Below are 57,671 nucleotides of genomic sequence, written 5' to 3'. Positions count from 1 at the left end.
CGCCACAGAGGTCATTCCGAATGGCATGCCGGAGCAGGTATTCGTGCAATCGGCCGTGTCGAATTCAGGGGATAGTCCTTTGACGTTTGCCTCCATCCTCGTGGGGTGGGGAGCGTACAAGAACGGCCATGTTGCGATCGAAGCGTTTGCAAAACTGCGCAAGAAATTTCCTGATGCGCGTTTCCTCATGTTTGGTGCCGGGCATGGGGCGCAGGAAGCGGCGGCTCAATGGGCGCGTGAGCGCAACCTGGATCAGGGGATCGAGTTTGTTGGTCAGTTGCCATACAGCGCGCTGATGGCGAGGGTTGGCAGTGAAGTCGATGTGCTCGTACACCCCTCGCTCGTCGAGGCGCAGCCGATGGCGCTGATCGAGGCGATGGTGCGCGGAATTCCGGTCATCGGCGGCGAATCCAGTGGTGGCGTGCCATGGACGCTCGATCATGGCCGCGCCGGCCGGCTGGTCGATGTGCGTTCGTCCGATGCGGTTGCGCAGGCCATGCTGGAATTTGCAGCCGACCCGGAACTGCGTCGTGGCTATGCCGAAAAGGGGCTGGCGTTGGCGCGGGAACGTTTTCACATCGCATCCGTGGCGGATGCCTGGCAAGTCGTATACGACCAGTTGGCGGTGGGGCGATGAGCAAACCGCTGCGCGTGCTGCATGTGTTGGGCGAATTGAAGCCTTCCGGTGCGGAGACCATGCTGGTTGCGGCCGCGCCGCTGTTTCAGGCTGAAGGCGTCATGCTGGACGTGCTGTCCACCGGCGCCACCACCGGGCCGTATGCCAGGCGTTTCGTGGATGCAGGCTATCGTCTGCACCATCTCCCGTTCTCGCGTTCGCCCGGATTTTTCATCAAGGTGCGGCGCCTGATGCAGGCCGGGCAGTACGACGTGATCCATCTGCATGTCGAGGCCGCCAACTTCTGGTTCGGGCTGGCTGCGCGTTCCGTGCGACCGGCCGTCGTGCTGCGTACCGTTCACAACGCTTTTGCCTTCACGGGCAATTTGCAATGGCGCCGAGGTATCCAGCGGCGCCTGTTGAACCGGCTCGGCGTGCGGCATGTTGCCATCAGCGCATCCGTGCGCGATACCGAACAACGCCATTACCGGCTGCCCACGACGCTGATCTGGAACTGGTACAACAGCCTGCGCTTTACCGCGACACAAGCCGAGGTGCGTGCCGCTGCCCGCGCCCAATTCGGGCTGACGGACACGGATTTCGTCATCGCCAGCATTGGAAACTGCTCGCCGATCAAGAATCACACCGCCGTAATAGAGGCCATGGCGATGCTGCCTGCCGATACCCGACCGGTTTATCTGCATGCGGGGATCGAGGAAGATGGCCAGCCAGAACGCGCACTCGCGCAGCGTTTAGGCGTGGCCGACCGGATTCATTTTCTGGGTGGCATGGGCGATGTGCTGCCCCTGTTGCAGGCAGCCGACGCGTACGTCATGCCCTCGATATACGAAGGCTTTGGCATCGCCGCCATTGAAGCCCTGGGCACCGGATTGCCCGCGTTGTTCTCCGATGTGGCGGGTCTGCGGGATTTTCGCGAGGATTTTCCTCACCTGGTTTATACCGGCACCTCGGCTGAAGACGTCGCCGCGGGGATCAAGGCGCTCATGGGGATGCCATTGGATCAACGCAAATCCATCTGCGCCCAGTATCCGGCCATCGCACAACGCCGGTTTGGTATGGAACGCGGTGTCCGCGAATATCTGGCGCTGTATCGTCATCCCAATTTGCATGCCGCTGCGATGAGTCCGCAATCGGCCAGAGGGGGCACCCATGCTTGAGTTTGTCTACACTTTGCTGGGCGGCTTTTTTACCGCGCTGCCCTTCATCATTGCGCTGTTGTTCGCGCTGGGCTTGGTGTTCCTGGTCGCTGGCCTGTTCATGACGCCGCTTGTGGGCGCGGCGGCGATCCTGCTGCTGTTTCTGGTGGAAACAGTGAACGTCTATCTGTTCGCATTCAAGGTGGGGATCTCTGTGTATCCGCAGGATCTGCTGTTCATGCCCATGGCGGGGGTGGCATTGATCCGACTGATGCGGCCGGGGGCCGTGTCGCGGCTACCTAAATCGCTGTGGGTGCTGACCGCAGTGATGACAGTGGCATTTATGTGGGGGCTAGTTAAGAACGGGACGATTGCGGGCGTCGAGTTCCGCAGCGATTTTTATTTGATGACCGGGCTTTTCTATTTCTCAAGTTTTGACTGGCCTCGAGAGCGGGTCGCGAAGATGCTGGGTTGGCTATTCCCGGTCATGCTAATGATCATGCTGGTGGTCTGGTACCGCTGGCTTGCCGACACCATCGGGCTCGACTGGGTGGAACCACTGTGGCGTTATACAGACATAACCGGGGTAGCGTTGCGGGTCATCAATTCGCAGCAAACCTGGATGCTGGGACTGGCGGTGATTTTGCTGGTTTATGCCATGGCAGCGGGCAATAGTCTTGCGCGTTGGTACTTCACGCTGCCTTTGCTGGCACTAACGGTTGTGGTGTTGCAGCATCGCTCGGTGTGGGTGGCGGCTTTTCTCCCGGCGCTGCTGGCCTTCTTTATTGTGCGGCAGAGTCAGGGAAAGCTGGCTAGTCGCATGCTGGTGATCGTTGCGGTGACGGCGGCCATCGCAGTCCCGTTTCTGGCCACAGGCAAGTTCAGCGGCGCCACCTCATCCGTGGCCGACCTGGCCGTCAAGGCCACCAGCACGACGGAAGGTACATTCGTTGGTCGAGTCCAGGGCTGGGATTCCCTGCTCAAGCAATGGGCCGGCTCGGGGCCGCGTACCTGGGTGATCGGCGATCCGTATGGAAGCGGGTTCAAGCGCCCGGAAGGGTACGGCGGCAAGGAGATCGCCTATGCGCCGCACAACTACTACGTACAGCTTTTGCTGCGCCTCGGACTGGTGGGTTTGCTGGCGTTCCTGGCCTTCAATGTATACCTCTTCCGCGGCGCCATCCGGCTGGCAGGTGGGCCGCACGACAACCTCACGGGCTATGCCATGCTCGGCGTCCTGATGTCCTTTGCGCTCTTCAACATACCCTATTCGCCCACCTACACGCAGGGCTTGTTCCTTGGCGTCATTCTCGGCCTGATTCTGCAATATCAGCAGAAGCCCATTGCCAACGAGAAACCTGCGAGTGTCAGCAGCGCCCAAGCTGCGGGGAACACGGTGCCATGACCACGCTGGTGGCATTGATGGCCTGCCATAACCGGCGCGAGAAAACCCTCGCCTCAATCGAGCGTTATTACGCCTGCGATTTGCCGGCGGGCTGCACGCGTAACCTGATGCTGGTGGACGACGGCAGCACGGATGGCACCGCCGACGCTGTGCGCGCGGCGTTTCCCGATGTCATCATCGAACAGGGCGACGGCAGCCTGTTCTGGAATCGCGGCATGCTGCGCGCCTGGCAACGCGCCCTGCCGCTGGAACCGGACTATGTGCTATGGCTGAACGACGATACCCTGCTGTACCCGCAAGCGCTGGCCAGCCTGCTGGAAACCGGGGCCCGCCTACGCGCCGAGACGGGGCAGCCGGGTATCGTCGTGGGCTCGACGGACAACGATGCCGGCGAACTCAGCTATGGGGGGTCGGTGCCGGCATCGCCGCTCAACCGGCTCAAGATGCGCAAGGTCATCCCCGGCGATATACCCCTGCCTGCGGTGACCATGAACGGCAACTGCGTGCTGGTGCCGCGCGCCGTGTCTGATCGCATCGGTCTGCTCGACAGCATTTACCGGCATGCCATGGGCGACAATGATTATGGTTTTCGTGCCCACAAGGCGGGCATCCCGATCTGGGTGATGCCGGGCTATGCAGGGCGCTGCAACAATGACAACCACGTGGCAGGCGGCTTTAACGACCGCAGCCTGCCGTTGCGAACGCGCTGGAAGAAAATCACCTCGCCCAAGGGATTGCCGTTCGATTCCTGGCGGGCCTTGTGCAGCCGGCATGCCGGCCCCGCCTGGCCGCTGGTCTGGCTACTACCCTACGCAAAGCTGATCCTGAGTGCCGCGACGCAGCGCGCACCCGGCTCCCGCTGACAAGCTGTCATGCAGATTTTTCAGAGCCTGCTACGGACGTTGCTACCGGTCTCCGGCTTAATCCTTATTGTATTTTCGCTGTTCATCAGCGGTAGCGGGGCGTCGGAAATCCGTCTCGAAGGGTCTGGTGACAAGATTTCCAGAAGTTATTTCGGCATGCACATCCATCGTGCCGACACCACCACGCCTTGGCCCATTGCACGTTTTGGTACCTGGCGTCTCTGGGATGCGGCCGTTTCTTGGGAAAGATTGGAACCTGCCCAGGATTCCTGGGATTTCAAGCGGCTGGACACGCTGGTTGCGCTGGCGGAGCGTCATGGGATCGAGCCCATGTTGACGCTTGGAATAACTCCGCGCTGGGCGGCGTCGCGGCCAAATGAAAAGTTTGTTTATGGTTATGGCGGCAATTCACCGCCACGCGATATGCGCGACTGGGAGGATTATGTGCGAACCGTCACCACGCGTTACAAGGGACGCATTCAATACTACGAGCTATGGAACGAGCCTACCTTTGATGAAATTGATAAGGGGAGGGGGTTTTATGCGGGCAGTGTCAAAACGATGGTTGAACTTGGCCGCATCGCTCATCGAGTAATCAAGGAAATTGACCCGAATAACAAGCTAATTTCGCCGGGGTTTACTGACCAAGGTGGTCGTTTGGACCTTTATCTTAGTAATGGTGGAAAGAGCATCACTGATGTGGTCGCACATCATTGTTATCCTCAAAAACCAGAGCGGATTACAGCTTGTTTAGATTTCGTACGTGGGGTGATGACTAAACATGGCATTGACGGGTTGCCACTGTGGAACACAGAAACGGGATTTTGGCTTCCGTTGGCCGGTGAGACCCCGAACCCGAACTGGCCAAAAAATCAAAATGAATTAAGCGGTTACATTGCACGCACGCTAATTCTGGGTGCAGTTTCTGGTTTGGACCGGTTTTATTGGTATTCATGGGAAACCACCATGTTAGGTGGAAACCCTAAGAGCTTACAGGCAAGCCCATCAATTGTTGCTTATATGCAAACCATGCGCTGGCTTGATGGCGCTTCGATTAATCATTGTTTTTCGAAAGATCACAGTCTTTGGATCTGCGAATTACAACGTGGTCCACGCCGTGCCAACTTGGTTTGGAATAGCCGTGAATCAGTGATGTGGGTTCCCCCTCTCGACTGGAACGCGATCCAGTTCGAAACACTGGATGCCCGTTCAGTACAAATTAAATCGGGTGAGGCCCTTTCTATAGGGCAGGTGCCGGTTTTGGTTAAGCGTGACCATCAGTTCTGGACAACTACCCAAACTCGACCATGACGCCAGAGGGCTTGCAGGGTAGAAAATGAGAAATACCCAACGGAATGATTTTTATATTCCATCTCTTGATGGCATAAGGGCAGTAGCTGCCATGCTGGTATTTGTCGCACACGCAGGGTGGCATTACATCGTTCCGGGAGGATTTGGCGTCACCATATTTTTCTTTCTCAGTGGTTACTTGATTACAACTCTATTGCGAAGGGAATGGGAGCGCACCGGTACCATCAGCTTCAGGAATTTTTATTTGCGCCGGGCATACCGGATTTTTCCACCGCTTTACATCGTACTTGTTCTTTTTTTTCTTCTTGCTGTATCCGGTGTGGTTCCGCATCAAATGCGGCCGGAGGCAGTGTTGTCGCAAATATTTTTTTGGACCAATTACTACAGTATTGAACATGGCGGTGGCTATTTTGTGCCCACAACGGGTGTGTACTGGTCACTCGCGATCGAAGAACATTTCTACTTTGTATTTCCCCTTCTGTTTTTAGGTGCCACCCGCCGCTGGAATTATCACGATGTAGCACGGTTGTTTCTCTTTTTATGTATAGCCGTGCTGGTATGGCGAATCTGGCTGGTCTTTGCACAGGAAGTTTCGTGGCGGTATACCTATTCTGCAACAGATGCGAGATTTGATTCACTGCTGTTTGGTTGTATTTTGGGCGTATGGCGTAACCCAGTATCTGATCCCGAATGGAAAAATCGGGCGAATAACAAACTTGCTTACCTAATACTCTCCGGTGCATTGGTTTTGCTGTTGACCACGTTCATTTTTCGCGATGATCGTTTTCGTGAAACGGTACGTTATACGTTACAGGGCATCGCGTTGTTGCCGCTTTTCTGGTTGGCCATACGTCATCCTGATTGGTTGGTTTTTCGTTGGCTAAACTGGCGACCCGTGCGTTACCTGGGTGTGGTGTCATTCACCTTCTATCTTTGCCATGGCATGGCGCTTGAGTTTGCTGATCGGTTAATCAAAGAACAGGTTCCCAGGGCGCTCTTGGGTTTTGTGTTTGCCCTATTGTTTTCATCTTTGATGTATTACCTCGTTGAAAAGCCAATTGTCAAATTGCGTAAGCGGCTTCACAAAGAGTAATTGGCTTGGTCATTCAGGGAAATCATTCGTAATTACGCTTTGACATGTTGAATTCATCGAAACCATATTCGCGTGAACGTTTGCACGATATCGACCGTGCGAAAGGCTTGGCGATCCTTCTGGTGGTGTTCGGTCACGTCGTTGCGCGTCAGCCGCCCCTAGGAAACGAGTGGTATACGGCTGCCAAAGAGGCCGTCTATGCCTTTCACATGGCCTTTTTCATGTTCCTCAGCGGAGTGGTGTTTTTTTTGCGCGCGAGGCCTGTTTCTGATTTCCAGGCATTCGCCACGGGTGTACGCAAGCGCTTCGTGCGCTTGATGCCAGCCTATTTCCTGTTTGCAGGGATCGTGTTCGCCGGGAAGTGGGGCGCGCAGAATTTCGCGCATGTGGACAATCCGGTGACGGGTTGGGGCGGGTTGCTCGACATCGTGCTGTTTCCGATGCAGAGCGTTTCGGCTTTTCTCTGGTACATCTACGTGCTGTTCCTGTTTTCGGTATGCGGGCTGGCTTTGCTTTCCATCACCAAAGGTCGTGTATGGCCCCTGGTTGCGCTGGGCGTGGCGTTGCAGTTTGTGCCGCCAGTGCATTTTTTGGGCTTGGGACAATTCAGCAAATATTTCCTGTTTTTTGCTTTGGGCGGTGCGGCGGTTGCGCTGTGGGAAAGTTATGCCCGATGGGTGGATCGTTTGTGGCTGCTGGCGATGGCTGGTCTGATTGGGGTGCTGGCGGTGGGCTGGGACAGCAGCCATGGCTGGATGCTAGCTGCGCTTCTATCTATTCCCGCATTGCATGGTCTGTGTCGACGTGAATTCGTGGGAGGGCGGGGGCTGGCGTTTGTCGGTGCCATGAGTTTTTCGATTTATCTGATGAATACCATGGCGATAGGCGCCACCAAAGCCGTGATGCTCAAATTTGCATCATGGGATGGACTGAATTTTGTGCTGCTGTTTTTCCCGATGCTGATGGTGGCAGGTGTGCTGCTGCCAATCCTTCTTAAAAAATATGTGTTCCCGAAATTGGGCTGGCTGGATCGGATAACCAGCTAAATCGTTATGAGGAAAACACTCCCCCTCTTCAGTGAACGCTATGGCACGCTGATCAAGATCGATCAGCAGGTCGGACCCTTTGTCGGTCTGCTCAAATGTAGCCCCATCTTGCATGGGCGGTGCTGCGCCAACGGGTGGGCATGCACGCAATGAAAACGGTGTCGCATCGACCACGATCAATCTGCATCATCCAGCCCGTGCTGAAGCACTATCGCGTGCCATTTTTCCGCGAACTGGATAAGGCCCTGGCTGCCGAGGGTATCGGTCTGCTGGTGGTTTATGGTACCCCCTGGCGCGGCGAGGTGGAGCGTGGCGATCATGCTGACTTGCCTGGGCCGCTGGGGATGAAGGCCAACAGCAGCATGCTGTTGGGCAAGCTGTTGCTGATCCCGGTTTTGCGACCCTGGCTGCGGGCCGATCTGGTGGTGGTGGAACACGCCAACAAGAATCTATTGAATTATCTGCTGGCGATTCTGCGGGGTCTGCGCTTGAAGCGGGTGGCGTTCTGGAGTCACGGGCGCGACCGGCAGGCTGATTCCGCTTCAGTGGGCGAGCGATTCAAGCGCCGCACGCTGCACTGGGCGGACTGGTGGTTTGCCTATACGGCCGAGTCTGCTGCTTATGTGGCAGCGCAGGGTTACCCGAAGGACCGCATCACGGTGGTGGAAAACGCCATCGATACGCGTGCCCTGCGTGCGGACCTGGATGCAGTGAGCGAGGTAGAACTGCAGGCGATACGCACGGCGTTCGGCTGGAATGGCACGGAACAGGTCGCGGTGTTTTGCGGAAGTCTGTACCGCAACAAGCGGCTCGATCTGCTGTTCGAGGCCGCCGACCGGGTACAGCGCGAAGTGCCTGCATTCCGCTTGATTGTGATCGGCGGCGGCCCGCTCGCCGAAGCGGTGGCGGAATTTGCGAGGCACCGCGCCTGGGTGCAGGCAGTGGGACCGAAATTCGGCCATGAAAAATCGGTGATACTGAAGCTGGCGTGCATGTGGCTGAATCCGGGCGCACTCGGGCTGGGTATCCTGGATGCCTTTTGCGCCGGGATGCCGTTGCTGACGACCCGGCAGTCGACGCATGGCCCGGAGATCGAATACCTGCAGCACGAGGTCAACGGCCTGCTGCTCGACGACGCGCCTGAAGCCTATGCCGATGGCATGCTGCGTCTGTTGCGCGATGGGGACCTGGCCGCGCGTCTGCGCGAGGGAGCCGTAGCATCGGCGCAGCGCTATTCCATCGAAACCATGGTGCGCAATTTCTCGAACGGAGTCCGGGCATGCCTGTCCCTGTCCTGATCGCCTCGATGATGCGGCCCGAAGGCGAAACCGGCGTGCAGACGCACGTGCGGGCGGTTCGCGACTGGCTGGCGCGCAACGGCCGGCCGGTGACACTGGTGACGCCGTTCGACCGGCCGCGCTGGCAGGTGTATCCGGTGTTCGGCCTGCGCCGGCTGCTCGATCGCATTAGCAAACCGGCGAGCGTCTGGTGGTATCGCCACTGGCACGCGGTCTTTCTGCAGCGCGCATTGAGTGTACGCCTGGCAGACGGAAAGCCCTGCGTCATCTATGCCCAGTGCCCCCTGTCTGCGCGGGCGGCGTTGCGTGCCCGCCGGTCGCAGGCCCAAAAGGTGGTGATGGTGGTGCATTTCAATCTGTCGCAGGCGGACGAGTGGGCGGACAAGGGCGCGATTCCGCGCGACGGCGGATTGTTTAGAGCGATCCGCCAGCAGGAGGCCGTTATCCTGCCGCAGATCGATGCGCTGGTGTATGTGTCCGATTTCATGCGGCGCGAATTGCAGAGCCGCATCGCGGGACTGGTTGCCGTGCCGTCGCGGGTGATCCCCAATTTTCTGGGCGATCCCGGTGCGGTGCAAACCATTGAGGCGGAGACCGACCTGATTACGGTCGGCACGCTGGAGGCCCGCAAGAACCAGCGCTACGCGCTGGAAATCGTGCAGGCCGCAGCGCAACTGGGGCGGCCGCTGAGTCTGACCGTAGCGGGTGACGGACCGGACCGGGCGATGCTGGAACACTATGTGAAGGACAAGGGACTTGGGGCGCAGGTCCGTTTTCTGGGCTTCGTTCCGCATGCCGCCGCCCTGATGCCGGGCCACCGCGCCTGCCTGCATGTGGCGCGCATGGAAAATCTGCCGTTGACGCTGATCGAAGCCCTGTCGCGCGGCCTGCCGGTATTCGCGCCCCAGGCAGGCGGCATGCCGGAAGTTTTCAACGACGCAGTGGAAGGGCGCCTGATTCCGCTGGACGATGCGCCTGCGGCTGCGCGACTGATCATCGAATGGCTGGATGACGAGCGCCGGATGCGGCTGGCGAGCGATGCGGCACGACAACGGTTTCTGGAGCGGTTCGAGGCGGATCGCGTGGCGGCCGAGTTGGCTGTATTTCTGGAAGCTGTGGCAGCATGACCGGCATCCGGCGCGTTCTGTTCGTCCACAATGCCTACCAGCATCGCGGCGGCGAGGACTCGGTCGTCTCGGACGAAATGGCCTTGCTGCGCGCACGCGGCCACGCGGTGGAAAGCTACGCCCGCAGCAATGACGAGATACCCGGGCTGTCCAGGCTCGCGCTGGCGCAGCAAACACTGTGGTCGCGTCGCACCCTGCGCGAACTGGAAACGGTGGTCGAATCGTTCCGGCCGGACGTCATCCACGTGCACAACACCTTTCCGCTGATTTCACCTTCGCTTTACTGGGCGGCGGAGAAGGCAGGCGTGCCGGTGGTGCAGACGCTGCACAATTTTCGGCTGCTGTGTCCGCAGGCGATGCTGCTGCGCGAAGGCCGGGTGTGCGAGGACTGTGTGGGTCACTTGCCGTGGCGCGGCGTAGTGCGCGCGTGCTATCGCGGATCGATGGCCCAGTCCGGGGTGCTGGGTGCAATGCTGGTGCTGCATCGTTCGCTCGGCACCTGGCAGAACAAGGTGACGCGCTACATTGCACTGAACGCGTTTTGCCGTGGCAAGTTCATCGAGGGCGGGCTGCCGCCGTCGCGCATTGCGATCAAGCCCAATTTCGTCGATCTGCCGGCGCCACCGGACACGACGCGCAGCGGTGTCCTGTTTGTCGGACGCCTGTCACCTGAGAAAGGTATAAGCACGCTGGCGGGCGCAGCGAAACGGATTCCCGGAGTGGGTATCACGATCATAGGCACCGGGCCGGAGGATGTTCTTTTGCAGGGGCTGGCTAACGTCCAGACCCAGGGGTTTTGCGAGGCGGATACGGTGCATGCCGCCATGGGAAAAGCGGCGTGCCTGGTCCTGCCAAGCATCTGTTATGAGAATTTTCCGCGCACGCTGGTGGAGGCTTTTGCCTGCGGTCTGCCGGTGGTGGCCAGCCGCCTGGGTGCGCTGGCCGACCTGATACGCGAGGGCGAAACCGGGCTGTTGTTCGAGCCGAGCAATGCCGCCGATCTGGCGGACAAACTGAGCTGGGTCGCCAGCCATCCCGCCGAGATGCAGCGCATGGGACAGGCGGCCCGCGCAGAATATGAAGCGAACTACACGGCCGATATCAATTACCGGCAGTTGATGACGATTTACGACGAGGCCATCCAGGCTTTTTCTCCCCACTGACGAGACGCTGACATGAAAAAGTTCTTGCGCAAGGCGATTGCACTGTTGCCCTCAAGCGTGGCCAACCGGCTGCACGCGCTCAAGCATCGTATCTACTGGTTAACGAAAGGCGGCAAGGCACACCACACGTATTTCGATGCGTACAAGACGCGCTCGGAGGTGCTCGACGTACTGCGCGACTGGCTGGCGTCGCATCCGCTGCCGGCGCTGAAGGTGTTGGAATTCGGCAGCAGCGGCGGCAACAATCTGCTGCTGTTGCGGGAAATCATGTCGATGCCGGTGGAATATGTGGGCATGGATATCCAGCCTGACGCGATTGCCTTTGCCAAAACGAAATTTCCCGACGATGTGTTCATGGTGGGTGATGATCTGGCGTTGGCCGAGCAGGCAGAGACACTGGGAAAATTTGACGTGTTTCTCGCCTCCGGCGTGCTGTCCTATATTCCGCAGCAGCGCTGCCAGGACGTGTTGGCCCATGCTGCGCGGCTTGCCGATCTGGTGCTGGTGTGCGACGAGCTGAGCCATTTCGACGCGCCGGATGGCGACAATGACGGACTGTTCCTGCATCCCTACGCGCAAATGTGCCGCGATGCCGGACTGGAAATCGTGGTGCCGCCGGTGCCGTCCAAGACCGGGCATCGGTACAGCACATTCATGGCGCGTGCCGTGAAGCGGAGCTGAAGCGATGGCGGCGTCGATCCACGTACCGGTCCTGCTGTACCACCACGTCAATGCGCATCCAAGCGCGACGACCACCGCGCCGCAGACTTTCCGCGCGCACCTGCAGTGGCTGGCCGAACAGGGGTGGCGCAGCCTGACGCTGGACGAATTCGAGGCGGCCGTCGCCGGGCGTGCGGCGGTGGGGCCGCGCCGCTTCCTGCTCACCTACGACGACGGCTCGCCCGATCTGAGTCACTGCGCAGTGGAGATGGAGGCGTTCGGCTTTACCGGCGTGGCTTTTCTGATCACCGGTCGGGTACAGCAGGGCGACCCCGACTGCATCGCCACCGACGAAGTCGTCCGCTTGGCCGGGCGCGGGACGCTGGAATTCCAGTCGCACACGCATCGCCACGTGCGGGTGGGCGCTTCCGCCGAGGAGATGGAGGCATTGGCCGCCGATCTGGCCGCGTCGCACGCATGGCTGACGTCGACGCTGGGCCGCTCGCCGGACGCGGTCCGGCATCTGGCCTGGCCGTGGGGCCGCTGCACTCCCGCAATGGAGACGCTGGCGCGGGAGGCGGGTTTCGACTGGCAGTATCTGGTTCAGCGGGGATCAGTCACCCATGTATCGACGCAGCTGCGGCTGCCGCGCCTGTGTGCAGACGGCATGCCGACCGCGCAGTTTGCGAAGTGGATGACGCTGATGGCGTCGCGTCCCGGCGGCATGTTGACGAATTACGTGTTCGGCGCGATCCGCCGCATGCGCCACGGGATGGCGTACTGGTGAGCGGGGCGGGTTTTCAGTACGTGCATCAAAATGGCTGGCCACAAGGCTGGCTGAGTCGCGACTTGGATAGAGGATGACGAGAAATCGGATTACAGGCTCGGTGCTTGGCGCGCAGATCGACGCACTGTCGTGGGACGCCACCATAGCGCGCCTGCTCGGCTGGGCGCATGCACGCGAGTCGCGCTATGTGACGATCTGCAATGTGCATGTGGTGGTGAGCGCGTCGCGTGATGCGGCGTATCGCGACATCATCAATGGTTCGGATATGGCAACGCCGGACGGCGCGCCGGTGGCGTGGATGCTGCGGCGGCAGGGCTTTGCCCATCAGTCGCGCATCTGCGGGCCGGATTTGATGTGGACGCTGTGCGCGTGCGCAGCAGCGGGACAGGTGCCGGTGTATTGCTATGGCAGCACCGGGGAGACGCTGGCCTTGCTGGAACAGCGTCTGCGGACGGCGTTTCCGGCTTTGCGGATGACGATGGAATCGCCGCCGTTCCGCGCGCTGACGGCGGAGGAAGACGCGGCGGCGGTGGACCGGATCAACGCCAGTGGCGCGGGCATCGTCTTCGTCGGCCTGGGCTGTCCCCGGCAGGAGCGCTGGATGGCGGCACACCGCGGCAGGATCAACGCGGTGATGATCGGAGTGGGGGCGGCGTTCGATTTTCACGCCGGCACCGTGCAGCGCGCGCCGAAGTGGATGCGCAACAGCGGGCTGGAATGGCTGCATCGCCTGGCGTCCGAACCGCGCCGCTTGTGGAAACGTTATCTGGTGACGAATACGCTGTTCATTGTGGGCGCGGCTCGGCAGTTGCTGTTGGGGAAGTGAGATTCAAGAGGCGAGATTCAAGATTCAAGGGGCAAGGGGCAAGGGGCAAGGCGCAAGGCGGCTCAATGATTGACTTGCTGACATTCGCGGCATAGGCTTCTGCATATGCCAACGATGAAGGGGGTCGCCAATGAATACAGGAAGACATGTCCGTTTCTTTCGCAATGGGCGGAACCAGGCGATCCGCATTCCGCGCGAGTTCGAGATGGATGCGGAAGAAGCGATCATTCGGCGGGAGGACGATCGTCTGGTGATCGAGCCGATCAGGAAAAAAGGGCTGCTGGCTACGCTGTCGACGCTGCGCGCGCTGGATGAGGCGTTTCCCGATGTCGACCAGGGCATGTTGCCCCTGGACGACGTGGCGCTTTGAGCCGAATGCCGCTTTATCTGCTGGACACGAATATCCTGTCGGACCTGGTGCGCAATCCCCAGGGCCGGATTGCGACGTGCATTGCGCAAGTGGGGGAGAAGTCGGTTTGCACGTCCATGATCGTTGCAAGCGAATTGCGCTTCGGGGCGGCCAAACGAAATGCGCCGAAGCTCACCGCACAAGTGGACGCCATCCTTGCAGCGCTGGAGGTCCGCCCATTCGATATCCCTGCCGATCGCGAATACGCAAAGCTGCGTTTGCATCTGGAACAGGCCGGCACGCCGATCGGACCGAACGATATGTTGATCGCCGCGCACGCGCTGGCCACCGAGTCGACCCTTGTGACAGCAAACATCGGTGAGTTTTCCCGGGTGCCGGGGCTTGCGGTTGAGAACTGGCTTGAGGCGATGCCGAGGAAGTAGGGGCAAGATGCAAGAGGCAAGATTCAAAATGCAAGTTGATTTAGGGAAAAGGTGGCAGGCTGGTCGGCATATGGCCAACGTTGCGGGCAGCGTTGATCAGGAAGAGACGGTTCCAGCCATGTCCGATGGAAGTTCGTGCCAGGCACGGGTGCATTGACCGGGATGTGGACGGATAATGAATTCGGATCGGTTGGTTAAGGAGATTGACATGGGCCATGTACTTCGTGATTTGGGGATTGATCGTCTCCCAATTGAGCAGCGCGTGACACTGGTGCAGGAAATCTGGGATTCCATCGCACGCGAGGTGGGCTTGCTGCCACCGACTGCCGACGAGAAGCAGGAGATCGAAGGCCGAATGTCTGAAGACGATGCATCACCAGCGAACGTCACGACATGGGATGAGATCAAGCGTGATGCAGTTGAACGCTGGAAATAATGACCAGGGGTGTGGTCTTCCGGCCCCAAGCCAGGCAGGAGTTCGATTCAGCAGCTGACTGGTATGAACGGGAGCTGCCAGGTCTTGGTGGTGCTTTTCTCGCTGAGGTCGAACGGCTGTTGCACTTGATTGCCGGCAACCCGGGTGCTTTTCCCGAGGTGCTCAATGGCGTTCGCAAGGCGGTTGTGCGGCGCTTTCCTTATTGCATTTATTTCAGGATTCGCGCGTAAACGATAGTTGTACTCGCGGTGTTCCATAGCGCGCGCAATCCGACGCTGTGGCGAGCACGCAGTTAACCGGCTGGGGCGTTGTCCAGGGCTGACGGGCAGGATTCTGGTGGCAAAATCTGGACGGGGAAGACGTCTGCCGGAAACAAAATAACGAATGGGAGGAAGCGAATTGAGAGTTTTGTTGACCGGCGGCGCCGGCTATATCGGGTCGCACACGGCGGTGGAATGCCTGGCGGCGGGGCACGAGGTGGTGGTGTTCGACAACCTGTCCAACAGCAGCGTGAAGTCGCTGGAGCGGGTGACGCAGATTTCGGGCCGGCCGGTGGATTTCGTGCAGGGCGACATTCGCGACCGCGCGGCATTGCGTGCGCTGTTCGCGGCGCATGCGATCGATGCGGTGGTGCATTTTGCCGGGCTGAAGGCGGTGGGCGAGTCGGTGGAAAAGCCGCTGCTGTACTACGACAACAACATCGCGGGCAGCATCGCGCTGTTCGAGGAGATGGCGGCGGCGGGGGTGAAGGCGGTGGTGTTCTCGTCGTCGGCCACGGTGTACGGCGATCCGGCGACGGTGCCGATCACCGAGGATTTTCCGCTGTCGGCGACCAATCCCTATGGCTGGTCCAAGCTCTTCATCGAGCAGATGCTGCGCGACGTGGCGCGGGCTGATGCGGGCTGGAACATTGCGCTGCTGCGCTATTTCAATCCGGTGGGCGCGCACGAGTCGGGGCTGATTGGCGAAGACCCGCGCGGCATTCCCAACAACCTGATGCCGTACGTGGCGCAGGTGGCGGTGGGGCGACGTCCGCATCTGAATGTGTTCGGCGGCGACTATCCGACGCCGGACGGCACCGGGGTGCGCGACTACATCCACGTGGTCGACCTGGCGCGCGGCCATGTGGCGGCGCTGAACAAGCTCCATGGGCTGGGCGGGGTGCAAACCTGGAACCTGGGCACCGGGCGTGGGGTGAGCGTGCTCGACATGGTGCGCGCGTTCGAGGCGGCCAGCGGCAAGCCGGTGCCGTATCAGATCGTGGCGCGGCGCGCCGGCGACGTGGCGCAATGCTGGGCCGACCCCGCGCGTGCAGCGAGGGAACTGGGCTGGCGCGCGGAATATGACCTGCAGCGGATGTGCGCGGATGCCTGGCGCTGGCAGTCGGGGAACCCGGAGGGGTATGCCTGAAGGCAAGATGCAAGGTCCAGGATCAAGTTGTAAGGTGTAAGTTGTAGCTGAAGCTGGATGGGGGTGGCTATGTGCCATCCTTCAGGTTCTGGACTATGCTTGGCGCATGACTTGTTGAGTGCATTTGATTCGGGAGCGGCCATGACACAGGGACTCGATCGCATTACCCAGCAACCCGATGTGATGGGGGGGAAAGCCTGCATTCGTGGGATGCGCGTCACGGTTGGGATGGTTGTGGGACAAGTCGGTGCGGGGCGCAGCATTGAAGAAATCCTCGCAGACTATCCTTACCTCGAACGCGAAGACATCATGCAGGCACTGCGCTATGCCGCCTGGCGTGCCGAGGAACGCGAGGTCATGCTGCCCAACGCATGAAAGTGCTCGTTGACATGAACCTGTCGCCGCGCTGGGTGGGTTTGCTAAGGAAACGCTGAATAAGTCGTCACCCCGGCAAAAGCCGGGGTCCAAATGCTTGATTTAACTGGATTCCGGCTTCCGCCGGAATGACGAATGTGGAGTTGTTCAGGGTCGCCCTAGCGTTTGCCGAACACCCCGCGTCCGCGAAAATACTGCACGCTCAGCCAGCCGCCGAACAGACCACCCAGGTGCGCGAAGTGGGCGATGCCCGCGGCGGTGTTGGTGACGCCGAGAAAAAGCTCGATGGCGGCATAGCCGTAGACGAAGGTGCGTGCGGGGATGCGGATGAAGGGCAGGAAAATGATGCTGATGACCCGGTTGGGAAAATACAGCGCATACGCAAGCAGCAGGCCGAACACGCCGCCCGAGGCGCCGACCACCGCGCCGGGTGCATGCAGGAAATAGCCGCTGACGGCGATCTGCGTCATGGCCGCAACAATCACGCTGAACAGATAGGTCAACAGGTAGCGCAGGTCGCCCCAGCGCTTTTCCAGTTCGGTGCCGAACATCCAGATGGCAAACATGTTCATCGCCAGGTGCGGGATCGAGCCGTGCACAAAGCTATAGGTCACCAGTTGCCAGATATTGAACGCGCCGCCTGATCCCGGCGGCCACAGGCCGAACACCCGCACGATCTCGGGCCCGGTCGCCATGCCGAGCGCATAGATCAGCATGTTCAGCAGGATGAGGGTGTAGGTGATGGGCGGCATGGAAAAGGATCGGGTCTCAAGCCGCACGGTACAAGATTCCAGACCCCGGAAGCAAGTCTCAATGCCTTTCCATGGGCGCCATGGACACGCCGTCTCCGATTAATGGCGGCCGCTTGTTCTCGTGAAAACGGAAGAGGCGACACATCAGAGGAGGGCTGAGCTTTCCTGGGTTTCTGGAATGTTGCTTGCGTGAAGCTTGTTTGCTACAAACAATCAGAGCTTCGCGCCAAACACAATAAATCTGCGCGTGCCGATAACCACCAATGAGGAGATGCAGTATGAACAAATATGGCGTTATTTGCGGGCTGACGTTCGTGGCCACGCTTGGACAGTCTTCTGCGTTCGCCCTGGTGGGCGGGAGCGTGGATGCCAATCTTGCAAGTTCGCCCTGGGCAAGCGTGGGTTCGATTACGATCAGCGGCAGCGTCTACTCGGGTGTTTTGCTCGACAGCCAGCATGTTCTGACTGCTGCGCACGTGGTTGGTGGGCAGGTAGGCACGCCCGGCAATGTCGGTTTTTCCCTCAATGTGGGCGGTGACCAGACCCACACCTACAGTGCCTCGGCGATAACAGTCTTTGACGGCTACACAGGCACGATGCCCGGGGCGGACGGCGTTTGGCATGATGACCTGGCGATTGTCCGGTTGAACGCACCGGTGGCGGGTGTGGTGCCGATGTATGACATGTATGGCGGGAGTCTGGCGAACCAGACCCTTACGCTCGTCGGCTATGGCCGGGGTGGCGATGGGGTCAACGGGGATACCGTGGGCGCCAGTGCCAGTGTGAAGCGTGTGGGAGAAAACCGGGTCGATGATCTGCTGGTGGACGACGACGGCGGATTGCATGACGAAATCTTCGTGTTCGATTTTGACGGCCCGGACGCGTCGACCAATGTGTACGGCCCGCCCAGCCCTTCCAACCTGGCCCTGAATGCAGAAGCCCAGTTTGCAAGCGGCGATTCGGGCAGTCCGGTGTTCGTCGACGACAACGGAGTATGGAAGATCGCCGGCATCGCCACGTTCAACGGCAGCACCAATCAGTCTTCCGGCAGTAACGTGAAGTTCGGTGCGATTGGCGGCGGGACCGTGGTGGCATCCTATCTGCCCTGGATCCAGGCGACGATCGCGCCCATACCCGAACCCCATACCTGGGTGATGCTGCTGGCGGGTCTGGGGATGGTCGGTTTAATGGCGCGTCGCAAATCGGTGGAATAAAAGGTAATTGTAAGTGGCAAGCAGAACGGGCGGCCTTCGGGCCGCCCGTTCTTTAGGCTCTATCACCGTTAACTATTGTTCCTCGCAAAGCCCCTGACAACAAAGGCTGCAGTAGGTCGGGAACACCTTCCCGACACAATGGACGGCGCCCAGACCGCGTGTCGGCAAAGTATTGCCAACCTACATCAGGCTACCGCCAAACAATTAACGGTGAAAGAGTCATTCTTTATACGGCTGCCCGCAGTTGGTATCCGAACTGGCGGCCCCGGACGCGCGCCATCGACGGCGATGCGCACCGCATCACCGGTACGTCGTCACATGAGCCGATAGGCTCATCGCCGGCTGCGCTTCAACGCGAAGCCCTGAAACATTCGACCGATAAGATTCACCACAGTCGAGGACGCAACCGGACAACAGATTCGGGGTGTCACGGCAAAACAAAAGTTGTAAAAAATAAAGCAACAAGCAGTGCGCGTGAAAAGCAGTGGGCATCGGTGGTTTCGATGTCCGGGCAAGCCCCCTCCCAGGGTTTGTCATGTCCTGTGGTCGTTGGATTGTTCAACGATATCTCATGCGCACGCCGAGACGGTGCTGCGCTGTATTGCCTATTGCAGATTCCGTATCGACGTGCGCCTGGGCTGGTTTCGGCCAGCGGGATGGTGTGGCCGCAAGGCAAATGACAAGCGGTAAATGATAAGCAGCAGGGCCGGCATAACAAGCTGGGCTAACCCGGAATCCGGCCCGATACGCTGCAAAAATAAAGTAGCAAGCAGTGCGCGTGAATAGCAGCAGGCGTCGGCAGTTTGACGCCAGGAGGGGTATCTCCCATGCCCCGTCCGTTCCTGTTTCGTCGGGCGACCGTCCGGCGATGTCTCATGCGCACGCCGTAACGGCGCTGCGTGTTTTTTTGCGAGCTCCTTCCGGCGTGCGCTGAGTCTTGTTTGCACGGGCGTTCTTGCGTCCCAGGCAAGCGGCTTTGCAGGCAGCCTTGTGGCTGTGCGGTTTTGAAGAATTCGATCGTAGATTTGCGTGATGTCGCGGACGACGGTGTCCGGGGCTAGGTCACGACCCATTACAAACCAAAGGAGTAAACCATGAAGCGCGTGAAAACACTGGCCGCCGGCATGCTGTTGCTGGGGCAAACCCTCTCGGGAGCCGCTTTCGCGGCCTCCGTCACCCTGGCGGGCACGACCGTCGATTTCACTTTCGACGATGCGCTGCTGGGCCTGTTCGGGCCGGCCAGCGTGTCGGGCGATACCCTCTATTTCACCCCGGTCGATTTCCAGGCCCAGTCGCTCAACGGCGCCGGTTTTGCGCTGACCAACCAAACCATGAATATCCAGGTGGCGGCGCACAACGGCTGGTCGTTTGCCGGCATGGGGCTGCTGGAGCGGGGCGATTACCTGCTGCTCGGCACGGGCAGCACGGCCGATGTGGGCGGGCAGATCCGCGTGTTCGATGTTGCCAACCCGCTTGCCGATCTGGACGCAAGCATCAGTACGACCGGGCCGCTCAATCTGACCGGCATGCCGACGCATAACTGGCAGGCCGATGCGGCGATCGACCTGACTGCATGGAACGATGCCCGGGTGCTCAACGTGACGATTCAGAACCTGCTGCTGGTTTCGACCGGCGCAAGTCCTTCGCTTGCCTTTATCGAGAAGAAGTTCGTCGGCCTGACCCCGGACATGATGGCGGTGACGCCGGTGCCCGAGGCGGAGACCTACGCCATGATGCTGGCGGGCCTGGGACTGGTGGGCTGGATGGCCAGACGCCGCCGCAGTGCAGCATAAAAACAGTTCAGTTATCGATGAAACACATCATGGCGCCCTGAGCGCCAGGCTTCAGCGTGAGCCGCCCCCTCGAAGCCGGGGCACGATTTTCGAATGCGTTCACGCGCATCCTTGGCCCGCCTCACGGCGGGTCTTTTTTCTGCGTGGGTCGAAAATCGCGTGAGGCGGACACCTGCCTCGTGACAAATTCGCGCTGGCCAATTGGTGTTGCCCATCCGTAGGGCGGGAACACTTTCCCGCCGTGCATGCGTGCGTCGGCAAGGTGTTCCCCGTAAAGGGGAGGCCGTGGTTGTAAGCCGATTAATCGGCAACAACCACGCACTGCCGACCTACCCGACGCATCGATGCCCAGATCGACCACCGCGTGCGCAAGGCCGCGCAGGCGATTGCCTACGCTGCGCGGCTCAGCATGAAAACTCGGAATCGTCCTCAGCCGCGTCGCCGCCGTGCAGGACGCAACGCATGGTGCTGTCGTGCGGATGCGCGCAGATGACGTCTGCCAGCCACGGATAGCAGCCGGCGTAATCGCATTGTTCGGCGTATTCGTCCAGCTCGTCGAGCGGTGGCGCATCGCCCAGTTCGTGCAGCGCTTCCTCCGCCAGCAAATCAGCCTGCGCGCTGAGTGTCTCGTTTGGCGTGTTCATGGGGTTCCCTGATTTGACCGGTACGCCCATCCTCGCTGCGCAAGGTGAGGCGATGATGACAGCGCCTGAAATTTTGATGGCCCGAATGTCCAGACTGGCCCGAACGTGCCATGCCAGCCGCGTTGCATACACCACCTGCTGCAACATTGATGCGCGACACTGCCTGCGTGCTGAAAAGCCACACCTGTCGCGAGGCGGGGTCGGAAACACCAGGATCTGTGCGGCTTTGGGAGAAGCGTCGTACGCGCAGACAGCCGGTTGCCAGTTACATCACGCGCTTTGGATGCACCTGCTTGCCCACTTTGTTTTGGAGAACATCATGACTCGTATTAAAACCCTGCTCGGCCTGCTGCTGGCCGGCTACATGGGCGCCGCCGCCGCCGTTGGCCCCAGCGATCTCGGCAACCTGACCGGCCAGACAGTCAACATCGGTAATTCGTTTGCCGCCGGTGCCACCTTCAGTGACGAATACATTTTCGACATCATGCCGGAGTCGGCCGCGGTGGGTACCGCCGTCACCATCAACCTGGATATTCCACTATTCGCAGGGCAGGAATTCGCCATCGAGAATTTCATGGTGGCGTTCAAGGACAGCCTGAACAACACCATCGTCAGCGATTCCCAGTCTTCGCTGACCGATTACACCCTGTCGGTGTTTGCCTACCTGCCTGCCGCGCTGGACTATAAGTTCGTCGTTTCCGGCAATGTCACCGGCACCCTGGGCGGCAGCTACGGCGGCGTGCTGCAGGCCGTTCCGGTGCCCGAGGCGAAATCCTACGCCATGATGCTGGCCGGCCTGGGCCTGGTCGGCTTCACGGTGTTGCGCCGCCGTGCTTCTTGAGGGCTGCCTGCTCGCCCGACGCGCAAGCTGAGGATGCACGCAGCGAATGCGGGGCGGCCTCAGTGTCGACCCGCCCGCTGCAGCGCCTGATTATTGATGAAAGGGATGCATCATCATGTTCAAGCACACTGTCATCGCAGTTTTGCTCGGCCTGCTGTGTGCGGGCAATGCGCAGGCGGTCACCTACGGCAGCTTCGGTCCGCCGGGGTTCACCGACCGCGACACGATGGGTGAGCGCGCCCGCGGTTTTGGCGGCGCCACACTGAAGCCCGCACCGGCCGATTTCCAGGACGGTTCGCCGGATACGCCCGCACCCTACGACGCATCCGGCATCGCGATGGCTGAGGTCGGCGTGACCCGCGACGTCAAGGAATTCTCCGACCTGGCGATCAGCATCGCGCCCTGGGCGGAGCCGAACGCCAAGGACTGGCTGCTGATTCTTGCTGGCATCGGTCTGGTCGGCCTGATGGTAGATCGGAACAGGCGTCGTCTATTCTGACCTCATCGGCGCTGTGTGTATGAAGGGCAGTTCTGCAGGATTTTCCTGCACTCCGTTTGCGGGCCTTGCGGCCCGCTTTTTTTTTCGAATGGGCGGCGGCTGACTGAATTGCCCCTAAGCAATGTGCGCGAAGGCGGCTCAGATGCAATCCGTCTCGGCCAGGGGCTCCTCATCTGCGAGTTTGCGGCCGAAAGGCATGCGCCTCTGGTCGATGAACAGGCTGCTGCCGTCGATGCGCTTGGCCATGCGCTTGGCCTCGGAGGCTGCGCGGGCCACTTCCTGATACTGGTGGAAATGGGTGGGGTCGACCAACACCGCACCGATCGAGAGTGTCACCAGGGCGTGAAAGGCCATCACGCCGCGTCGGTCTTCGCTGTGGTAGCCGCCTGCTTCCACGTGCTCGGGATTGAACAGGGCCAGGCATTCTCGATCGAAGCGCACCAGCATGCCGTGGCAGCGCACTTCCCAGTCAAGACTCTGGAACAGCACGACGAAATCATCGCCGCCAATGTGGCCGATGAAATCGAGCTCGGGGACGCAGCTTTCCTGCAGGATGTGCGCCAGCAACTGGATGATGTTGTCACCGCGGCGAAACCCGTAGACATCGTTATACGGCTTGAACTGGTCGAGATCGAAATACGCGGTGACGAAGGTCTGTTCGTTGACGAGCAGACGTTCCATGTGTTCCTGGATCGGCACGTTGCCCGGCAGTCCGGAGAGCGGGTTGGCATAGCGCGCGGCAACGATCTGCATTTCGGTGACTTCGCGCATCAGGTCGAAGCCCGAGCCCAGTCCCAGGTAGCGCCCTTCGGTGGTGATGATGAAGCCCTGGGTGAAGGCGGTCTTGCCTTTTTTTACCACCAGTTCGGACAGCTCGGTCATGCGCGTGGCCTTGTCGACAATTAGCGGGTCGGCATCCATGAAATCGGAGCAGGGCTTCCTGCCGTAGAGTTCGCGGCCGTACCGGCCAATGAAGCGGTCGAGCACGGCGGGGCGATGGATGATGCCGACTGGAATGCCGTCCGCCACCACCGCCACCGCATGCTGGTCGGGGTTGAGCATCATCAGTTCGAGCACGTCCTGGCTCGGGGTAGACGGGGCGACGCACGGCGCGGGCACGACCAGCTTGCCGGCCGAAACATGCAGGCCGTCGCGTCCCCGCGGTGTGGGAAACACGCTGACCCTGCCGGACTGCAGGCAAGCCATCACCTCGCGCGACGGTAGCCGGACTGGCACCGGTGAAGGGCGTCCGATCAGATAGCCCTGCGCGTAACGGATGCCGAGGTCTTTCAGCACCGCCAGCTCGGACACGTTTTCCACGCCTTCTGCAATCACGGTGGAGTGGGCACCCTCGGCCAGCTGCCGGATCGAGCGCACGAACTGGATCTTGTGGGGATCCCGATGGATATCGGCGATGAAATGCTTGTCGATCTTGACGAAGGCGGGTTTCAGTTCAGACCACAGGCGCAGGCTGGAAAACCCCTCGCCGAGATCGTCGATGGCCACTTCGATTCCGGCTGCGCGCAGCAGTGAAACGGCCTGCCGCAGATTGCCGTAGTCGAGCGCGGCGGCGTTCTCGGTGATTTCGATCACCACCTGGCTGCTGGTCAGGCCAACTTGATCCAGCGCGGCCACGATCGCGTCCGGCGCAAAGCTGGCGTCCAACAGGCTGCTGGGCGACAGATTCACGAACAGCCGTCCCGACAGATCCAGCTGCGCAAAGGTCTTGAGCGCCATGCGCACGCAGGCCCAGTCCAGCTCGGCCAGCATGCCATGCTGCTCGGCCACGCGGAACAGCGCCTGCGGCGCATGCAGCGGACTGTTCGACGGCCCGCGCGACAGCGCCTCGTAGCCCATCATCCGCCCCTCCTCCAGATCGAGCACCGGCTGCAGCAGCGTCATCAGCCGCGCATTGTCCAGAATGTGAACCAGGTGAGGGCGTAATTCGTCGTGGCTCATGGCGGGGGGACGAAGGAGGGTAGACCGGACGACGATAGGAGGAAAGCGTTACGTGCGTGTGAATCACAGGACACCCGCTTTGCGGGCTTCAAGTTGCAAGTTACAAGGTTCAAGGTTCAAGGTTCAAGCGAACCGAGCCGCTTCCTGCCCAGCCCCGAACATCTTGTTTCTTGAATCTGTCACTTCACTGTCATTGCGCACGCCTATGCTCGCCGCCTGGGGGGCTTCATGCATAACACCAATGAACTGACCGATGAAGAGTGCGGACACCTGGCGCGCATCCTGGTTGCCTCGCTACGGGTGACGCAGCGCCATCATTTTTTCAGTTGGGTGCATGGCCCGATGCAGTCGCTCATTCCCCATGAAATCCTGTTGTGCGGTCTGGCGGATGAAAGCGGCTATCTGCTGCACGAGCGCTTCACTGCCTGTCGCTATTTCAAGGACGATCATTACCACCGCGTCATCCATCCTGGCGACGGCCTGATCAATCAGTTGTCGCAGGAATGGCAGGCCTTCGGCGAGCCGCGCATGATCGCCGCGCATAAGGACGAGGCCGGTGGCTGGCATGCCCGCCTGAGCGAGCTGGAACTGAAAAACGTCGCCTTTCACGGCATGAGCTGGATCAACGGACAGATCAGGGGGTACGCCAGTTTTTCTCGCGTGCGGGCGCCGTTCGATGGCCGCCTCGCGCTCTATGTCGACATCCTGTTGCCGCACCTGCTGGCAACCCTGGTGCGGGTGCTCGCCCACGAAGCGCGCACCCGCACCGATAGCGAGCGCCCCATCGGGCTCATCACCGCGCGCGAAGTCGAAGTGCTCACCTGGGTGCGCGAAGGCAAGACCAACGACGAAATCGCCGCCATCCTTGGCCTGTCGATGCTCACCGTCAAAAATCATCTGCGCCACGCGATGAAAAAACTTGTCGTCCGCACCCGCGGCCAGGCCGTCGCCAAGGCCATCGCGCTGGGTTTTTTGCGCGCGCAGGGCGTGCGCGGCGACACGCAATAGCGCGCCCGGCGCTACGCGGGCGCTCTGCCCATCCCACCATCCTGCGGGATGAGCCATCCGGCTCAGTTTTTCCCTTTCCTTCTCCCCATCGGGTGTCATCCACGCCCCCTAAAGTTCCCCTGTCCGTAGTCACACGGGCTCGATTTCCGGTTGGTTTGCCGTTTGTCGGCAAGCCTGCCCCACAGGGGGGCGGAAAGCTGCATAACTTTCTGGGTCTTTTTTAATAAAGAGGAGCACTACATGAAATTCAAACTTATCGCGCTGGCCGCCATGCTGGCCGCCGGTTCCGCTCAAGCTGCCATCGTCGACGGTTCCAGCGGCAACGGCGAACTGTTCATGACGGTTCTGGACAGCGTCGGCCAGCAGTCCTATACGCTGGACCTGAACATCACCATGGACGATTTCCTGGCCGGCGTCGCCGCCAACGCGTCGTACAGCTACGCCGCCGATGCCAACATGAGCAGCTTCCTGTCCATGGTGGCTCCGGCCAACCAGTCCGGTCTGACCTTCGCCATCGGCGCTATGGATGCTACTGGCTCCACTACCACTAACTACTACCGCAACATCACCACCGCCAGCACCATCGACCTTGGCAATACGGTGACCAATACCAACCTCAAGCAACTCAGCACAAACGGTGATCAGTTCGTGGCGGATGCCAACAGCCTGATCGGCGCCGGCAACTCCCTCGTTGTCACTGATCCCGGCATCGTCGCCTACGCTGGCAGCGCTTTGTGGGGCAGCAACTGGGGTAGCGCCTTCAACGGTGTCAGCACTGGCCTGATCGGAGATGACTTGGGCATGTATGTCCTGCGCCAATCAAGCGGTACTTTCGCTGCGCGCAATTCGGCTTCCATCTATGAAGCGCTGGCTTTCAACGGCAACCAGTACATGGCCAACCTGGACATGAACGGCAACCTGATGATTGCCGCTGCGCCGGTGCCTGAGGCCGAGACCTACGCCATGATGCTCGCCGGCCTCGGCCTGGTCGGCTTCATGGTCGCGCGCCGCCGCCGCGCCGCTTGAGCGGGTTTGCCTGATTCGTCCGTCCCGGCCAGCTCGCCGGGCACGGAGGGTCGTGCGTAGGTCGGTAATATTTTCCCGACGCCCTCCCAAGTAATCGCCACGCGACAGAGTCGGGAACGTGTTCCCGACCTGCGAATGTTGTTCATTATTTTTCAATGTTTTTTTCGGAGACTCACATGAAGCTCAAACTCATTACCCTGGCTGTGGCCGCCACCCTGGCTGCCCCCTCCGCCTTTGCTACTTTGACCCCGGAAGCGGTTTCCGGCGTGCAGAAAATCATCCTGTCCGGCGCCACCGCGCCTGACGGTTTCATCGAGAGCTCGGTGAAGGAAATGCTGCAGCCCGGCTACAAGTCCTACCGCGACAATGCCGCCGCCACGCTGGCCTTCCAGCACCAGGCCTGGTACGGCCTGGCCAAGGCCGGCATCCCCGGCGTGGCCGCTGGCACCCCCATTCTGTTCGTCAAGCGCTCGAAGGGCGGTTCGGTCTGGGGGGTCGACCCGGTTGCGCGCGCTTCGCGCATCGAATCGCTCGATTTCTCGGCCTGTACCGTTGGCGGCGCCGACCTGAATGGCAAGGTCTACGACTACTTCTGTCCGACCAAGGGCCTGGATCCCGATAGCCCCAACTTCAACAACCCCGCGCTGAACAACGGCGTGCCCAGCGATTTCGGCGTGTCCGACGTGTCGCCGGCGCTGTTCAAGGGTCCTTATAACGTCGAGTTCGGTCAGACCGCACTAACCGCTGCCGAAGTGGCCAAGCTGACCGTCAAGCCGGTCAACACGCTGATCATGGGCCTGGTGGCCACCAACGACGTGCCGCTGTCCACCGTCATCACCCGCGCCGACTACGGCAACATGCTGATGGGCAACATCCAGGACTGGACCCAGATCGACGCCAACCTGGGCGGCAACACCCAGGTGGTCGCCTGCCGTCGCGTCAACGGCTCCGGCACCCAGGCCAGCTACAACTGGTTCTTCAACAACTTCCCGTGCGAGTCCGCTTTCGCCGGCGCCAAGGCGCCGACCAGCATGGGGGTGAACGGTTCGGGTGGCGACAACGCCAGCGGCGTCATCAGCGGTTCCGGCACCCAGGCCGATCCCTACCTGATCGACCCGACCCAGGGCTACACCGTGCTGAACAACTCCACCTCGGGCGACGTGCGCAACTGCCTGGCCCGTGCGCAGAGCAGAACAGACCACCTCTTCAAGGGTGACGACGGCAAGTACTACAAGGCCCTGTTCAGCAACTCGGGCGATCCGTTTAAGGCGATCGGTGTGTTGTCGGCTGACAGCTATGGCAGCGAAAGCGGCTGGACCTTCCGCAACATCTACGGCGCAGGCAGCTTCGCCCCGGCGACGCAGACCGCTTCGGCTGGTGCAACCGGTATCGCTCCGTCCAAGGCCAACCTGCTGACCGGTGCCTGGGACTTTGCGGTGGAACTGACCATGCAGTATCGCAACGCCAACGTGACCAACTCGCAAGGCGACGTCATCACCCCGCTGGCCGGCACCAAGAAAGCCTTTGCAGACGAGCTGATCAAGCGTGCTGGCGACCCCGCCAAGATCGCGCTGAACAGCAAGAAGGAAGCCTACGCGGCGCTGCCGGACTACTACAATCCCTTCGCCAACCCCACCAACGAAGCGCATGTCGCACTGGGCAGCCACCAGGGCAACATGTGCCAGCCGATGGTGCGCAAGTACTGATCACTGTTCGTGATGCGGGCTGAAAGGCCCGCGGGCGGTGCAATGCCGCTTGTCTGAACACCACTCCCCGCCTGGCGGGGAGTGGTTATTTTTGCAGAAGCCTTGCGCCATCGGTTTTTCAGGAGTCGATGGCGCAGTGTTTCCCTGTGGTTGTGGCGATGCCATCACCTGCAACGGTAGCAATGGCCGGTGGTGTCGGGAAGGTGTTCCCGACCTGCTGCAGGATAAAAATATTCAACCGGGTCACGATCTGAATTCAATGCGCGCTTTTCTTTCTTGTTTGTCCTGTGGCTTGATGCTGCTCGTCATCTTCTTCCTTGCACCGGCGCACGCTGCGGAGGAAGGGCGTTTCGATCTGTTTGAAATCAGGGTGGAAGGCAATACGGTATTGCCTGCCTTGTCGATCGAAAAAGCGGTCTATCCGCATCTGGGCGAAAACAAGAACATCCAGGATGTGGAAGCCGCGCGCACCGCGCTGGAGAAGGTCTATCACGACAGCGGCTACCTGACGGTGTTCGTCGATATCCCGGAACAGCAGGTGCAGGCTGGGGTCGTGCGCCTGCGGGTGACTGAAGGCCGGGTGGAGCGCCTGCGGGTGATGGGCTCGCGCTATTTCAGCCTGGGCCGCATCCGCGAGAAGACGCCGGATCTGGCGGAAGGCAGCGTGCCGTATTTTCCAGAGGTGCAGAAACAACTGGCATCGGTGAATCGCGGCAGTGACCGGCGGGTGACGCCGGTGCTGCGCCCGGGCAAATCTCCGGGCAAGGTGGAGGTGGACCTTAAAGTAGATGACCGCCTGCCGCTGCACGGCAGTGTGGAGCTGAACGACCGCTATTCCGCCAACACCACCCGCACCCGCCTGAATGCCAACCTGCGCTACGACAACCTGTGGCAGCGGGAGCACAGCCTGTCGCTGGGCGTGCAGACCGCGCCGCAGGATCCGTCCGAAAGCACGGTTTTTTCGGCCACCTATGTCTGGCCCACCGACAAGGGCAATTATCTGGCGGCCTACGGGGTGATTTCCGAAAGCGACGTAGCCGTCGTGGGCGACGTCAACGTCATCGGCAACGGCAGGATCGCCGGGCTGCGCTACATCGTTCCGCTGCGTGCACGCCCGGGGTATTTCCATTCCTTGACGCTGGGGGTGGACTACAAGGACTTCGACGAGACCCTGAGTCTCACGTCGACGGACGGCAGCGCCCCCGTCACGGCCAATACGCCGATTTCCTACCTGCCGTTCAGTTTGGGCTACGAAGGCACCGTGCAGGGCGTGCGGAGCACGACCCAGCTCGCTGCCTTCTTGAATTTTTCCCTGCGCGGTCTGGCGGACGAAACAGTGGAATGCGTCCCTGGGGTGTTCCTCAACGAGTTCGCCTGCAAGCGCTATCTGGGCAATGCGAACTATGCTTTCCTGCGCCTCGACCTGAAGCACACGCACCAGATCGGAAGCGGCTGGAGCCTGTTCGGCCGCCTGGGCGGGCAGGTGGCCAGCGGTCCGCTGATCTCCAACGAGCAGTTCAGCGCCGGCGGCACGGACACGGTGCGCGGTTACACAGAGTCCGCCGTCTCTGGCGATGACGGCCTGGTCGGCGGGCTGGAGTTGCGCACGCCGTCGCTGGCCAAGCGGGTTTCCGAACGGCTCGACGATCTGACTTTGTATGCCTTCGCCGAGGGCGCCAGTCTGTCCATACGCGAGCCCCTGGGCGGCCAGATCGACCGCTACGACCTGCTCGCCGCCGGTCTGGGCCTGCGCTTCAAAGGTTGGGGCGGGATGTCAGGCAGCCTCGACCTGGCCTACCCCTTCGAAGACGCCGGCCAGGTGGAAGCGGGCGACGGCCGCGTGCATTTCCGGCTGGGGTATGAGTGGTGAACGGCATGCAAACAAACCAAGGCGGGGTCTGACATGAAAAAACGTATCGCAATGATGCTCGCCCTTTTGGCAAGCGTAACGTCGGCGCAGGCCTCGCTGCTGGACATTTCGTCGTTTTATTGCCAGGGCGGCGAGCTCTCGATCTCGACCGGCACGACTTTCGTCGCGCACTGTTCTGGACATTTGTACATTGACAGAGCGAACGTGATCTGGTCGGACGAATTGATCTCCATCTCATCTGGCGGCAACTTGACCTTATGGGGGACGCTGGTTGCGCCACGTATCCAGCTGTCCGCGAATGCTGACTTGAGTGTGGGCGGCGGCCTGTTTTCGGGATCCCCAGATTTTCTGCCCGAGGTGACTGCACTGAGTCACGCCGGCAGTGAGAACGCTCACCTGCGGACGTTCGGCGACATCGTGCTGAATCCGATCATCGATCCGGTTTACGGTGCTGTGACGACCACTCAAATGTCTTTGCCAGACCCGATATTTTTCGAGTCCATCGTCATCGAGAACATGTTTCTGCTGACGGATGAATCCGCAGTCCCGATACCGGTACCGGAACCGCGGATGGCGATGCTGTTGGGGGTGGGCGCCCTGATGCTGTTCATGTCGCGACACCGGAAGCGGTCGGTAGAGCGGCGTGGATGTCGGGAAAGTGTTCCCGACCTACGTGATGGGGAATAGGCGGTTTGCTGCCGCGGAAGTACGAGCAATAAGCCATACGGCTCATGTTCCGGGAAACCGGATCGTCGTATTTGGAAATTAAAGTAAGCACGCAAGCCAGACGGTCGCCGCGCATCCCGGATGCCAGCCGTTATCAGGAGAAAGCATGAACCGCAACCGTTATCGTCTGGTATTCAATACGACTTTAGGCATGATGGTGCCGGTGGCGGAAACTGCGCGGCGCCGGGGCAAGGCTTGCGGCGGCAAGGCGGCGGGGCCGGCGCTGGCGCTGCTGCTGGCGGCTTTTCCTGCACTGGCCCAAACGCTGCCGGTGCCCTGCGGCGGCGGCGCATGCGGCGTCAATCCGAACCCCACGGCCTTCGTCGGTAGCGGTGCCGCGGGCTATGCGGTCAATGGCACCCAGGGCATCGTGACCCAAACTACTAACCGCGCCATCCTCAACTGGCAGAGCTTCAACGTGGGTAGCGGCAACACGATGCAGTTCTTGCAGCCCAGCGCGGGCGCAGCGACGCTGAACCGGATCTGGCAGGGCGACGCGAGCGTGATCGCGGGGGCGCTCAAGGCCAACGGTCAACTCTACTTGGTCAACCAGAACGGCATCGTGTTCGCCAATGGCGCGCAGGTGAATGCGGGCAGAATTGTCGCGTCGACCCTGGACATCGACGACAAGCTGTTCATCGATGGCATACCCTCGAACCGCAACGCCGGCGGCGTGGCGGCCTTCTCCGCTGCGAGCGGTGCGGCAGGCGGTCTGGTGCAGGTCGAAGCAGGCGCGACGTTGAAAACCGAAAGCGGCGGCCTGGTGATGCTGCTGGCGGAGAACGTGGAAAACCACGGTCTCATCGAAACGCCGGAAGGACAAACCATCCTCGCCGCCGGCGCCAAGGTGTATCTGGCGGTGAGCGACGATCCGAACCTGCGCGGGTTTTTGGTGGAGGTGGACAGCCCTGACAGCGGCGGCGGCACGGCAACCAACACCGGGCGTGTCCTGGCCGAGCGCGGCAATGTCAGCATAACGGGCCTCACCGTGAATCAGTCCGGCCGCGTCACCGCCACCACCTCGGTCAATCTCAATGGCTCGATCAGGCTGACGGCGCGCGACAGTGTGAGCGGTTTGCCGAAGGATTCTTCCAATCCCGAGGTGACCGTACCGGTTGCTGCCCGCACCGGCACGCTGGTGCTGGGCGCAAACAGCACGACCGAAGTGCTGGCGGACGCGACTGATCGCAAGACGCTCACCGACGAACAGGCCTTCAACCGTTCGCGCATCGACGGTGTGGGCAAGACCATTCATGTGCAGGGCGGCGCGGTGGTTCGTGCGACCAGTGGCGAGATCGACCTGGCGGCGCAGGCGGGGTCGGTGTTCCAGAATGCGGGCGACGCCAAGGTCAACGACGTGCGCCTGCAGGTGGACGACGGCGCACTGATCGATACCGCCGGTCTCGCCAATGTGGCCGTGGCGGTGGAACGCAATTACATCGAGGTGGAACTGCGCGGCTCACAGCTCGCGGATTCGCCGCTGCAACGCAACACCTTCCTCAACAAGAGCAAGGTGTGGATCGATGCCGAGAAAGGAACCAAACTGGCCGATGTGTCGGCGGACATCGCCAAGCTGGAGCGCTCGGTGGCGGAAAAAAGCGCGGTCGGCGGCAACATCGCGCTGCGCTCGGAAGGCGATATGGTGTTGCAGGCCGGGGCGACGCTCGACGTATCCGGCGGCAGCCTCGCCTACCAGGCGGGTTATGGCCGCGTCACCAAGCTTGCGCTCAACGGCCAGGTCGTGGATATCGGCGATGCCGATCCGGAACAGGTTTACAGTGGTTTCGCGGATCGCTTCACCGCGTATGACGCCAAATGGAACGAGACCCGAACGTTTGATGTCGGGCAGGCCAGGTACATCAACGCCTACACCGCCGGTCGCGATGCCGGCACGCTCAGCCTGACGGCGCACAACCTGGTGGCCGACGCCACGCTGCTTGGCAAAACCACAACCGGAACCTATCAGCGCACCCAGGCGCCGCAGGGCGGTCAGCTTGCGCTGACCCTGCTGGCGAATAGTGCGCTGCCCGTAGCAAGCTTGCCCGATTTCAGTTTCGTCAAGTCGCGCATCGGTGCGGCTGCGACTGGCTTCAGCGATGCCTTGCCCGCGCAGGTGGAACTGTCTTCCGAATTCCTGTCGCAAGGCGGCTTTGCCGGAGTCGCCGTGCGCAGCAAGGGGCGCATCACGCTGCCTTCGGATGTCACGCTCGATGCGGGCGACCAGGGCAGCGTCAGTCTCAGCGGCCGGCGGATCGATATCGACGGCGACATCCTGGCAGCCGGCGGCGAGATTGCACTGGCAACCGGTGTCAGCCAGGAAAGGGAAACGCCGGATGCCGCCGACTTCGGTCTCAACATCGGCAGCACAGCGCGGCTCGACGTGGCAGGCCGATGGGTCAACGATCTGCCCGGATCGGGGCCCGATGCCAACACGGGATCGGTGGTCATCGCTGGCGGCGTCATTACGCTGGCGGCGCATTCGGATCTGACGCTTGCCGAAGGCAGCGTACTCGATGTCAGTGGCGGCGCATGGGTGAAATCCAATGGCAGGATCAGCACCGGTGATGCCGGTTCCATCGATCTGGCGAGTGGCAGCTTCGGCCAGCAGGGCAGCGCCCCGCTGAGCTCTCGCATCGAGCTGAATGGCGAACTGCGCGGCTACGGGATGGAAAACGGCGGAACCTTGAAGATCACCGCGTCCAGCATCCACATGGGCGAGAACCCTGCCGGCACGCCGGGCGAACTCGTGCTCGACGAAGGCTTCTTCGGCCGCGGCGGCTTTCGCGAATTCGATCTGAGCGGCGTCGACGGCGTCAAAGTGGCGGACGGCTTCCAGCTGCGCCCGGCGCCGCTGTCGGCGCAACTCGCGCCCGGCTATAGCATCAAGGCCAGCGGCAGCGACATGGCTGCGCTGACCACCCTGCTGGCCTTGCCGGCGGAGCAGCGCGCGCCCACCCGGGTGAGCCTCACTGCAAGCAATTTCTTCCGTGGCGATGTGCATGTCGGCGAGGGGGCGTCGATCCGCGTCGATCCCGAAGGCGAGGTGGTGCTTTCCGCCAATCGTCAGCTCACGGTGCTTGGTACGCTTGAAGCCGCCGCCGGCCATATCGCGCTGACGCAGCCCGCACTGACCGATGGCGATAAGGCGGTCGACAATTTCGATTCCGGCCGTTCGATTTTCCTCGGAGAGAACAGCCGCTTGCTGGCGCGGGGGATTTACCGCGCCGAACCCAATCCGCACAACCTGCGCAAGGGCCAGGTGCTCGACGGCGGCAGCGTGGACATCACGGCGGCCAAGGGTTATCTGATTGCCCAGCAGGGCTCGCTCATCGACGTGTCCGGCACCGAGACGACGCTGGACATCGTAGGCGCCTCGGGTTTGGCGGCCACGCCGGTGGCGAGCAACGGCGGCACGATCACGCTGGCCGCGCGTGAAGGCATGATTCTTGAAGGTGATCTGCATGGACGCGCCGGCGGTAGCCAGGCACGCGGCGGCAGTCTGGCCGTCGCGCTGGATCGCATGGGCCCCAGTTGGGTCATTCACAATCCCGCCGATCCCCTGAACGTACCACTCAACAGTCAGCGCGTCGTCACGCTGCAGGCCGCGCCGACTTCGCTTACCGCCGGAATGAACGCGGGCGATGCGCTCGATACCGCCAGCCGTAACGGCCAGGCGCGGCTGACGCAAAGCCAGGTGCAGGACGGCGGCTTCGCCGACCTCAGCCTGCAAGCTGAAAACCGCATCGTCTTTGCCGATACGCTCGATCTCAATCTGGCTGGCCGCCTGAGCCTGTATGCGCCGAACCTGTCGGCGGAGGGCGCGGCCCAGGTCCGGCTCGCGGCGGCGTCGGCTATTGTCGGCAATCCCGACTCCGATGCGCAGGCCGAAGCCACGCGTAACGACGCCAGTGGCGGCGCGGGCACACTCGCCGTCAACGCCGGACTGATCGAACTGGTCGGTCACAGCAGCATGCAGGGCTTTGGCAAAACCACACTGGCCAGCCGGGGCGACATCCGGGCGCGCGGCGTGGTGTACGACGCCGATCTGGGCCCGCAGCCTGAGGAGGTGGAATACGTCTACCGCGGCAGCCTGGTCACCGGCGGCGACCTGAATCTGGCGGCGCGCCAGATCTATCCTGCCAGTCTCGCCGAGTATGCCTTCGAGGTTCACAACAATCCTGCCGGCCGCATCACCGTCACCTCGACCGGCAGCGATGGCAAGGTACTGTCGGCCGGCGGCAAGCTCAGCTTCGCGGCACCCTTCATCGAGCAGCGCGGCGCGATCAAGGCGCCGTTCGGCGAAATCGCGCTGCGCGCCGAAACCATCACCCGCGTCACCAACGCATTCAATATCGACGGGTTGCCCACCGGCGCGACACCAGTAACGCTGACGCGCGCCGCCACGCCGAATGGCGAGGTGACGCTGGCAGACGGCAGCCTCACCTCGGTGTCGGCGGAAGGCCAGATCATTCCCCTGGGCATGACCGAGCTGTCAGGTCGCGACTGGATCTACGATTTCGGCACATTCAAGAAACAGCTGGCCAGCGCGCCGGAAAAACAGATTGTGCTCGACGGTGACACCGTCACGCAGGCGGCCGGCGCGCGCATCGACCTGTCAGGCGGCGGCGATGTGTACGCCTATGAATTCTTCAAGGGGCCGGGCGGCTCGCGCGACATGCTGCTGCCGGAAAACAGCGAGGGGGTTTACGCCGTGCTGCCCGGTCTCGACAACGCGTTCGCGGCTTACGATCACCAGATTTACCGGGGCCTGGAAAACTGGAACCCGGGTGCGAGCGTGCAGTTGCTGGACAGCACGCAGGGGCTGGCGGCCGGCAACTACGCGCTGCTGCCCGCGCGCTACGCCTTGCTGCCCGGCGCGTATCTGGTGCGGGTGCGCGCACAGGCGTCCGATCAGGTTCAGGGCCAGGTCACCTCACTGCCCAATGGCGCTACCCGGGTGGCGGGCTATCTCGGCACGGCGACGGCGAACGGCGACGTGTTGCATGGTGCGCGCACGGCCACTATCGAAATCCGTCCCGGCAGCGTCGCCCGCGAATACAGCGAATATTTGAACAGTTATGCCAGCCAGACCTTTGCCCACGTGGCCGGCGCGCAGTTGCCGGGTGACGCGGGTCGGCTGTCCATCGGTGTCGGCAGCAGTCTGACGCTGCTGGGCGATCTGCTGGCCAGCCATGCCGACGGGAGGCGTGGTGCCGAGGTGGATATCTCCGCCGACAAGCTGGCCGTGACCTCCAGTGGCGCTAGCTACGGCGCGGGTTACGTCACCCTCAGCGTGGACCAGCTCGACAGCCTCAACGCGTCCAGCCTGCTGCTGGGAGGCAGCCGCAGCGCGGACGGCGACCGGGTGCAACTGACGCAGCGCAGCGACGAAGTCGTGATCGCCAACGATGCCGATCACGCGCTGGCTGCGCCGGAAGTCATTCTGGCCGCGCGCGATACGGTGAAACTCGAAGACGGCGCGGCGGTGGCGGGCGACGGTACGTTCTCCGGCCAGGCCAGGGATCTTGTCGTTGTCGATTCCAGCGGCAACGGCGACGGCGCGCTGCTGCGCGTATCCACCGGCGACCAGATTGCACTCACGCGCGAATCCGCCAACCGGACGGGCGGTGTGCTGGACGTGGCGGCGGGCGCGACCGTCCGCGGCAAGTCGGCCATCCTTGATGCCACGCTGGACAACCGTACCCTCGGCCAGGTGGAACTGCCGGCCAGCGGCGGCGCCCTGACGCTGGGGGCGACGCGCATTTCGCTGGTGGAAAACGGCACCGCCGTCGCCACCAGCGGACTGGTGTTCAACCAGGATCGCCTGGCCGACCTGGGCAATCCCGCCCAACTGCTGCTGCGCAGCTATTCGACGCTGGACATCTACGGCAACGTCAATCTCGGCAGCAGCGCGCTGGACAGCCTGGCGATCGAGGCGGCGGGTATCACGGGCATCGGTGCAGCGGGGCAGACCGCCACTCTGCAGGCGGATACCGTGCGTTTCGCCAATCCGGACAATATCGACGCCGCCACGGCGTTTACCGCGACACCCGGTGCGGGCGATTTCGTCGTGCTGGCGCGCAACGTGGAACTGGGCGAGGGTGATTTCACGCTGCGCGGTTTCGATAGCGTGAACGTGACGGCGAGCGGGCAGGTGCAGGGTTTGGGCGGCGCCTTCAAGACCGAGGCCAGTGCGGGTGCGGCGGGTGATCTCAACCTGATCGCCAGCCGCATCACAGTGGCGGCGGGCGCCGACCAGACCTTCTCGGCGGCAGGTGCGCTGGTCACGGCCGAGCCCGCTGCGCCGGCCACGCTGCCGGCCGCTGCGCTGGGCGGCAAGCTGCAACTCGCCGGCGCGTCGGTCACGCATGGCGGCCGCATCGACATGCCTGCTGGCGTGGTTGAACTGCGTGCGGAGTCGGGCGACGTCACCCTGTTGTCCGGTAGCGAAATTCTCGCCGGCGGCGCCAGCGTGGACTTTGCCGATACGCAGGCGTTTGCGGCAGGTGGCGCTGTGAACCTGACGGCATCGCAAGGCAAGGTGATTGCCCAGGCTGGCTCCAACATCGATGTGGCGGGCGCAGCCGCGGGTGGCGATGCCGGCGAACTGACGGTGCTGGCGAACGACGATGCCGTTCTAGGCGGCACGCTGCAGGGCGATGCGGCGAGCGGCTTCGAGTCCGGCCGCTTTGTGCTGACGGCCCGGCGCATCAACCCGGATACAAACGGCGACAACGATTTTTCCGCGTTGAACAGCACGCTGGAAGCCGGCGGTTTCCACGCCGCGCGCAGCATCCGGGTACGCGAAGGCGATATCGACGTGGCCGCGACGGACAACGTAAAAGCGCATGAAGTGCTGCTGTCGGCCGATACGGGCGCGATCCGCGTAGCCGGCACGGTCGATGCCAGCGGCGACAAGGGTGGCCGCATCGGTCTGTATGCGGGCGGCGATCTCGATCTCCTGAGTAGCGCCGAACTGCTCGCCAACGCGACCGACAGCTTGACTACGGCCAAAGGAACGGCCGGTGAGGGTGGCCGGGTTGAGCTCGGCAGCGGCGACGCCGGTGTGCTCAATCTGGCCGCGGGATCACACATCGATGTGTCCGTGCCCGCCGGCAGTGCTGCCCACGGCGGCCGCGTGGTGCTGCGCGCAGCACGCACCGGTGCGGGTGCCGGCGACGGCGTGGCGCTGGGCGTGCGCGACGGGAAAATCGTCGGCGCCGAGCGGGTGGAGGTGGAAGCCTATAAGGTCTATGACGGCGATGGCAGCGGCATCACCGGCCTGATCGCGGGCAGTTCCAGCGGCAACCAGCTCGGCATCGACAGCGTGCAGGCGGACAACGACGCCTTCGTCGCGGCGGTCGACCCCGTTGCGCTGAAAGGCAATCTGGATACCGGTGCGGCGGGTGTGCATCTGCGCCCCGGCGTCGAGGTGCGTAACCCTGTTGAAGCCGGCGTCGCCAACAGCGGCGACATCGCGCTGGCCGGGGACTGGAATCTGAACCCGCTGCGCCACAACGGCGAGGCGGGCGTGCTGACCGTGCGCGCAGGCGGCCAGCTCGATGTGGCGGCGAATCTGAGCGACGGCTTCAGCACCGCCGCCGCATCCGGTGCGCTGCAAACCAGCCCGGTCGGCTGGTCCTACCGCCTGGTTGCCGGTGCCGCCAGCGGCGCGGCCGATCCGTTGGCGACCCAGCCCAACGTCCTCGCCGACCTCAATGTCGCGGCGGGCAAACTGGTGCGTACCGGTACAGGCGACATCGACGCGGTGGCGGCGGGCGATGTAATCCTCGCCGACGGCGCCGCGCTGTACACGGCCGGTGCCAACACGCCCGCAGTCACTGATTTCACCATTTCCTTCCTGAATGGCAATGCCTTCCCGGTTGGCGGCGGCGACGTGCGGATTCGCGCGGGGGGTTCGGTGGTGTCGGAGGCGGGCCCGTCGGGCTTGCTGACAGACTGGCTGTATCGCCAGGGCAACGTGGGCAGCAACAGCAACCAGTTCCGCGATCCAGGCTGGTGGCCCCAGATTGCCCAATTCAAGAACGGCATTGCAGCCCTGGGGGGCGGCGATGTGGCCCTTGAGGCGGGCGGCCGGGTAGCCAACCTGCTGGTGGCCACGGTGACCAACGCGCGCCAGCCGGCGACTGTCGCTCAGCCGGTGGATGCGAGCCAACAGGTGATCCAGGGTGGCGGAGACCTTGCCGTGCGCGCGGGTGGCGATATCGAGGGCGGATTGTTCTTCGTCGACCGCGGGCTTGGCACGATCAAGACAGACGGTGCGGTTGTCGAGGGGATTGCACGGTCAAACCAGGCTGTTGGCACAGTGCTGGCATTGGGCGATGCGAGCACGAATTTATCGGCGCGGCGCGGCTTGTCGCTGGAGACTGTGGTCAATCCCAGCCTGGTGCCGCAATCCAGCGGCAACTGGGCTGGGGTGGGCGGTTTCAATCGTGAATCGTATTTCGTGAGCTATGGGGCAGACAGCGTTGCGCGGCTGCTGTCAGTGGCGGGCGATACCGTGTTGAAGAACGATTTCTCTGACCTGACTGGATTGAGCGGCGCCTTCGGCTTGAACAATGCGAATGCCGGGGGGCTGGGGCTTTATCCCGGCACGCTTGAAGCAGTTGCCCTGATGGGTAAGCTTGCCATGGAAGAGGGCTTCACCCTGATGCCGTCAGCGGCCGGAAATTTGCGTCTGCTGGCGGGCGGTTCGATCAAAAAACTCGGCGGCAAGCCGGTTGACCTGTCCGACCGTGCGCTCGCGGACTTTTACACGCTGTCCAACCCGGTACGCTCAAGCTCAAGCGTGGGTTCGCTGACGATGCTGCCGGGCAGTGAAAGCGATGCACATGGCCCCGAGCTGATCCATCAGGCCGATACGCAGCAGGCCTATATCGTGGCGCGCTCGGGCGACATTGTCGGCCAGCCCAGTCCCGCGGTATTCGCGAATCTGGCCAAACCGGCCGTATTCCAGGCAGGCCGGGATATCCGTGATGTAACCGTAGTGGGGCAGAATCTGCGTCCCGATGATGTAACGCGTTTCATCGCCGGCCGTGACATCGTATTCGACTTGGTACGCAATCCCATTTCTGGGGCAATCGCCTCGGGCAGCGAGGCGCGCATCGCCATCGGCGGCCCCGGGCGAGTGGAAGTCATCGCCGGCCGCGACATCGATCTGGGGGCATCCAAAGGCGTGATTTCACGCGGCAATCTGGCGAACCCCTATCTGCCGGAAGGCGGTGCCGATCTGTTGTTCGTGGCCGGGGCGGCGACGCGCGATGCCGACGGCAATGCGCACGCGATCAGCGCGGCGCTGCAGGATCCGCAGGCGGTGAACCACTTCTTTGAAGAATTGCTGGCATCGGCCGAGGCGAGTAAAACCGACAAGGACTACAGCCAGGGCGAAGCCGCCATCGAGGCGCTGTTTCCCACCGGAACGGCCGCCGCGCCGCTGAGCTACGAGGGTGATATCAGCCTCTTCTTCAGCCAGGCGAAAACCGAGCAGGGCGGCAGCATCCAGATGCTGACGCCGGGCGGTGGAGTGAATGCCGGCCTGGCCAGCGTCACCGGTTTTGAGCGCGCCGCTGCGGACCTGGGCATCATGACCGTGCAGGGCGGCAACATCCAGGCCTATGTGCGCGACGATTTCCAGGTCAACAGCAGCCGCGTATTCACCATCTCCGACGGCGATAGCGATATCCTGCTGTGGTCGGCGCTCGGCAACATCGACGCCGGCAAGGGCGCCAAGACCGCCAGCGCCACGCCGCCGCCGCAGCTGCGCATCGACAGCAAGGGCAACTTCGTGCTGGACGTCAGCCAGTCCATTTCCGGCAGCGGTATCGCTGCGCTGGATGTTGCCAGCAATGTCGTATTGATTGCACCCACCGGCGAGGTCAACGCGGGCGACGCGGGCATCCGTGCCGGTGGCAACCTGACTATAGGCGCCAGCCGTGTGGTTGGTGCGGACAACATTCAGGTGGGCGGTGTTTCAGCGGGCGTGCCGGTATCCAACAGCGGTGCGGCGGCGGCAGCAGCGACCAGCGCGGGCAATGTGGGCAGCGAGGCGACATCGGCGACCGCCGGGCTGTCGCAGGGCCTGGCAGATTCCGTGCGCGCGGCGGAAGAGATGAAGAATGCATTCAAGCCGACCTTCATTACCGCGGAGGTGGTGGGGCACGGCGAGTAAAGACGCAGGGTGGACGCTTGTGCCCACCCTGCGGGGCGGGCAACTGCGACATGTGCGGCAGGAAACGGAAGCCGGTGTTCTGGCCGGCCTCGTTTACTGCTGGGTTGACACAGCCTGTGTGGAAAGCGCAGCCAGCCGCGATTCGATCTCGGCTGCGGGAATGACGCCATCGACACGCTTGCCATTGCTGAACACGATAGCGGGGGTGCCCATCATGCCCAGCTGGGTGGCCAGCTTGCCGATATCCCGCACTGGCGTTGCGCACGCGCTGGCAGGCGCGGCCAGTTTGCCCTGGAGCATGTAGTCCGACCAGGCTTGTGCCCGGTCCGGCGCACACCAGATGGCGTCCGCTTTCGCCGATGCACCGGGGTGCAGCTCTTCCAGCGGGTAGAGAAAGGTATAGATCGAAATGTTGTCGATCAGCGCCAGTTCCTTTTCCAGCCCGCGGCAGAAAGGACAGTCGGGATCGGAAAACACCACCAGCTTGCGCTCGCCGTTGCCGCGGCGCGTCACGATGGCCTGGTCCAGCGGCAGGCTGGCGAAGTCGATGGTCTGCATTGCTTCGAGGCTTTTTTGCGTCAGATTGGTTTTGGTTTTGGTGTCTTTCAGCGGCCCCGACAGCATGTAATCGGCTTTTGCATCGACATAAATGATCGAGCTGTTGGCGTAAACCTCGAACAGACCCGGGATGGGCGTGGTGTTGATTGCATGGATGTCGGCACCCGGAAAACGCTCGGTGAGCACCTTTTTAATGACGTCGTCGTCGGCGTGCGCGCCAAGGGCAATGGCCAGGCCCAGCAGGGTGAGGAGGGGTTTCATGGATTGTCGCTTTCAAATTGAGGGAGGGGCTACCGGACGCAGGTTTGCACAGGCAGTGCCCATTCCGGATCGACACTGCGCTGATGCACAGTAAGAGAATTGAATAACAGGCATATGACAAATCTGTGGGGAGTCGATTAAGGCCCGCGCAACAGGCATGCAGCTGTACATGGGATGTTCGGCTCATGCTGGCAACTTGACTGTGCAGGGTGGCATTTCTGCCCCTATGCAGATTTCCAGCGACGTCCGCTCGTCGCGGCGACACCCCACCCTCTCGGCAGAACTGATCGATCACGGCGAATAAACCTGACATGAGCCGAACGGCTCATGTCAGACGCTGTGCCTGATGCATTGATTTCAATGTGCGCTCGCTAATCTTGCGCGTGCTTTCGCGCCTGTTGCAGGCAGATCAATCACTTAACAACAATTAGGAGCACCCCATGCGCATCAAACCCATTCCCGCCCTGCTGCTCAGCCTGATGGTTTCCGGCACCGCCCAGGCCGCCGCGCCGCTCAGCTTCAGCAAAGTCTGGACTTACGCCAGCCCAGCGGCGGGATTCACCGCCGAGATTCCGGCGTTTGACGCCGTTACCGGTACTCTGTGGGTTGCGGGCGTGTCGGGCGTGTCGGTGCTCAACGCCACGACCGGCGGTCTGGTGCAGTTCATCGACACCACGGGCTTTGGCAGCATCAACGGCGTGGCGATTCACAATGGGCTCGCGGCGATGGCGTTCGAGTCGTCGCTGGACCGCACCGCGAATGGTCAGGTGATGTTGTTCGATACCACCAGCCGCGCGCTCGCCAGCGGTATCAATCAGATCAGTGTCGGCGCCCTGCCCGATATGGTGACCTTCACCCCCAACGGCAACACGCTGCTGGTGGCCAACGAAGCGACACCGACGATCTATGGCGGCTTCGATCCGGTGGGCAGCGTCAGCATCATCGATATGAACAGCCGCAGCGTCACCGCCACCGCAGGGTTTGCGGGTGTGCCCACCGCGGGCAGCGGCATCCGCAACCCGGGCATGGATTTCGAGCCGGAATACATTGCCGTGAATGCCGCCGGCACGCAGGCTTACGTGACCCTGCAGGAGCACAACGCCATCGGCGTGCTCGATCTCGGCACCCAGCAGTTCACCAGCGTGATCGGCCTCGGCACCAAGGATTTTTCGCTGCCCGGAAACGAAATCGATCCCAACCACAAGGATGGCAAGATCGAATTGCGTGCAGCCAATGTGAAGGGCTTTTATCAACCCGACGCCATCGCGGCGTATGAGGTGGGCGGACAGACTTATCTCGTCCGTGCCAACGAAGGCGACACGCGCGAAGACGACGGTGACAAGGAACGCCTGAAGGATGCCGCCTTGGGTGGGCCGGTCGATCTGAGAGAGCTGAACATTTCGACGATCGATTCGAGCGGCGGCGACCTCTACACCTTCGGCGGCCGTTCGTTCTCGATCAGCGATGCCAATGGCAATCTGATCTTCGACAGCGGCAACACACTCGATGCTGAAGCCATTGCACGGGGGATATACGACGACGGCCGCAGCGACGACAAGGGGGTGGAACCCGAAGGCGTGGAGCTGGCAATGATCGGCGGTCGCATGTATGCCTTTATCGGCCTGGAGCGCACCACCAAGGCTGCGGTGGCGGTCTACGACATCACCGATCCGGCCAATGCCAGCTTTATCGACATGATCGTGACCGACGGCGATGTGGCACCCGAAGGCCTCAAGAGCTTCAGCTTTGGCGGTCTGGACTACCTGGCGATTGCCAACGAAGTGTCCAACACCACCACGGTCTACCAGCTGGCAGCGGTGCCCGAACCCGAAACCTACGGCATGCTGCTGGCGGGACTGGGTCTGGTGGGCTTCATGGCACGGCGCAAGGCAATGCGCACCTGATCCGTTTGTCGTGCACGGAAAAGCCCGCCATGAGGCGGGTTTTTTCGTTCTGCCGGTGGCGTATTGCCCGGCAGTGGGGCGACGGCCGGCTGACCTGCATTTTCATTTTCCGGCTGAGGACAGGCTCTACGTCTTGCATCCGCCGGGCAGCCGACGCTTCACAGATCGATGCTCGCAATCTTCATCCAGTCGCCTTCGGCGCTGTCGGAAATCATGAATCCGCATCCTCTGACGAACTGGAGCATGTCGCGATTGCTCGCGAGGATGCGCCCGACCATTTTCTGCAAACCCTGGCCTTTCGCACACTCGAGGAGTGCGTGCATCAGTCGATGGCCGACGCCGTGGTGGCCCCATTTGTCGGCGACGACGATGACGAACTCGCAGCTGGAACGGTCGGGCTGGATCACGTAGCGCGCGGAGCCGACGACCTGCTCGCCGGTGTCTGCGGTCGTCAGCACGACGAGGTGCATGCCCTCGTCAGGGCGCAACGTGCAGACCTTCAGTGATTCATCCAACGCCGGGTCGTAGTCGCCCTGTCCGAAACGGAAATAGCGTGCCGAGACGGACAGGTTCCTGACGAACGCAATGAGGTTCTCGGCATCGGAGTCATTCAGTCGACGTAATGTCAGGACGGAACCGTCTTCCGCCTTCCAGACTTCAGGAAAAACCACGATTTTCTCCTCCTCACCGGGCTCGTCAGGGGTAACAAGCCTATCCCAATACTTTGAGCGGATGATGATCCTGACGAATTATCAGGGAAACCGAACCGGCACGCGCCGGCATGGCCCGATCGGGCCATGCCGGCGTCCATGCCCTGTCATTGCCGGTCCGCATAATCGGGCGCTTGCCAGATTTCGGTTGAAGACCCATGCGCGTCCTTGCTGTTGCGATTGCCCTGCTGCTCTCCCTGTTTTCCGCCACCAGCCACGCCTGGTGGAATGAGGACTGGAGCGCACGCAAGAAGATCACGCTGACCAACCCGGCCGGCGAGGTCGCCGATGCGCCGGTGCTGATCCGCCTGCATACCGGCAATTTCGATTTCCTGTCGGCCAACGAAGACGGCAGCGACCTGCGTGTGGTGGCGGGCGACGACGCCACCGAACTCAAGTTTCACATCGAGAAATGGGATGGCCTCAACCAGCTTGCGCTGGTCTGGGTGAAGGTGCCAAAACTGGCTGCCAGCACCGAGGCCTGGCTGTATTTCGGCAATGTCGAGGCGGTGCCGGCGTCCGATTCCAAGGGCAGCTATGACGCTGCCAGCGCGGTATTTCATTTCAACGAAGCCGGCGGCAATCCGGCGGATAGCGGGCCGAACCAACTCAACGCAACGGCGTTCAGCGGTGAGCGCGTGGCCGCTTCGTTCGCCAACGGCGGTGCCCGATTCAACGGGTCGCAAAGTCTGACGCTGCCGGCGATGAACGCGTCCGGTGCAGTGAGCGTGGCGATGTGGCTGAAGCCGGCCGCGCTCGACGGCACGCTAATGCAGGCAGGCGGGTTGAACGTGGCGCTGGCGGGCGGCACGGTGAACGTGCAGGCGGGCGCGGCGAGCGTCTCCGCCAGCGTACCGCTCACCACGGGCCAATGGCATCACCTGGCGATCACCGTGGACAGCACGCTCAAGGTTTATATCGACGGCCAGCTGGCGGGTGAAGCACCCGGTGCGGCCTTGCCTGCCGGGGCGCTGACCGTGGGTGCGGGCTACAGCGGCGAGCTGGATGAAGTGCAATTGAGCGGCGAGCTGCGTGACGCAGCCTGGATCGCGGTACTGGCTGCGCAAGGCCCGACGGGCGCGCTGGTGGCGCTGGGTGCAGACGAATTCAGTGAAGGGGGCGGCCATGGCGGCATCTGGGGCACCTTGTTTGGCGCGCTGACCGTGGATGGCTGGGCCGCGATCGGCATTCTGGCGGTGATGCTGGTGATCGCGTTGTGGATCATGTTCGTCAAGACCCTTTATGTGAATCGCGTAGACCAGGCCAACCGCCTGTTCATGAACAGGTTCCGCACACTGTCGACCGATCTGGGGGCGATCGACAAGGCGCACGGGATGGCAGACGAATTCAGGCATTCCTCGCTATACCGTCTCTACCACGTTGCCGCGGCCGAGCTGTCGCATCGTTTCAAGGATACCGACGCCGCGCACATGCCGGACAAGAACCTGTCGCCGCAATCGCTCGAAGCGATCCGCGCCAGTCTGGACACCGGGCTCGTAAAGGAAACCACGCGCCTGAACAAGCTGATGGTGCTGCTCACCATTGCCATTTCCGGCGGGCCGTTTATCGGGCTGCTGGGCACGGTGTTGGGGGTCATGATCACCTTTGCCGTCATTGCCGCGACCGGCGATGTCAACGTTGCCGCGATTGCGCCAGGCATTGCCGCGGCCTTGCTTGCGACCGCAGCGGGTATGGCCGTGGCGATCCCCGCGCTGTTTGGCTACAACTATCTGAATTCACGCATCAAGACCATGACTTCCGACATGCGTGTGTTCAACGACGAGTTGATTACCAAGCTGGCGGAAAACTACAGCCGTTGATCCAGCCCATGCCGCCTTGTGTGAATGTTTTGACGGAAGACCCCCATGCAGATCCAGGATGACAACGAGCCATACGACCAGATCAACGTGGTGCCGATGCTGGATCTTGCGTATGTGCTGCTGGTGATTTTCATCATCATGACGACCGCATCGGTGCAGGGCATTCAGGTCAATCTGCCGAAAGCGAGCAATACGCCCAGTCTCGCCAAGCCGCAGACCAAGGCGATCACGATCACCGAGGACGGACAGGTTTTTCTCGATACCTACCCGGTGTCGCTCGACGAATTGCGCACCCAGCTCAGTGCGCTGAAAGCCGCAAATCCCGATCTGCCGGTGGTGGTCAAGGGCGATACGGTGGTGCAGTACGGCAAGGTGATGGAAGTTCTCGACCTGCTGGGGCAGGTGGGGATCACGCAGATGGGTCTGGTGACCCAGAAGCTCGCGAAATAGACATGGAGGACGACCGCAAACCGGCCTGGATGCGCTGGGGTGGGGTGGCGGTGGGGCTGGTCGCCGCCGTGCTCATCGCGTTGTGGCTGAAAGACCTGCTGACGCCGAAAGGCCCGGTGCAAAAAATGAAAGTTCAGCAGATCACCCTGGTGCGTCCGCCGCCACCGCCGCCTCCACCGCCTGAGCAGAAGCCGCCCGAGCCGGAAATCGAGGAAGAGGTGAAGCTGGACGAACCGCAGCCGACGCCGGATGAGCCGCAGCAGGCCGATGCATCGCCACCGGACGGCATCGCCGAAGGTCCGGAGGGCGGCATGGCGACCGACATCGCACGCGGTGTTCCGACGTTGCCGGGTAGCGGTGGCAGAGGCAATCCCTGGGCGTGGTACGACGCCCTGGTGAACGATGCGGTGAACTCGGCAGTTCAGACCGCGCTTTCGCGCGAGAAGGCGCTGAAGAACAAGAACTACAAGGTGATTGTGAAGATATGGATCGACGGCGCCGGGCAGGTGACGCGCGCTGCCCTGGAGGACAGCACCGGCGATGCCCGGGCTGACGAGGTGCTGAAGGAAGCGTTGAAAGGGATGCGCGCCCTGCGCGACAGCCCGCCGGCAGACATGCCGCAACCGATGAAAATCCGCGTGACTTCACGCGCCTGAAAATGAGCATGAGAACGCTATGACGATACGAAAGAAAATGGTGGCGCTGGCCGTGGCGGCGGCGTGTTCGGGCAGCGCGCTGGCAGCGTCCGACGACGAGCGCGCGAAAGTCGAGATGCTGCACGAAACCACGCTGAGCCTGATTCAGTTGCTGGTCGAGCAGGGCGTGCTGAAGCAGGAAGCCGCCGATGCGATGCTGAAAAAGGCGCAGCAACAGGCCATCGAGAAAACAGCCCAGGCCCAGGCCGCCGAGGCGGAAACCGACAAGGGCGTGGTGCGCGTGACCTACATTCCCGAGCATGTGCGCAACGAAATCCGCGAGCAGATCCGTCAGGAAGTGGTGGCGCAGGCCAAGACCGAACGCTGGGGCGACGTCAATGCGGTGCCCGAATGGCTGGACCGCCTGAAATGGGAAGGCGACATCCGCCTGCGCTATCAGGCCGACCTGTTCAGCGACGGCAACGCGCCGCCCACTACATTCCAGACCATCGGCCAGGACATCGACAACACGCAGGAAGACCGTCACCGCGAGCGGATGCGCCTGCGGCTCGGCCTCAACGCCAACGTCGTGTCGGGTGTGGATGCGGGCATACGCATCACCACCGGCAATACGTCCGACCCGGTCTCCACCAACCAGACGCTCGGCACCACCGGCAACAAGTATTCGCTGGTGCTCGACCGTGCCTTTCTCAAGCTCACCCCGCTCGAGGGACTGAGCATCAGCGGCGGCCGCATTCCAAATCCCTTCTTCAGCACCGACCTGGTGTGGGACGGCGACCTCGGTTTCGAAGGCGTCGCCGCCACCTTTCGGCCTTGGCCGGATGCGGAGCGCGTCTGGCGGCCGTTCGTCACGGCGGGCATTTTCCCGCTACAGGAAATTGATGAAAACGGCATCGACGTGCGCGCCAAGGACAAGTGGCTGGTCGGGATCCAGGGCGGCGCCGAGTGGATGCCCAGCCAGACGACGCGAGTCAAGGCCGGCGCGAGCTACTACGATTACCGGAATATCGCGGGTATCCCCAACCCGCTGCTTGGCAACGTGTTCAATAACGCGACTGCGCCGCAATCGCGGCAAAAAGGCAACAGCCTCATCAATATCGACAACGACGGCAACACCAACACGAACCTGTGGGCGCTGGCGGCCGACTACCGCATCGCCAACCTGACCCTGGTGGCTGATTTTGCCCAGTTCGATCCCATCCATGTGATCGGCAGCGTCGACTGGGCGCGCAACGTCGGTTTCGACCGTGCCGAGATCCTGGCGCGCACCGGGCAGGATATCGAGCCTGAGACCGACGGCTACCAGGTCAAGCTCAGCGTTGGCTATCCTACTGTCAACGATTTCGAAAAATGGCAGGCCTTCGTCGGCTACCGTTACCTGGAACGCGACGCCGTGCTTGACGCCTTCACCGATTCCGATTTCCACCTCGGTGGCACCAATGCCAAGGGCTTTTTCGTCGGTGGCTCCTATGGCCTCTACAAGAACACCTGGCTATCGGCGCGCTGGATGTCGGCCGACGAGATCAGCGGCCTGCCGCTTTCCATCGACGTGTTCCAGCTTGATCTCAATGCCAAGTTCTAGAGTCATCTGCCTGCTGGCTGCGCTGATTTCCGCCCCGGTATGGGCGGATCAGCCCTGGGAGTCGAACGAACACAGCTGGCTGATCCGGCCGGACGCCCCCCCGCCCGCGAGCGCGCGGACCTTGCGACCGCCCGAGGCGTTCGCGCGCATCCAGGCCGACGGAAATGATGTCCAGCCCCAACCGGCGCAAGGCGATGCAGCCAGGCTGTTGGAAGCCGCCGCCCGGCAGGATGCGGATACGGTCAAGGCGATGCTCAAAAATGGCGTCAGCCCCAATGGGCGCGATTACTGGGGCGACAGTCCCTTGATGGCCGCGGTGCGCCACGACAATGTCGAACTGGTGCAGGTTCTGCTCGACGCCGGCGCGGACACCGAGGCCGTCTGGCGGGGATACACGCCGCTCGCGCTGGCAGCGATCAAGGGAAACCTGCCAGCGACCCGGATGTTGCTACGCGCCGGGGCGAACCCCGATCGCGCGAATGTAGAAGGCGATGCGCCCCTGCATGCTGCGATACGCAAGGGGCACGTGGGCGTCGTGAGCGCACTGGCGGCGTCGCATCCCGACTTCCGTCGCTACGATCGTGACGGCCGCACGCCGCTGGCGCTCGCGACCACGATGGGGCAATACGCCATCGCCGACACCCTCGTCGAGGCGGGTGCGCCGCTGGAAGCGGGCGACAAATATGCCCATACGCCGTTGTGGCTTGCCTATACCTACAGCGATTTCAAGATGGTGCATCTGTTGCTGAAACATGGCGCCGATACGGCCGGTCTGCCCGGCCCCCTGCCTGCGGAGGCGAACGAATGAAAACTTTTTCATTGCTGCTAACGATGATGGTGCTAGCGACCTCTCCATCCTGGGCGGCGAACGACAGCCGCGAGAAGGAGATGCTGCGCCGCATGCAGCAGCAGGTGCAGCAGATCGAGCAGGCGCGCGTGCAGGCCGAGCAGGAGAAAGCGGCGGCCCTGGCCGACAAGGAAACCGCAGAGCGCGAGCTGGAAAAATTCGGCGCCACCAAGCGCCAGCTTGCAGGGGAACGGGCGGCGCGCAGCCGGATGGAAGCCAAACTTGAAGCCGTGCAAACGGAGAACGATGCGTTGAAAACGCGTCTGGCCGACACCGAAAAACAGTTGGCCGACAGTATGGCCCTGCAGCAGGCCACTGCGCAGAGGCTTGCGCAGACGGAATCCGCCAAAAAGCACACGGAAAGCGAACTGTCGGGCATGGTGCGCGATCTGCAGTCTTGCCAGACGCACAACGGCAGCCTCTACACGCTGGGCCGCGAAATGATGCAGAAATACCGCGACAAGTCCTGCCAGGATGCGCTGGCGCAGGCCGAGCCCTTCACTGGTTTGAAAAAAGTCGAAGTGGAAAATCTGCTGGAAACCTGGCGCGACCGTCTCGATCGGGAAAAACTCAGCGCAAGCGGTAAACCCTGATTGGAGGGCATGGGCCGAACGGGCCATGCCTGGCGTGTCCGCACCGCAGAGAAAAGTCATCTTCCGCATGCAGAATGAGCCCAGCCCAAGTGGCTTGGGCAAGGCTTCATCCTCCGGTGGCACTTTGTTTGGCGGGGTTCTTTCCCCGCCATTCTTTTGGCCGTCATCCGGCCGCCGGCTCCCAATGTTGCAGCTTCAGCTGCAGCGTCTGCTGCCCATTGAATTCGTTCGGCATCAGCGCGTAGACGGCGTGGATGCGTGCCGGCAGCGGGTCCGAGTGAAAAAATCGCATGGCCTCGAATGCCGCGCCGTCGCGCCCGAGTTTCAGCTTGAGGTGCTTTTCGCCGACCACGCGTTGCGCCAGCACGTCAAAGGTGGCGGTGAACAGCGGAGCGGGGAAGCCCTGTCCCCACACTGCATGGTCGAGCTGCTCGGCAAGCGCATAGCTGTGGTCGGCGGGGTCGAGTTCGCCGTCGGTTTCGATCACCCCTTCCAGGTCGGCCGGATCGAGCAGCTCGCGTACCACTGCCTCGAAAGCCTGGCTGAATTCGTCCTGGCGACCGGCAGGCAGGCTGAGCCCGGCCGCCATCGCGTGGCCGCCAAATTTCAGAATCAGGCCGGGATGGCGCTTGTCGACCAGATCGAGCGCGTCGCGCAGGTGCAGGCCAGGAATTGAACGGCCGGAACCCTTGAGCTCACCCGCAAGGGGTAGGCCGGTGGGTCCCCGCTGCGGCTGCAGCGACCCTTCCGCTCCCCCACTTCCACTGTTGGCCAGCACGATGGTGGGGCGGTGGAATTTGTCTTTCAGCCGCGAGGCGAGGATGCCGATGACGCCGATGTGCCAGCCGGGCTGCCAGGCGGTGAGGCTGTGGCTGTCGGTGGGGCTGAAGTCGGCGAGGATGGCAAGCGCTTCGTCCAGCATGTCGGATTCGACGTCGCGCCGGGCGCGATTCAGCGTATCGAGCCGCTGCGCCAGCTGCTGCGCGGTGGCAGGCTCATCGGCCAGCAGGCATTCGATGCCGAGCGCCATGTCGTCAATGCGGCCGGCGGCATTGAGCCGTGGCCCCAGCATGAAACCGAGGTCGAACACCGTGGCGCGCGCAGGGTCGCGCGCGGCGGCGCGAAACAGGGCGTTGATGCCGGCGCTGGCCTTGCCGGCGCGCATGCGCGCCAGGCCCTGCGCCACCAGGGTGCGGTTGTTGGCGTCGAGCTTCACCACGTCGGCGACGGTGCCGAGCGCGACCAGGTCGAGCAGGCTGCGCAGGTCGGGTTCGACTTGTTCCGCATACGCGCCGCGCTGCCGCAGTTCGGCGCGCAGCGCCAGCAGCACGTAGAACATCACCCCCACCCCCGCCAGATTCTTCGACGCGAAGCCGCAGCCGGGCTGGTTCGGGTTGACGATGCAGGCGGCGTCCGGCAGCGCATCGCCCGGCAGGTGGTGATCGGTGACCAGGACCGGGATACCGAGCGCATTGGCCGCCGCCACGCCTTCGACTGCGGCAATGCCGTTGTCGACCGTGACCAGCAGATCGGGCTGCCGCGTCGCGGCGAGTTTGACGATGTCAGGGCTGAGGCCGTAGCCGTGCTCGAGCCGGTTGGGCACGATGAAATCGACCCGCGCGCCGAGCATACGCAAGCCGCGCACGCCGACCGCGCAGGCGGTGGCGCCGTCGGCGTCGTAATCGGCGACGATCAGCAGGCGCTGGTTGGCCGCAATGGCATCGGCCAGCAAGGCGGCGGCCCGCTCGATATGCAGCAGGCCGGCCGGCGGCAGCAGTTGCGGCAGGCGGTGCGCGATCTGGTCGGGGTGGCTGACGCCGCGCGCGGCATACAGGCGCGCCCAGGTCGGATCGATGCCAGCCTGCTGCAGCGCGGCGCAGGTGTCGGCAGGGCAGGGGCGGGTGGTGATTCGTGGCATGGGGCGATTGTATCCACCCCGCGCACAAGCCGGCATCAAGTTGTGGCGGCATGCACCGTAAGCAAGGCAGTCGCAGGCAGCCAACAGGGCAAGCTGAGTGTCCGCCTGGTGGTGAGCCTCCTGATCGAAATGGTGCGCGCGGCATTTTCCTGAACGCGCGCCCAGTTTAAGAATCTGGTGAATTGCCGATTCTTGCAGGCCGGCGCGCGGGGTACCATGCGCACATGAGTCATCTGCTTCCCCTCTCGCGCGTCGCCAAGCTGGTGGGCCAGCCGCGCCATACGCTGCAGGAAATGATCCGCAGCGGGTCGCTGGCGACCTTCGACGGCATGGTCGAGCTCGACGAACTGCTGCGCGCGTTTCCCGAAGTGAAATGGGACGACGACGCGGAATTCCGTCGGGTCACCGAAATCAAGGACAAGGCATTTGCCAAACGAGTGCGGGAGCGTGCGCTGCCGGATAAGGATGTGTTGGTGGCGCGATTGAACGAAATGGGTGACGAATACGCTGCGGCCAAGGCGCTGTTGCTGCACTACGGCAGCGTGATGACCTGGCTGGACGAAAAGATCGACGAACTCGAGGAAAATGCGAGCGTCGAAACCTACCATGCCCTGCATACGGTGCGCGCTTTCCTGCTGCGCAACCTGGCCGAGACGCCGCCGGACGCGGTGCAGGCGCAGGCGGTGATCTTGCAGGAAAGGATGCTTAAACTGATGTCAGCCCATGTCACCATCCAGCCGAGCGGCCACGAATTCTTTGTGGACGGCAACGACACGCTGCTGGAAGCCGCGCTGCGCAACGGGGTGTCGCTCAATTACGGCTGCAGCAACGGCAATTGCGGTGACTGCAAGGCGCGGCTGCTGTCGGGCGAGGTGAAGAAGGTTCACGCCTACGATTACGTGCTGAAGCAGGCCGAAAAAGACGCCGGCGTTATTCTGCTGTGCGCCCATGCGCCGGTGAACGATGTGGTGATCGAAGCCAACGTGGCGGGGGCGCGCGACATTCCGGTGCAGCAGCTCGCTGCCAGGGTCAAATCGGTGGAAGTGTTCAACCCGCAGATTGCCGCGTTGCATATTCTGGCGCCGCGCAGCCAGCGCCTGCGTTTTCTTGGCGGACAGAGCATCCAGCTCGGCTTCAATGGCGTCAGCGGACGCTATGCGATTGCCAGCTGTCCGTGCGAGGACCGCCACATCGAGGTGCAGGTACCGCGCCGGCCCGGCGATCCCTTCGCCGAGGTGCTGTTCGGGCAACTGAGCGCCAACGACACGATCGACGTGGAGGGTCCGTACGGCGAATTCGTGCTGGACGAGGATTCGCCGCGGCCGGTGATCTTCCTCGCTTTTGGCGCCGGCTTTGCGCCGATCAAGAGTCTGATCCAGCACGCCATGTCGCTGGAGATTGCCGAATCGATGGACCTGCACTGGCTGGCCGATGAGGCCGGGCACTATCAGGACAATCTGTGCCGCACCTGGACCGATGCACTGGACAACTTCAATTACGTGCCGCACCCGCCGACGGGGGATCTCGATGCGCTGCTGCAGCGCATCGTGACCGACTACCCCGACCTGCATCGCTTCGACGTCTATGCGGTGGGCACCGCGGCGCAGCTGGAGCAGGCGCACGCGCATTTCGTTCGCGAAGGCCTGCACGAGGCGCGCTGGTTTGCCGAGGTGCTGGGCAGCTGAATGCTGCGCGTTTTGCTCTATCTGTGGCCGCTGCCGGTGACCTTGCTGGGCATGCTGGCCGTGCTCGTTGCGCGCAGCAGCGGCGGCAGCGTGCAGCGGGTGGCGGGCGTGCTGGAGGCGGCAGGGGGCTGGCCGGGCCGCTGTCTGCGGCATGGCTTCCCGTTCAGCGGCTCGGTGGCGGCGATGACGCTGGGGCATGTAGTGCTCGGCGTGTCCCGCGAGGCGCTCGTCGCGACGCGTGCGCATGAGCGCGCGCATGTCAGGCAATTCGAGCGGTGGGGTGTGCTATTGCTGGTGCTGTATCCGCTGGCCGGACTGGCAGCGTGGCTGCGCGGTGGGCATCCGTATTTCGACAATGTGTTCGAGCGCGAGGCGCGGGCCGCAGCGGACGCTGCGCGTCACACGGGCGGGAGGGCCTGATCGCGCAGGACTTCACTCCACCGGGCGGTGGGAGATTTCACCGGGGTCGCCGGTCTCGGGATCGATCCAGTCAGAAATGCCCAGCTCGTCCTCGGCCTCTTCCACCGTTTCGCCGGGTTCGTAATCGCTGTCGGCGTTGTATTCCATGTCCTGCACCGCTTCCAGTAGGCTGGCAAAGGGACCGTATTCCACGCCGGTCTCGGCATCGATCCAGTAACAGCCATCCGGCCGCTCGACGATGCGGGTTTGATCATAATCTGCAGGGGTTTCGGGTATGGGGTGTTTCATCGCCTGTCCTCCATGTCTCCAACTATAGGCAGCATGACTTCGCACGGCAAGCCTAGAGCATCTGGGGGAGGAGCATCAGGCCAGAGAGTGACGCCAGCATGATCGCCAGGTGCGCCCAGCTCCACAGGCGAAAATGACGGACCAGCGCGGTGACCTCGCGGTTGGCGATCAGGAATGGGCGTCCGTGCGGCGGCTTGCGCAGCAGGCGGATGCCATCGGCGAGACGGATGTCGAGGTGGCTGCGGTCGACTTCGTCGGAGGCGGCCTTGCGCGCGACCTCCCATTCCTCCAGACTGATTTCGCCATCGCGGTTGCGGTCGAAGCGCGCAAGCAGCGTGGCCTTGTCGGCCTTCCATTCGGCGAGCAGCGTGGAGAGGTCAGCCTGCTTGTCGAGCACGGCATTGGGTCCGCCGAGCGTCACGTGTTCGCCGATGGCGTAGATCGTCTCGCCCTCGATCAGCGTCCATTCGGTCTTGCGAAAACCGCCCGCGGTCGACACCTGCTTGTGCGAAGTCATGATTTCCGCGTCTTCGGGGTCGACCAGCATCTGGCCGCTGCCGTCGTCCACGCCGAAGGTATCGTGCGAGACGCCGGACTCGACGTATTCCCAGCGGTCATCGTTTCTGCGCTCGATCCGGTAGCGGTACCACAGGCAGGGCAGGCCGCTGATCGGGCTGACCAGCGTCGCACCGGGCGGCTGCCTGCCGCGGCCGATAATCTCGATATAGCCCTGCGGCGCGGAGGTAATGCGCGAGGTGGGCGTGTCGGCGACAGTGCGGTAACGCTTGAGGTTGGCATACCACGCCCAGAAGCTGGTGAGCCCGACCAGCGAGAGGCTGATCTTCCACCCCAGCGGCGAATGCAGCTGAAAACCGAGCAGCAGGATGAGCAGGTTGCCGCCGCCCAGCGCGAAGTTGGCGTAATCGTGCCGCCCAGCCGCGACGAGGCCTCTGCGAAGCATCAGCTATTGAAGAGCTGCTTCAGATCGACATCCTTTTTCTCTTCGGCGGCAAAGCGCAGCAGCGGAAACTGGCGGAAGCCGAACAGACGCGCGACGACAGTATCGGGAAACTGCTCGACGCGCACATTATTGACGTTGACCGAGTCGTTGTAGAACTCGCGGCGGTCGGCAATGGCGTTTTCCAGCCCGGTGATGCGCGCCTGCAAATGCTTGAAGGTCTCATTGGTCTTCAGCTCGGGGTAGGCTTCGGCAACCGCAAACAGATTGCCCAGCCCCAGCCGCAGTGCACCTTCGGCCTGGCCCAATGCGGGGATGTCGTGCGAGGCGCGTGCGCTGGCCACCTGGCTGCGCGCCTGCATTACCTTCTCCAGCGTCTCCTGCTCGAACTGCATGTACTGCTTGCAGGTCTCGACCAGCTTGGGCAATTCGTCATGGCGCTGCTTGAGCAGCACGTCGATGTTCGACCACGCCTTGCCGACGGCGTGCTTCAGCGTCACCAGTTGGTTAAAGAGAAAGATGACAAAAACAGCGAGCAGTCCCAGGACGATAAAGAAAACCAGAAGACCGGACATGGTGCACTCCACAGAGGTTTGATCGCAGAAATAGCGGATGGGCGCAGCCTAACTTGAGTGCAGCGCCTTCAAATGCGTGCCGCGAGAATCGCTGCGATCTCGGCATCCTCGAGCCGGACCGGATTGGTTTTCATGCTGCTGCCGCGGCTGTTGGCGACGATGCGCGGAATGTCGGCAGGCGTCACGCCGTAATGTGCCAGCGTCGGCAGCCCGAGCGCGCGCGTCCAGGCGTCAAGCGTGTCGATCAGGACGGCGTATGCGGCCTCGCGATCCAGTTGGCCCTGCTTGCTGATCAGACGGCCCACCTGCGCATATTTTTCCAGCGCCGGATTTTCAGGATCACGCGTGTGCAATGCTTCGATATTGACGCGCGTGGCGGTTGCCACCAGCGTGCCGCAGGCCACGCCATGCGGAATCGGAAAAAACGCCCCCAGCGGCGCGGCGAGCCCGTGCACCGAACCCAGCCCCACCTGCGCCAGCGTGATGCCGGATACCAGTGCCGCATAGGCCATTCGCTCGCGTGCCGCGGCATCGCCGGCATCCGCATATAAAGCCAGCAGCCCGTCGCGCGCTGCCTTCATCCCGCCCCAGGCAAGCGAATCGGTCAGCGGCGCCGCACGGCTGGAAACATAGGATTCCAGTAACTGGGTCAGCGCATCCATGCCGTTTGCCGCAATCACCGCGGGTGGGCAGGTGGCCAGCAGATCCGGGTCGACCAGCGCCACTTCCGCCACCAGCTTTTCGTCGCGGAAGGATTTCTTGAAACCGTCCGGCCCCAACACGCTCAGCACCGCATTCTTGGTGGCTTCCGAGCCGGTACCGGCGGTAGTTGGCACCGCAATGAAGGGCGTTGCCGGTCCGTTGTAAGGCAACTCCGGCCCTACGCCCTCGAGATGATCCATCACCGAATTGCCTGGCCCCAGCAGGCCGGCAATCGCCTTGGCCGCATCCAGCGCGCTGCCGCCACCGATGCCGACGACGACATCGATCGCTTCTGTGCCGAGCACGCGTACCGCCTCGTCCACCATCTGCGGCGAAGGCTCACCCGGCACGGTCAGATGCAGCCATGAAATCCCCTGTGCCTTGAACCCCTCCGTCACGGCTGGCCAGAACGGCGAGTTTTTAAGTGAGCCGGCACCGGTCACCAATAGGGCATGGGCCCCGTAACTGCGCACGATGGCGGGCAACCGGGCCAGCGCACCCGAGCCAAACTCAATGCGTGGCAAACGCGAAAGGGCGAAATCAGCAATGCGCACAGGCGGCTTTCAAAATCACGATGACGCTGAATGGTAGCGAGTTTGCGAATGCCCTGTCTGCACAGGGCTGCTTAATTAATGAGCAGGCATTCCGGACTTGCTTCACCCGACGCGATCCGGGCAGGCTGGCACGCGTGCAGCCCGCATTTCTCAGCTGCTTGAAAACATTGAGAATATTGGTTTTCGGCCGCGCCGGCCTGTTTGATAAGTCGCGCAAGTGTTGACGGCGCGCGGCGCGCTTTGCTATAGTTCCGCTTCTCGATTGACGCAGTTTCATTGCGACAGGCGCGGGGTGGAGCAGTCTGGCAGCTCGTCGGGCTCATAACCCGAAGGTCGTAGGTTCAAATCCTGCCCCCGCAACCATTTCGAAAATCAGGTGTTGACGTTTTTTGCGAACTCCGTAGAATGCGCACCTCTCGAAACGGCAACGCAGTGAAAGCGAAGTCAATAAGAGATTGATCTTTAACAATTTACAGCCGATAGGTGTGGGTGTTGTTGCGGTAGCTGTTCTGGTTTCGGCCGGGGTAGCAACTAGCATAAATGCTCACACTTGAATGAAGCGATGCTATTAATTTGGTGTCGTGAGTTTGAGTTGAGC

The 57,671-nt window shown here is 62.2% G+C and carries 48 protein-coding genes and 1 tRNA gene (1 of these 49 running past the window's edge); 39 read left to right on the top strand and 10 right to left on the bottom strand.

Features of this window, described 5'->3' with window-relative positions:
• From Q8R61_RS04915 to Q8R61_RS04825, 19 genes are all read left to right on the top strand, one after another.
• On the top strand, nucleotides 1–637 hold the 3' portion of the coding sequence (locus tag Q8R61_RS04915; protein WP_305534817.1) for a glycosyltransferase family 4 protein. It extends 545 nt beyond the left edge of the window; 637 of the gene's 1,182 nt are visible here — the last part of the coding sequence; its start codon lies off the left edge, out of view; its stop codon occupies nucleotides 635–637.
• A complete protein-coding gene (locus tag Q8R61_RS04910; protein ID WP_305534815.1) occupies nucleotides 634–1,794 on the top strand; it encodes a glycosyltransferase in 1,161 nt (386 codons plus the stop codon). Before Q8R61_RS04915 ends, Q8R61_RS04910 begins: the two co-directional genes overlap by 4 nt.
• A complete protein-coding gene (locus Q8R61_RS04905; protein ID WP_305534813.1) occupies nucleotides 1,787–3,178 on the top strand; it encodes an O-antigen ligase family protein in 1,392 nt (463 codons plus the stop codon). The genes Q8R61_RS04910 and Q8R61_RS04905 overlap by 8 nt, the downstream gene beginning before the upstream one ends.
• Entirely contained in the window at nucleotides 3,175–4,041 is an 867-nt protein-coding gene (locus tag Q8R61_RS04900; protein ID WP_305534811.1) for a glycosyltransferase family 2 protein, read from the top strand. Before Q8R61_RS04905 ends, Q8R61_RS04900 begins: the two co-directional genes overlap by 4 nt.
• Before the next feature lie 9 nt (nucleotides 4,042–4,050).
• Entirely contained in the window at nucleotides 4,051–5,352 is a 1,302-nt protein-coding gene (locus tag Q8R61_RS04895; protein WP_305534809.1) for an endo-1,4-beta-xylanase, read from the top strand.
• A 25-nt stretch (nucleotides 5,353–5,377) separates the two neighbouring features.
• On the top strand, nucleotides 5,378–6,445 hold the full coding sequence (locus tag Q8R61_RS04890; protein WP_305534807.1) for an acyltransferase: 1,068 nt from the start codon (nucleotides 5,378–5,380) through the stop codon (nucleotides 6,443–6,445).
• Nucleotides 6,446–6,525: 80 nt separating this feature from the next.
• The gene (locus Q8R61_RS04885) at nucleotides 6,526–7,491 is read left to right on the top strand and encodes an acyltransferase (RefSeq protein WP_305534805.1); all 966 of its coding nucleotides are present in this window, start codon (nucleotides 6,526–6,528) and stop codon (nucleotides 7,489–7,491) included.
• Between the two features lie 140 nt (nucleotides 7,492–7,631).
• Nucleotides 7,632–8,789, top strand: a complete 1,158-nt coding sequence (locus Q8R61_RS04880) for a glycosyltransferase family 4 protein (RefSeq protein ID WP_305534803.1) — start codon at nucleotides 7,632–7,634, stop codon at nucleotides 8,787–8,789.
• Nucleotides 8,771–9,916, top strand: coding sequence for a glycosyltransferase family 4 protein (locus tag Q8R61_RS04875; protein ID WP_305534801.1), 1,146 nt, complete (start codon nucleotides 8,771–8,773; stop codon nucleotides 9,914–9,916). Before Q8R61_RS04880 ends, Q8R61_RS04875 begins: the two co-directional genes overlap by 19 nt.
• Entirely contained in the window at nucleotides 9,913–11,079 is a 1,167-nt protein-coding gene (locus tag Q8R61_RS04870; protein ID WP_305534799.1) for a glycosyltransferase family 4 protein, read from the top strand. The genes Q8R61_RS04875 and Q8R61_RS04870 overlap by 4 nt, the downstream gene beginning before the upstream one ends.
• Nucleotides 11,080–11,091: 12 nt before the next feature.
• Nucleotides 11,092–11,760 carry a class I SAM-dependent methyltransferase gene (locus Q8R61_RS04865; RefSeq protein WP_305534797.1) on the top strand — a complete coding sequence of 223 codons (669 nt, stop codon included), beginning with the start codon at nucleotides 11,092–11,094 and terminating at the stop codon, nucleotides 11,758–11,760.
• A 4-nt stretch (nucleotides 11,761–11,764) separates the two neighbouring features.
• Nucleotides 11,765–12,526 carry a polysaccharide deacetylase family protein gene (locus tag Q8R61_RS04860; RefSeq protein WP_305534795.1) on the top strand — a complete coding sequence of 254 codons (762 nt, stop codon included), beginning with the start codon at nucleotides 11,765–11,767 and terminating at the stop codon, nucleotides 12,524–12,526.
• 73 nt (nucleotides 12,527–12,599) lie between these two features.
• Nucleotides 12,600–13,352: a WecB/TagA/CpsF family glycosyltransferase gene (locus Q8R61_RS04855; RefSeq protein ID WP_305534793.1), complete on the top strand. Its 753-nt coding sequence runs from the start codon at nucleotides 12,600–12,602 to the stop codon at nucleotides 13,350–13,352.
• Between the two features lie 130 nt (nucleotides 13,353–13,482).
• The gene (locus tag Q8R61_RS04850) at nucleotides 13,483–13,722 is read left to right on the top strand and encodes an antitoxin (protein ID WP_305534791.1); all 240 of its coding nucleotides are present in this window, start codon (nucleotides 13,483–13,485) and stop codon (nucleotides 13,720–13,722) included.
• Between the two features lie 5 nt (nucleotides 13,723–13,727).
• On the top strand, nucleotides 13,728–14,144 hold the full coding sequence (locus Q8R61_RS04845) for a type II toxin-antitoxin system VapC family toxin (protein ID WP_305534789.1): 417 nt from the start codon (nucleotides 13,728–13,730) through the stop codon (nucleotides 14,142–14,144).
• 208 nt (nucleotides 14,145–14,352) lie between these two features.
• Nucleotides 14,353–14,580 carry an addiction module protein gene (locus Q8R61_RS04840; RefSeq protein ID WP_305534787.1) on the top strand — a complete coding sequence of 76 codons (228 nt, stop codon included), beginning with the start codon at nucleotides 14,353–14,355 and terminating at the stop codon, nucleotides 14,578–14,580.
• Nucleotides 14,580–14,810, top strand: a complete 231-nt coding sequence (locus tag Q8R61_RS14930) for a type II toxin-antitoxin system RelE/ParE family toxin (protein ID WP_371133556.1) — start codon at nucleotides 14,580–14,582, stop codon at nucleotides 14,808–14,810. Before Q8R61_RS04840 ends, Q8R61_RS14930 begins: the two co-directional genes overlap by 1 nt.
• 154 nt (nucleotides 14,811–14,964) lie before the next feature.
• Nucleotides 14,965–15,990, top strand: a complete 1,026-nt coding sequence (gene galE / locus Q8R61_RS04830; protein WP_305534783.1) for a UDP-glucose 4-epimerase GalE — start codon at nucleotides 14,965–14,967, stop codon at nucleotides 15,988–15,990.
• A 141-nt stretch (nucleotides 15,991–16,131) separates the two neighbouring features.
• Nucleotides 16,132–16,365, top strand: a complete 234-nt coding sequence (locus Q8R61_RS04825; protein ID WP_305534781.1) for a DUF433 domain-containing protein — start codon at nucleotides 16,132–16,134, stop codon at nucleotides 16,363–16,365.
• A 158-nt stretch (nucleotides 16,366–16,523) separates the two neighbouring features.
• On the opposite strand, the gene Q8R61_RS04820 is transcribed toward Q8R61_RS04825, so the two are convergent.
• Nucleotides 16,524–17,117 carry a rhomboid family intramembrane serine protease gene (locus Q8R61_RS04820; protein ID WP_305534779.1) on the bottom strand — a complete coding sequence of 198 codons (594 nt, stop codon included), beginning with the start codon at nucleotides 17,115–17,117 and terminating at the stop codon, nucleotides 16,524–16,526.
• A 278-nt stretch (nucleotides 17,118–17,395) separates the two neighbouring features.
• Between Q8R61_RS04820 and Q8R61_RS04815 the strand changes: the two genes are divergently transcribed.
• Both Q8R61_RS04815 and Q8R61_RS04810 read left to right on the top strand, forming a co-directional pair.
• Complete coding sequence (locus Q8R61_RS04815; RefSeq protein WP_305534777.1) at nucleotides 17,396–18,331, top strand: trypsin-like serine protease; 936 nt, start codon at nucleotides 17,396–17,398, stop codon at nucleotides 18,329–18,331.
• A 1,094-nt stretch (nucleotides 18,332–19,425) separates the two neighbouring features.
• Nucleotides 19,426–20,124, top strand: a complete 699-nt coding sequence (locus Q8R61_RS04810) for a PEP-CTERM sorting domain-containing protein (protein WP_305534775.1) — start codon at nucleotides 19,426–19,428, stop codon at nucleotides 20,122–20,124.
• Between the two features lie 404 nt (nucleotides 20,125–20,528).
• Here the strand turns inward: Q8R61_RS04810 and Q8R61_RS04805 are convergent, their stop codons facing one another.
• The gene (locus Q8R61_RS04805; protein ID WP_305534773.1) at nucleotides 20,529–20,768 is read right to left on the bottom strand and encodes a hypothetical protein; all 240 of its coding nucleotides are present in this window, start codon (nucleotides 20,766–20,768) and stop codon (nucleotides 20,529–20,531) included.
• A 319-nt stretch (nucleotides 20,769–21,087) separates the two neighbouring features.
• On the opposite strand from Q8R61_RS04805, the gene Q8R61_RS04800 reads away from it, so the two are divergent.
• A complete protein-coding gene (locus tag Q8R61_RS04800; RefSeq protein ID WP_305534771.1) occupies nucleotides 21,088–21,609 on the top strand; it encodes an FxDxF family PEP-CTERM protein in 522 nt (173 codons plus the stop codon).
• Between the two features lie 115 nt (nucleotides 21,610–21,724).
• Nucleotides 21,725–22,108: a hypothetical protein gene (locus tag Q8R61_RS04795; RefSeq protein WP_305534769.1), complete on the top strand. Its 384-nt coding sequence runs from the start codon at nucleotides 21,725–21,727 to the stop codon at nucleotides 22,106–22,108.
• 138 nt (nucleotides 22,109–22,246) lie between these two features.
• Here the strand turns inward: Q8R61_RS04795 and Q8R61_RS04790 are convergent, their stop codons facing one another.
• Nucleotides 22,247–24,067 carry a GGDEF domain-containing protein gene (locus tag Q8R61_RS04790; RefSeq protein WP_305534767.1) on the bottom strand — a complete coding sequence of 607 codons (1,821 nt, stop codon included), beginning with the start codon at nucleotides 24,065–24,067 and terminating at the stop codon, nucleotides 22,247–22,249.
• A gap of 228 nt (nucleotides 24,068–24,295) precedes the next feature.
• Between Q8R61_RS04790 and epsA the strand changes: the two genes are divergently transcribed.
• From epsA to Q8R61_RS04760, 6 genes are all read left to right on the top strand, one after another.
• A complete protein-coding gene (gene epsA, locus Q8R61_RS04785; RefSeq protein ID WP_305534765.1) occupies nucleotides 24,296–25,075 on the top strand; it encodes an XrtB/PEP-CTERM-associated transcriptional regulator EpsA in 780 nt (259 codons plus the stop codon).
• Nucleotides 25,076–25,315: 240 nt separating this feature from the next.
• Nucleotides 25,316–26,101, top strand: a complete 786-nt coding sequence (locus Q8R61_RS04780; protein ID WP_305534763.1) for a PEP-CTERM sorting domain-containing protein — start codon at nucleotides 25,316–25,318, stop codon at nucleotides 26,099–26,101.
• A 176-nt stretch (nucleotides 26,102–26,277) separates the two neighbouring features.
• Complete coding sequence (locus Q8R61_RS04775; protein ID WP_305534761.1) at nucleotides 26,278–27,807, top strand: hypothetical protein; 1,530 nt, start codon at nucleotides 26,278–26,280, stop codon at nucleotides 27,805–27,807.
• 49 nt (nucleotides 27,808–27,856) lie between these two features.
• Complete coding sequence (locus tag Q8R61_RS04770; RefSeq protein ID WP_305534759.1) at nucleotides 27,857–29,677, top strand: ShlB/FhaC/HecB family hemolysin secretion/activation protein; 1,821 nt, start codon at nucleotides 27,857–27,859, stop codon at nucleotides 29,675–29,677.
• A 33-nt stretch (nucleotides 29,678–29,710) separates the two neighbouring features.
• On the top strand, nucleotides 29,711–30,364 hold the full coding sequence (locus Q8R61_RS04765; protein ID WP_305534757.1) for a PEP-CTERM sorting domain-containing protein: 654 nt from the start codon (nucleotides 29,711–29,713) through the stop codon (nucleotides 30,362–30,364).
• A gap of 145 nt (nucleotides 30,365–30,509) precedes the next feature.
• The gene (locus Q8R61_RS04760; protein ID WP_305534755.1) at nucleotides 30,510–40,592 is read left to right on the top strand and encodes a filamentous haemagglutinin family protein; all 10,083 of its coding nucleotides are present in this window, start codon (nucleotides 30,510–30,512) and stop codon (nucleotides 40,590–40,592) included.
• 93 nt (nucleotides 40,593–40,685) lie between these two features.
• Here Q8R61_RS04760 and Q8R61_RS04755 read toward each other — a convergent pair whose 3' ends face one another.
• Complete coding sequence (locus Q8R61_RS04755; protein ID WP_305534753.1) at nucleotides 40,686–41,411, bottom strand: DsbC family protein; 726 nt, start codon at nucleotides 41,409–41,411, stop codon at nucleotides 40,686–40,688.
• Between the two features lie 440 nt (nucleotides 41,412–41,851).
• Here Q8R61_RS04755 and Q8R61_RS04750 point away from each other — a divergent pair, with 440 nt between their 5' ends.
• Entirely contained in the window at nucleotides 41,852–43,315 is a 1,464-nt protein-coding gene (locus Q8R61_RS04750) for a choice-of-anchor I family protein (RefSeq protein ID WP_305534751.1), read from the top strand.
• 158 nt (nucleotides 43,316–43,473) lie between these two features.
• Here the strand turns inward: Q8R61_RS04750 and Q8R61_RS04745 are convergent, their stop codons facing one another.
• Nucleotides 43,474–43,986, bottom strand: a complete 513-nt coding sequence (locus tag Q8R61_RS04745) for a GNAT family N-acetyltransferase (protein WP_305534749.1) — start codon at nucleotides 43,984–43,986, stop codon at nucleotides 43,474–43,476.
• 197 nt (nucleotides 43,987–44,183) lie between these two features.
• Here Q8R61_RS04745 and Q8R61_RS04740 point away from each other — a divergent pair, with 197 nt between their 5' ends.
• The 6 genes from Q8R61_RS04740 to Q8R61_RS04715 are packed head-to-tail and all read left to right on the top strand — an operon-like array spanning nucleotide 44,184 to nucleotide 49,973.
• Nucleotides 44,184–45,845: a DUF2341 domain-containing protein gene (locus tag Q8R61_RS04740; protein WP_305534747.1), complete on the top strand. Its 1,662-nt coding sequence runs from the start codon at nucleotides 44,184–44,186 to the stop codon at nucleotides 45,843–45,845.
• A gap of 45 nt (nucleotides 45,846–45,890) precedes the next feature.
• Complete coding sequence (locus Q8R61_RS04735; RefSeq protein ID WP_305534745.1) at nucleotides 45,891–46,295, top strand: biopolymer transporter ExbD; 405 nt, start codon at nucleotides 45,891–45,893, stop codon at nucleotides 46,293–46,295.
• Between the two features lie 2 nt (nucleotides 46,296–46,297).
• Nucleotides 46,298–46,951, top strand: coding sequence for an energy transducer TonB (locus tag Q8R61_RS04730; protein WP_305534743.1), 654 nt, complete (start codon nucleotides 46,298–46,300; stop codon nucleotides 46,949–46,951).
• A 19-nt stretch (nucleotides 46,952–46,970) separates the two neighbouring features.
• Nucleotides 46,971–48,533: a putative porin gene (locus Q8R61_RS04725; protein ID WP_305534741.1), complete on the top strand. Its 1,563-nt coding sequence runs from the start codon at nucleotides 46,971–46,973 to the stop codon at nucleotides 48,531–48,533.
• Nucleotides 48,520–49,341: an ankyrin repeat domain-containing protein gene (locus tag Q8R61_RS04720; protein WP_305534739.1), complete on the top strand. Its 822-nt coding sequence runs from the start codon at nucleotides 48,520–48,522 to the stop codon at nucleotides 49,339–49,341. The genes Q8R61_RS04725 and Q8R61_RS04720 overlap by 14 nt, the downstream gene beginning before the upstream one ends.
• Nucleotides 49,338–49,973, top strand: coding sequence for a hypothetical protein (locus tag Q8R61_RS04715; protein WP_305534736.1), 636 nt, complete (start codon nucleotides 49,338–49,340; stop codon nucleotides 49,971–49,973). The genes Q8R61_RS04720 and Q8R61_RS04715 overlap by 4 nt, the downstream gene beginning before the upstream one ends.
• 163 nt (nucleotides 49,974–50,136) lie before the next feature.
• Here the strand turns inward: Q8R61_RS04715 and Q8R61_RS04710 are convergent, their stop codons facing one another.
• Complete coding sequence (locus Q8R61_RS04710) at nucleotides 50,137–51,891, bottom strand: DHH family phosphoesterase (protein ID WP_305534734.1); 1,755 nt, start codon at nucleotides 51,889–51,891, stop codon at nucleotides 50,137–50,139.
• 224 nt (nucleotides 51,892–52,115) lie between these two features.
• On the opposite strand from Q8R61_RS04710, the gene Q8R61_RS04705 reads away from it, so the two are divergent.
• Together Q8R61_RS04705 and Q8R61_RS04700 are read left to right on the top strand one after the other, a co-directional pair.
• A complete protein-coding gene (locus Q8R61_RS04705) occupies nucleotides 52,116–53,576 on the top strand; it encodes a 2Fe-2S iron-sulfur cluster-binding protein (RefSeq protein WP_305534732.1) in 1,461 nt (486 codons plus the stop codon).
• Complete coding sequence (locus Q8R61_RS04700; protein ID WP_305534731.1) at nucleotides 53,577–53,996, top strand: hypothetical protein; 420 nt, start codon at nucleotides 53,577–53,579, stop codon at nucleotides 53,994–53,996.
• A 12-nt stretch (nucleotides 53,997–54,008) separates the two neighbouring features.
• On the opposite strand, the gene Q8R61_RS04695 is transcribed toward Q8R61_RS04700, so the two are convergent.
• The 4 genes from Q8R61_RS04695 to Q8R61_RS04680 all read right to left on the bottom strand — a co-directional run bounded on the left by Q8R61_RS04695 (nucleotide 54,009) and on the right by Q8R61_RS04680 (nucleotide 57,073).
• Nucleotides 54,009–54,284 carry a hypothetical protein gene (locus Q8R61_RS04695; protein WP_305534729.1) on the bottom strand — a complete coding sequence of 92 codons (276 nt, stop codon included), beginning with the start codon at nucleotides 54,282–54,284 and terminating at the stop codon, nucleotides 54,009–54,011.
• 52 nt (nucleotides 54,285–54,336) lie between these two features.
• Entirely contained in the window at nucleotides 54,337–55,245 is a 909-nt protein-coding gene (locus Q8R61_RS04690; protein ID WP_305534727.1) for a hypothetical protein, read from the bottom strand.
• The gene (locus tag Q8R61_RS04685; RefSeq protein ID WP_305534725.1) at nucleotides 55,245–55,817 is read right to left on the bottom strand and encodes a LemA family protein; all 573 of its coding nucleotides are present in this window, start codon (nucleotides 55,815–55,817) and stop codon (nucleotides 55,245–55,247) included. Before Q8R61_RS04685 ends, Q8R61_RS04690 begins: the two co-directional genes overlap by 1 nt.
• Nucleotides 55,818–55,885: 68 nt before the next feature.
• Nucleotides 55,886–57,073 carry an iron-containing alcohol dehydrogenase gene (locus tag Q8R61_RS04680; RefSeq protein WP_305534723.1) on the bottom strand — a complete coding sequence of 396 codons (1,188 nt, stop codon included), beginning with the start codon at nucleotides 57,071–57,073 and terminating at the stop codon, nucleotides 55,886–55,888.
• Between the two features lie 286 nt (nucleotides 57,074–57,359).
• On the opposite strand from Q8R61_RS04680, the gene Q8R61_RS04675 reads away from it, so the two are divergent.
• Nucleotides 57,360–57,436, top strand: a tRNA-Met gene (locus Q8R61_RS04675).
• Nucleotides 57,437–57,671 lie beyond the last annotated feature (235 nt).

Origin of the sequence: Thiobacillus sp., assembly GCF_030696885.1 — a bacterium.
Classification (GTDB): Bacteria; Pseudomonadota; Gammaproteobacteria; order Burkholderiales; family Thiobacillaceae; genus Thiobacillus.
Note: the sequence above shows the minus strand (reverse complement) of the source record. Positions and strands in the feature narration are given on the sequence as shown.

Bases quoted from the DNA above. Each gene is read 5' to 3' on its own strand.
- Q8R61_RS04730 (WP_305534743.1), top strand. From the start codon at position 46,298: ATGGAGGACGACCGCAAACCGGCCTGGATGCGCTGGGGTGGGGTGGCG.
- Q8R61_RS04855 (WP_305534793.1), top strand. From the start codon at position 12,600: ATGACGAGAAATCGGATTACAGGCTCGGTGCTTGGCGCGCAGATCGAC.
- Q8R61_RS04895 (WP_305534809.1), top strand. From the start codon at position 4,051: ATGCAGATTTTTCAGAGCCTGCTACGGACGTTGCTACCGGTCTCCGGC.
- Q8R61_RS04765 (WP_305534757.1), top strand. From the start codon at position 29,711: ATGAAAAAACGTATCGCAATGATGCTCGCCCTTTTGGCAAGCGTAACG.
- Q8R61_RS04695 (WP_305534729.1), bottom strand. From the start codon at position 54,284: ATGAAACACCCCATACCCGAAACCCCTGCAGATTATGATCAAACCCGC.
- Q8R61_RS04890 (WP_305534807.1), top strand. From the start codon at position 5,378: ATGAGAAATACCCAACGGAATGATTTTTATATTCCATCTCTTGATGGC.
- Q8R61_RS04760 (WP_305534755.1), top strand. From the start codon at position 30,510: ATGAACCGCAACCGTTATCGTCTGGTATTCAATACGACTTTAGGCATG.
- Q8R61_RS04805 (WP_305534773.1), bottom strand. From the start codon at position 20,768: ATGAACACGCCAAACGAGACACTCAGCGCGCAGGCTGATTTGCTGGCG.
- Q8R61_RS04685 (WP_305534725.1), bottom strand. From the start codon at position 55,817: ATGTCCGGTCTTCTGGTTTTCTTTATCGTCCTGGGACTGCTCGCTGTT.
- Q8R61_RS04715 (WP_305534736.1), top strand. From the start codon at position 49,338: ATGAAAACTTTTTCATTGCTGCTAACGATGATGGTGCTAGCGACCTCT.
- Q8R61_RS04875 (WP_305534801.1), top strand. From the start codon at position 8,771: ATGCCTGTCCCTGTCCTGATCGCCTCGATGATGCGGCCCGAAGGCGAA.
- Q8R61_RS04790 (WP_305534767.1), bottom strand. From the start codon at position 24,067: ATGAGCCACGACGAATTACGCCCTCACCTGGTTCACATTCTGGACAAT.
- Q8R61_RS04725 (WP_305534741.1), top strand. From the start codon at position 46,971: ATGACGATACGAAAGAAAATGGTGGCGCTGGCCGTGGCGGCGGCGTGT.
- Q8R61_RS04710 (WP_305534734.1), bottom strand. From the start codon at position 51,891: ATGCCACGAATCACCACCCGCCCCTGCCCTGCCGACACCTGCGCCGCG.
- Q8R61_RS04705 (WP_305534732.1), top strand. From the start codon at position 52,116: ATGAGTCATCTGCTTCCCCTCTCGCGCGTCGCCAAGCTGGTGGGCCAG.
- Q8R61_RS04795 (WP_305534769.1), top strand. From the start codon at position 21,725: ATGTTCAAGCACACTGTCATCGCAGTTTTGCTCGGCCTGCTGTGTGCG.
- Q8R61_RS04780 (WP_305534763.1), top strand. From the start codon at position 25,316: ATGAAATTCAAACTTATCGCGCTGGCCGCCATGCTGGCCGCCGGTTCC.
- epsA (WP_305534765.1), top strand. From the start codon at position 24,296: ATGCATAACACCAATGAACTGACCGATGAAGAGTGCGGACACCTGGCG.
- Q8R61_RS04775 (WP_305534761.1), top strand. From the start codon at position 26,278: ATGAAGCTCAAACTCATTACCCTGGCTGTGGCCGCCACCCTGGCTGCC.
- Q8R61_RS04750 (WP_305534751.1), top strand. From the start codon at position 41,852: ATGCGCATCAAACCCATTCCCGCCCTGCTGCTCAGCCTGATGGTTTCC.
- Q8R61_RS04755 (WP_305534753.1), bottom strand. From the start codon at position 41,411: ATGAAACCCCTCCTCACCCTGCTGGGCCTGGCCATTGCCCTTGGCGCG.
- Q8R61_RS04840 (WP_305534787.1), top strand. From the start codon at position 14,353: ATGGGCCATGTACTTCGTGATTTGGGGATTGATCGTCTCCCAATTGAG.
- Q8R61_RS04720 (WP_305534739.1), top strand. From the start codon at position 48,520: ATGCCAAGTTCTAGAGTCATCTGCCTGCTGGCTGCGCTGATTTCCGCC.
- Q8R61_RS04810 (WP_305534775.1), top strand. From the start codon at position 19,426: ATGAAGCGCGTGAAAACACTGGCCGCCGGCATGCTGTTGCTGGGGCAA.
- Q8R61_RS04865 (WP_305534797.1), top strand. From the start codon at position 11,092: ATGAAAAAGTTCTTGCGCAAGGCGATTGCACTGTTGCCCTCAAGCGTG.
- Q8R61_RS04735 (WP_305534745.1), top strand. From the start codon at position 45,891: ATGCAGATCCAGGATGACAACGAGCCATACGACCAGATCAACGTGGTG.
- Q8R61_RS04820 (WP_305534779.1), bottom strand. From the start codon at position 17,117: ATGCCGCCCATCACCTACACCCTCATCCTGCTGAACATGCTGATCTAT.
- Q8R61_RS04905 (WP_305534813.1), top strand. From the start codon at position 1,787: ATGCTTGAGTTTGTCTACACTTTGCTGGGCGGCTTTTTTACCGCGCTG.
- Q8R61_RS04880 (WP_305534803.1), top strand. From the start codon at position 7,632: ATGCACGCAATGAAAACGGTGTCGCATCGACCACGATCAATCTGCATC.
- Q8R61_RS14930 (WP_371133556.1), top strand. From the start codon at position 14,580: ATGACCAGGGGTGTGGTCTTCCGGCCCCAAGCCAGGCAGGAGTTCGAT.
- Q8R61_RS04825 (WP_305534781.1), top strand. From the start codon at position 16,132: ATGACACAGGGACTCGATCGCATTACCCAGCAACCCGATGTGATGGGG.
- Q8R61_RS04740 (WP_305534747.1), top strand. From the start codon at position 44,184: ATGCGCGTCCTTGCTGTTGCGATTGCCCTGCTGCTCTCCCTGTTTTCC.
- Q8R61_RS04700 (WP_305534731.1), top strand. From the start codon at position 53,577: ATGCTGCGCGTTTTGCTCTATCTGTGGCCGCTGCCGGTGACCTTGCTG.
- Q8R61_RS04690 (WP_305534727.1), bottom strand. From the start codon at position 55,245: ATGCTTCGCAGAGGCCTCGTCGCGGCTGGGCGGCACGATTACGCCAAC.
- Q8R61_RS04870 (WP_305534799.1), top strand. From the start codon at position 9,913: ATGACCGGCATCCGGCGCGTTCTGTTCGTCCACAATGCCTACCAGCAT.
- Q8R61_RS04845 (WP_305534789.1), top strand. From the start codon at position 13,728: ATGCCGCTTTATCTGCTGGACACGAATATCCTGTCGGACCTGGTGCGC.
- galE (WP_305534783.1), top strand. From the start codon at position 14,965: ATGGGAGGAAGCGAATTGAGAGTTTTGTTGACCGGCGGCGCCGGCTAT.
- Q8R61_RS04910 (WP_305534815.1), top strand. From the start codon at position 634: ATGAGCAAACCGCTGCGCGTGCTGCATGTGTTGGGCGAATTGAAGCCT.
- Q8R61_RS04800 (WP_305534771.1), top strand. From the start codon at position 21,088: ATGACTCGTATTAAAACCCTGCTCGGCCTGCTGCTGGCCGGCTACATG.
- Q8R61_RS04850 (WP_305534791.1), top strand. From the start codon at position 13,483: ATGAATACAGGAAGACATGTCCGTTTCTTTCGCAATGGGCGGAACCAG.
- Q8R61_RS04900 (WP_305534811.1), top strand. From the start codon at position 3,175: ATGACCACGCTGGTGGCATTGATGGCCTGCCATAACCGGCGCGAGAAA.
- Q8R61_RS04815 (WP_305534777.1), top strand. From the start codon at position 17,396: ATGAACAAATATGGCGTTATTTGCGGGCTGACGTTCGTGGCCACGCTT.
- Q8R61_RS04860 (WP_305534795.1), top strand. From the start codon at position 11,765: ATGGCGGCGTCGATCCACGTACCGGTCCTGCTGTACCACCACGTCAAT.